The 57,366-nt window shown below is 60.9% G+C and carries 48 protein-coding genes and 2 pseudogenes (2 of these 50 running past the window's edge); 28 read left to right on the top strand and 22 right to left on the bottom strand.

The window, feature by feature from the left end; genetic code table 11:
- The 4 genes and pseudogenes from M0746_RS20330 to M0746_RS20315 all read right to left on the bottom strand — a co-directional run.
- A pseudogene (locus M0746_RS20330) lies at positions 1 to 166 on the bottom strand (RHS repeat-associated core domain-containing protein); its annotated part reaches 4,100 nt to the left of the window's first position; the annotation flags it as partial.
- Entirely contained in the window at positions 166 to 903 is a 738-nt protein-coding gene (locus tag M0746_RS20325; RefSeq protein ID WP_258450391.1) for a DUF4123 domain-containing protein, read from the bottom strand. The pseudogene M0746_RS20330 and the gene M0746_RS20325, both read right to left, overlap by 1 nt.
- Positions 893 to 2,935, bottom strand: coding sequence for a type VI secretion system Vgr family protein (gene tssI, locus M0746_RS20320; protein ID WP_258450390.1), 2,043 nt, complete (start codon positions 2,933 to 2,935; stop codon positions 893 to 895). The genes M0746_RS20325 and tssI overlap by 11 nt, the downstream gene beginning before the upstream one ends.
- A 133-nt stretch (positions 2,936 to 3,068) precedes the next feature.
- Entirely contained in the window at positions 3,069 to 3,584 is a 516-nt protein-coding gene (locus M0746_RS20315) for an Hcp family type VI secretion system effector (protein WP_007949952.1), read from the bottom strand.
- Positions 3,585 to 4,110: 526 nt separating this feature from the next.
- Here M0746_RS20315 and M0746_RS20310 point away from each other — a divergent pair.
- The 14 genes from M0746_RS20310 (at position 4,111) to M0746_RS20245 (ending at position 19,740) form a co-directional block, all read left to right on the top strand.
- Positions 4,111 to 5,733: a methyl-accepting chemotaxis protein gene (locus M0746_RS20310; RefSeq protein WP_258450389.1), complete on the top strand. Its 1,623-nt coding sequence runs from the start codon at positions 4,111 to 4,113 to the stop codon at positions 5,731 to 5,733.
- On the top strand, positions 5,733 to 6,269 hold the full coding sequence (locus M0746_RS20305) for a chemotaxis protein CheW (RefSeq protein WP_258450388.1): 537 nt from the start codon (positions 5,733 to 5,735) through the stop codon (positions 6,267 to 6,269). The genes M0746_RS20310 and M0746_RS20305 overlap by 1 nt, the downstream gene beginning before the upstream one ends.
- Complete coding sequence (locus tag M0746_RS20300) at positions 6,266 to 7,540, top strand: CheR family methyltransferase (protein ID WP_258450387.1); 1,275 nt, start codon at positions 6,266 to 6,268, stop codon at positions 7,538 to 7,540. The genes M0746_RS20305 and M0746_RS20300 overlap by 4 nt, the downstream gene beginning before the upstream one ends.
- Entirely contained in the window at positions 7,537 to 8,220 is a 684-nt protein-coding gene (locus M0746_RS20295; RefSeq protein ID WP_258450386.1) for a chemotaxis protein CheW, read from the top strand. Before M0746_RS20300 ends, M0746_RS20295 begins: the two co-directional genes overlap by 4 nt.
- Positions 8,217 to 10,493 (top strand): hybrid sensor histidine kinase/response regulator, encoded by a 2,277-nt coding sequence (locus M0746_RS20290; protein ID WP_258450385.1) that lies wholly within the window; start codon positions 8,217 to 8,219, stop codon positions 10,491 to 10,493. Before M0746_RS20295 ends, M0746_RS20290 begins: the two co-directional genes overlap by 4 nt.
- Positions 10,490 to 11,500, top strand: a complete 1,011-nt coding sequence (cheB, locus tag M0746_RS20285) for a chemotaxis response regulator protein-glutamate methylesterase (RefSeq protein WP_258450384.1) — start codon at positions 10,490 to 10,492, stop codon at positions 11,498 to 11,500. Before M0746_RS20290 ends, cheB begins: the two co-directional genes overlap by 4 nt.
- Before the next feature lie 48 nt (positions 11,501 to 11,548).
- Complete coding sequence (locus M0746_RS20280) at positions 11,549 to 12,550, top strand: response regulator (protein ID WP_090281963.1); 1,002 nt, start codon at positions 11,549 to 11,551, stop codon at positions 12,548 to 12,550.
- A gap of 238 nt (positions 12,551 to 12,788) precedes the next feature.
- Positions 12,789 to 13,884 (top strand): peptide chain release factor 2 gene (prfB, locus tag M0746_RS20275; RefSeq protein WP_157720869.1). Its coding sequence is split into 2 segments (ribosomal slippage): positions 12,789 to 12,860 and positions 12,862 to 13,884, totalling 1,095 coding nucleotides; the frame shifts between segments, so codons are not numbered across the junction.
- Positions 13,885 to 13,999: 115 nt separating this feature from the next.
- On the top strand, positions 14,000 to 15,502 hold the full coding sequence (gene lysS / locus M0746_RS20270; protein WP_090281964.1) for a lysine--tRNA ligase: 1,503 nt from the start codon (positions 14,000 to 14,002) through the stop codon (positions 15,500 to 15,502).
- A 105-nt stretch (positions 15,503 to 15,607) separates the two neighbouring features.
- Positions 15,608 to 16,321 carry a TetR/AcrR family transcriptional regulator gene (locus M0746_RS20265; RefSeq protein WP_093104335.1) on the top strand — a complete coding sequence of 238 codons (714 nt, stop codon included), beginning with the start codon at positions 15,608 to 15,610 and terminating at the stop codon, positions 16,319 to 16,321.
- A 158-nt stretch (positions 16,322 to 16,479) separates the two neighbouring features.
- Positions 16,480 to 17,034 carry a hypothetical protein gene (locus tag M0746_RS20260; protein ID WP_258450383.1) on the top strand — a complete coding sequence of 185 codons (555 nt, stop codon included), beginning with the start codon at positions 16,480 to 16,482 and terminating at the stop codon, positions 17,032 to 17,034.
- A gap of 60 nt (positions 17,035 to 17,094) precedes the next feature.
- A complete protein-coding gene (locus tag M0746_RS20255; RefSeq protein ID WP_172833349.1) occupies positions 17,095 to 18,345 on the top strand; it encodes a flavohemoglobin expression-modulating QEGLA motif protein in 1,251 nt (416 codons plus the stop codon).
- A gap of 163 nt (positions 18,346 to 18,508) precedes the next feature.
- Positions 18,509 to 19,414: an alpha/beta hydrolase gene (locus M0746_RS20250; protein ID WP_258450382.1), complete on the top strand. Its 906-nt coding sequence runs from the start codon at positions 18,509 to 18,511 to the stop codon at positions 19,412 to 19,414.
- Entirely contained in the window at positions 19,411 to 19,740 is a 330-nt protein-coding gene (locus tag M0746_RS20245) for a hypothetical protein (protein ID WP_093104328.1), read from the top strand. Before M0746_RS20250 ends, M0746_RS20245 begins: the two co-directional genes overlap by 4 nt.
- A gap of 262 nt (positions 19,741 to 20,002) precedes the next feature.
- On the opposite strand, the gene M0746_RS20240 is transcribed toward M0746_RS20245, so the two are convergent.
- The 3 genes from M0746_RS20240 to M0746_RS20230 all read right to left on the bottom strand — a co-directional run bounded on the left by M0746_RS20240 (position 20,003) and on the right by M0746_RS20230 (position 21,960).
- Positions 20,003 to 20,791 (bottom strand): OmpA family protein, encoded by a 789-nt coding sequence (locus M0746_RS20240; RefSeq protein ID WP_024011746.1) that lies wholly within the window; start codon positions 20,789 to 20,791, stop codon positions 20,003 to 20,005.
- A gap of 55 nt (positions 20,792 to 20,846) precedes the next feature.
- Complete coding sequence (locus M0746_RS20235; RefSeq protein ID WP_090281970.1) at positions 20,847 to 21,251, bottom strand: DUF4398 domain-containing protein; 405 nt, start codon at positions 21,249 to 21,251, stop codon at positions 20,847 to 20,849.
- 364 nt (positions 21,252 to 21,615) lie between these two features.
- Positions 21,616 to 21,960, bottom strand: coding sequence for a pilin assembly protein (locus M0746_RS20230; RefSeq protein WP_090281971.1), 345 nt, complete (start codon positions 21,958 to 21,960; stop codon positions 21,616 to 21,618).
- Positions 21,961 to 22,174: 214 nt separating this feature from the next.
- On the opposite strand from M0746_RS20230, the gene ppc reads away from it, so the two are divergent.
- The 7 genes from ppc to M0746_RS20195 all read left to right on the top strand — a co-directional run bounded on the left by ppc (position 22,175) and on the right by M0746_RS20195 (position 29,518).
- On the top strand, positions 22,175 to 24,805 hold the full coding sequence (ppc, locus tag M0746_RS20225; RefSeq protein ID WP_258450381.1) for a phosphoenolpyruvate carboxylase: 2,631 nt from the start codon (positions 22,175 to 22,177) through the stop codon (positions 24,803 to 24,805).
- Positions 24,806 to 25,107: 302 nt separating this feature from the next.
- Complete coding sequence (gene adk, locus M0746_RS20220; RefSeq protein WP_039762420.1) at positions 25,108 to 25,758, top strand: adenylate kinase; 651 nt, start codon at positions 25,108 to 25,110, stop codon at positions 25,756 to 25,758.
- Positions 25,759 to 25,854: 96 nt separating this feature from the next.
- Positions 25,855 to 26,529, top strand: coding sequence for a tRNA (adenosine(37)-N6)-threonylcarbamoyltransferase complex dimerization subunit type 1 TsaB (gene tsaB / locus M0746_RS20215; RefSeq protein ID WP_258450380.1), 675 nt, complete (start codon positions 25,855 to 25,857; stop codon positions 26,527 to 26,529).
- A 253-nt stretch (positions 26,530 to 26,782) separates the two neighbouring features.
- Positions 26,783 to 27,094, top strand: a complete 312-nt coding sequence (locus M0746_RS20210; RefSeq protein WP_090281974.1) for a hypothetical protein — start codon at positions 26,783 to 26,785, stop codon at positions 27,092 to 27,094.
- Positions 27,094 to 27,954, top strand: coding sequence for a DUF72 domain-containing protein (locus M0746_RS20205; RefSeq protein ID WP_258450379.1), 861 nt, complete (start codon positions 27,094 to 27,096; stop codon positions 27,952 to 27,954). The genes M0746_RS20210 and M0746_RS20205 overlap by 1 nt, the downstream gene beginning before the upstream one ends.
- 32 nt (positions 27,955 to 27,986) lie before the next feature.
- Positions 27,987 to 28,823 (top strand): isocitrate lyase/PEP mutase family protein, encoded by an 837-nt coding sequence (locus M0746_RS20200; RefSeq protein WP_258450378.1) that lies wholly within the window; start codon positions 27,987 to 27,989, stop codon positions 28,821 to 28,823.
- Positions 28,824 to 28,825: 2 nt separating this feature from the next.
- Positions 28,826 to 29,518 carry an extensin-like domain-containing protein gene (locus tag M0746_RS20195; protein WP_258450377.1) on the top strand — a complete coding sequence of 231 codons (693 nt, stop codon included), beginning with the start codon at positions 28,826 to 28,828 and terminating at the stop codon, positions 29,516 to 29,518.
- Between the two features lie 3 nt (positions 29,519 to 29,521).
- On the opposite strand, the gene M0746_RS20190 is transcribed toward M0746_RS20195, so the two are convergent.
- Positions 29,522 to 30,142: an energy transducer TonB gene (locus M0746_RS20190; protein ID WP_208938561.1), complete on the bottom strand. Its 621-nt coding sequence runs from the start codon at positions 30,140 to 30,142 to the stop codon at positions 29,522 to 29,524.
- Between the two features lie 92 nt (positions 30,143 to 30,234).
- Here M0746_RS20190 and M0746_RS20185 point away from each other — a divergent pair, with 92 nt between their 5' ends.
- Positions 30,235 to 31,017: a class I SAM-dependent methyltransferase gene (locus M0746_RS20185; protein ID WP_274705835.1), complete on the top strand. Its 783-nt coding sequence runs from the start codon at positions 30,235 to 30,237 to the stop codon at positions 31,015 to 31,017.
- A 132-nt stretch (positions 31,018 to 31,149) separates the two neighbouring features.
- Here the strand turns inward: M0746_RS20185 and M0746_RS20180 are convergent, their stop codons facing one another.
- Positions 31,150 to 31,785 carry a TetR/AcrR family transcriptional regulator gene (locus M0746_RS20180; RefSeq protein ID WP_258450376.1) on the bottom strand — a complete coding sequence of 212 codons (636 nt, stop codon included), beginning with the start codon at positions 31,783 to 31,785 and terminating at the stop codon, positions 31,150 to 31,152.
- Positions 31,786 to 31,879: 94 nt separating this feature from the next.
- Between M0746_RS20180 and M0746_RS20175 the strand changes: the two genes are divergently transcribed.
- From M0746_RS20175 to M0746_RS20165, 3 genes and pseudogenes are all read left to right on the top strand, one after another.
- Positions 31,880 to 32,980: an efflux RND transporter periplasmic adaptor subunit gene (locus M0746_RS20175; protein WP_208938559.1), complete on the top strand. Its 1,101-nt coding sequence runs from the start codon at positions 31,880 to 31,882 to the stop codon at positions 32,978 to 32,980.
- A gap of 6 nt (positions 32,981 to 32,986) precedes the next feature.
- Complete coding sequence (locus tag M0746_RS20170) at positions 32,987 to 36,055, top strand: efflux RND transporter permease subunit (RefSeq protein WP_258450375.1); 3,069 nt, start codon at positions 32,987 to 32,989, stop codon at positions 36,053 to 36,055.
- Between the two features lie 822 nt (positions 36,056 to 36,877).
- Positions 36,878 to 38,268 (top strand): annotated as a pseudogene (locus tag M0746_RS20165) (Fic family protein).
- Here the strand turns inward: M0746_RS20165 and M0746_RS20160 are convergent.
- From M0746_RS20160 to plsB, 3 genes are all read right to left on the bottom strand, one after another.
- Entirely contained in the window at positions 38,265 to 38,954 is a 690-nt protein-coding gene (locus M0746_RS20160; RefSeq protein WP_208938556.1) for a DUF4197 domain-containing protein, read from the bottom strand. The pseudogene M0746_RS20165 and the gene M0746_RS20160 overlap by 4 nt on opposite strands.
- Positions 38,955 to 38,981: 27 nt before the next feature.
- A complete protein-coding gene (locus M0746_RS20155) occupies positions 38,982 to 39,380 on the bottom strand; it encodes a YbaY family lipoprotein (protein ID WP_258450374.1) in 399 nt (132 codons plus the stop codon).
- A gap of 119 nt (positions 39,381 to 39,499) precedes the next feature.
- Positions 39,500 to 42,001 (bottom strand): glycerol-3-phosphate 1-O-acyltransferase PlsB, encoded by a 2,502-nt coding sequence (gene plsB, locus M0746_RS20150; protein WP_258450373.1) that lies wholly within the window; start codon positions 41,999 to 42,001, stop codon positions 39,500 to 39,502.
- A 238-nt stretch (positions 42,002 to 42,239) separates the two neighbouring features.
- On the opposite strand from plsB, the gene M0746_RS20145 reads away from it, so the two are divergent.
- Positions 42,240 to 42,449, top strand: coding sequence for a cold shock domain-containing protein (locus tag M0746_RS20145; RefSeq protein ID WP_208938554.1), 210 nt, complete (start codon positions 42,240 to 42,242; stop codon positions 42,447 to 42,449).
- A gap of 186 nt (positions 42,450 to 42,635) precedes the next feature.
- Here the strand turns inward: M0746_RS20145 and M0746_RS20140 are convergent, their stop codons facing one another.
- From M0746_RS20140 to M0746_RS20125, 4 genes are all read right to left on the bottom strand, one after another.
- A complete protein-coding gene (locus tag M0746_RS20140) occupies positions 42,636 to 43,013 on the bottom strand; it encodes a hypothetical protein (protein ID WP_208938553.1) in 378 nt (125 codons plus the stop codon).
- 75 nt (positions 43,014 to 43,088) lie between these two features.
- Positions 43,089 to 43,898 (bottom strand): putative RNA methyltransferase, encoded by an 810-nt coding sequence (locus M0746_RS20135; protein WP_208938552.1) that lies wholly within the window; start codon positions 43,896 to 43,898, stop codon positions 43,089 to 43,091.
- Complete coding sequence (dapE, locus tag M0746_RS20130) at positions 43,898 to 45,049, bottom strand: succinyl-diaminopimelate desuccinylase (RefSeq protein WP_208938551.1); 1,152 nt, start codon at positions 45,047 to 45,049, stop codon at positions 43,898 to 43,900. Before dapE ends, M0746_RS20135 begins: the two co-directional genes overlap by 1 nt.
- Positions 45,050 to 45,288: 239 nt before the next feature.
- Positions 45,289 to 47,880: a glycosyltransferase gene (locus tag M0746_RS20125; protein WP_258450372.1), complete on the bottom strand. Its 2,592-nt coding sequence runs from the start codon at positions 47,878 to 47,880 to the stop codon at positions 45,289 to 45,291.
- A 214-nt stretch (positions 47,881 to 48,094) separates the two neighbouring features.
- On the opposite strand from M0746_RS20125, the gene tcdA reads away from it, so the two are divergent.
- Positions 48,095 to 48,910, top strand: a complete 816-nt coding sequence (tcdA, locus tag M0746_RS20120; RefSeq protein WP_258450371.1) for a tRNA cyclic N6-threonylcarbamoyladenosine(37) synthase TcdA — start codon at positions 48,095 to 48,097, stop codon at positions 48,908 to 48,910.
- Between the two features lie 240 nt (positions 48,911 to 49,150).
- Here tcdA and M0746_RS20115 read toward each other — a convergent pair whose 3' ends face one another.
- The 4 genes from M0746_RS20115 to M0746_RS20100 all read right to left on the bottom strand — a co-directional run bounded on the left by M0746_RS20115 (position 49,151) and on the right by M0746_RS20100 (position 52,333).
- Complete coding sequence (locus M0746_RS20115; RefSeq protein ID WP_258450370.1) at positions 49,151 to 49,555, bottom strand: SufE family protein; 405 nt, start codon at positions 49,553 to 49,555, stop codon at positions 49,151 to 49,153.
- Positions 49,552 to 50,757 (bottom strand): aminotransferase class V-fold PLP-dependent enzyme, encoded by a 1,206-nt coding sequence (locus tag M0746_RS20110; RefSeq protein WP_258450369.1) that lies wholly within the window; start codon positions 50,755 to 50,757, stop codon positions 49,552 to 49,554. The genes M0746_RS20115 and M0746_RS20110 overlap by 4 nt, the downstream gene beginning before the upstream one ends.
- A 147-nt stretch (positions 50,758 to 50,904) precedes the next feature.
- A complete protein-coding gene (gene dapD, locus M0746_RS20105; protein ID WP_258450368.1) occupies positions 50,905 to 51,939 on the bottom strand; it encodes a 2,3,4,5-tetrahydropyridine-2,6-dicarboxylate N-succinyltransferase in 1,035 nt (344 codons plus the stop codon).
- A gap of 31 nt (positions 51,940 to 51,970) precedes the next feature.
- Complete coding sequence (locus M0746_RS20100) at positions 51,971 to 52,333, bottom strand: ArsC family reductase (protein ID WP_093104271.1); 363 nt, start codon at positions 52,331 to 52,333, stop codon at positions 51,971 to 51,973.
- A 291-nt stretch (positions 52,334 to 52,624) separates the two neighbouring features.
- Between M0746_RS20100 and M0746_RS20095 the strand changes: the two genes are divergently transcribed.
- Entirely contained in the window at positions 52,625 to 54,256 is a 1,632-nt protein-coding gene (locus tag M0746_RS20095; protein ID WP_258450367.1) for a Na+/H+ antiporter, read from the top strand.
- A gap of 46 nt (positions 54,257 to 54,302) precedes the next feature.
- On the opposite strand, the gene dapC is transcribed toward M0746_RS20095, so the two are convergent.
- Both dapC and M0746_RS20085 read right to left on the bottom strand, forming a co-directional pair.
- Entirely contained in the window at positions 54,303 to 55,502 is a 1,200-nt protein-coding gene (gene dapC, locus M0746_RS20090) for a succinyldiaminopimelate transaminase (RefSeq protein ID WP_258450366.1), read from the bottom strand.
- Positions 55,503 to 55,706: 204 nt separating this feature from the next.
- Positions 55,707 to 57,366, bottom strand: the 3' portion of a protein-coding gene (locus tag M0746_RS20085) for a [protein-PII] uridylyltransferase (protein WP_258450365.1). Its footprint extends 1,043 nt past the window's final position; 1,660 of the gene's 2,703 nt are visible here — the last part of the coding sequence; the start codon falls outside the window, past its right edge; it ends in the stop codon at positions 55,707 to 55,709.

The raw sequence follows: 57,366 nt of genomic DNA, 5'->3' as shown, positions 1-57,366 counted from the left end.
TGCCTACCTTGATGACACGCTCCATGCCCAACAAGGACGGCATGTCAGTGGCGCGACTGCCCTTGTCGAGCGCTCGCGCGTACCAGGTTTTGGTTTGTTCCTGATACAGCTTCAGACTGTCCTTGAAGGTGTTCAGTTGGTTGTCAACAAAGGCAACGCGATCCATCAGCCTTGCTCCAGAATCAGGTGATTTAACAATGCTTCTTTAAGGTTTTTCGGCGCATCCGGGCGGCGCACGAAACGGCTGATTTTCAGCTTGAGATTGTTCTCTGGCCAGGCGGTATAGATATCAGGGCGGTCTTCTTCCAGCCATTGCATGAGATTGGCAATCAACGTCGTGGGATTGTCCTTGCCCAAGCCATCCAGCAACGCCTTCGGCACCTCCCACCACGGCCAGTCCCGCACCTTCGGCACCACCCGTGTCCCCACCTCCAGCGCCTGACCATTAATCAGATACCGCTCAAACACCGGCAGCACCTCCCCGGCCTTTTCCCCCAGTCCATGCAGAATCGGGTAGATATGCCGCCCATCCCAAAACCGGAAAAACACCTCGGTCCCGTCCGGCATCTTCACCTGCGTCAGGCTGCGCAGATGCTCGAACACTTCGTTCGGCTCTGAACGCGACACCGCCAGCCAGCCCCAGTCGAGGGCGTCGGTTTCGGCGATCCAGGGCAGGAAGGCGGAATTGGCTTTGAGTTCGGTGACGTAAGGCATCACCGGTTGCCAGGTGGAGTAGGGCGTGCCGCCCCAGATCGGCAGGAGCTGGGCGGTGGGTTCGGTCAGGTACAGGGTTTTCAGGGCGTCGGCGTCGCTCGCCGCACTGATCACCAGATACAACCGCTCGCCATTCTGCAACGGCTGTTGCGCCAGCCAGTCCTTGGGTGTGATTCGATCAGATGGCACAGGCACCTGCCTTGCATTTTTCGCATTCTTCGCAGAACGGCGCGTTGCGTTTGAGGGTGTTGATTTGCGCTGGGGTCAGGACCTGGCCAGCCTTGTCGGCATCCGCCTGTTTCAGCACGCCCGGCATCAACGGCGCGGCGCCCGTACCAACGCCGGGGCTGCCGCCGGAGTTCATGTTGATCACCGGGCCGCTCATCGTTACGCCGCCGGCGTCGATCTTGATGAAGCTGCCGCCGCCGACCAGGGTCAGTTCTGCGCCGGCCTCCATGACCACTTTCATGCCACTGCTAAGGTGGATTTCCTGGCCTGCATCGATGAACTGGCCGGTGCCGATCTTGATGTGCTGGTTCACGCCCACGGTGAGGTGATCATTCGCACGCGCTTCGACTTTGCGGTCGGCGTAGACGGTGTGGTGTTCTTCGGCCTTGAATTCGCTGTAGCTGTTTTGCTCGACGGTGTCGTGGCGTTCGTTGCCGACGCGGATTTTCTGGTCGTGCTCGATGTTCTCGTCCCAGTCGCGCTGGGCGTGCAGGTAGATCTGCTCCTGACCTTTTTTGTCTTCGATGCGCAGTTCGTTGTAGCCGCCACCGCCCATTGAGCTGAGGGTCTTGAAGGTGCTGCGGGTCTTGTTCGCCGGCAGGGCGTACGGGACGGTGTTTTCCTTGTGGTACAGGCAGCCGCTGATCAGCGGTTGATCGGGGTCGCCTTCAAGGAAGGTGACCAGCACTTCCATGCCGATGCGCGGAATGGCGATGCCGCCGTATTGGGCGCCGGCCCAGGCGCTGGAGACGCGCAGCCAGCAGCTGGTCTTGTCGTCGGCCTGGCCTTCGCGGTCCCAGTGGAACTGGACTTTGACGCGGCCGTATTCGTCGCAGTGGATTTCTTCGCCTTTCGGGCCGGTGACCACGGCGCTCTGGCTACCAAGGATGCGCGGTTTCGGGTGGCGCAGCGGTGGGCGATTGGGCACGTCCCACGGCGTGGCCTGAAAGCGGTTGCGATAGCCCTGATGGAAATCGTCTTTCAGCGCGGTGGTGTCGCTGGTCACCGACTCTTCGAGCACTTGCGGCTGTTTGCCTTCGTGCAGGACTTCGGTGAGCAGCCACAGGTCGTTCCACTTGGCTTTGGGGTGTTCGGTCAGCGCGAGGAAATGGCCGCTGACCAGCAACGGTTGATCACTCTTGCCTTCGGCGAGCTGGAAGTCGCTGCGATGGCGTTCGAGGGCGCGTTTGGCCAGGTGTTTGCCGCGCTCGCGGTCGATGAAACGGCCCGGGTAGTCATAGTCTTCGAGGTCGGGCAGGGCGTCGCCACGGTTTTCGCTTTCCAGGGTCAGGCGCGGTTTTTCGAAGTCGTAATCGCGGCGCGTGGTGCGGCTGGTGCGGGTTTCCAGACGCAGGTCGAAACGCTTGATCACCGGGTTGCTGGCGACCATGCCGGAGTCTTGCTGATAGGGTACAGGCGCGAGTTTCGGGAACACCGTCTGGTCATCGCCGAATACAAGTTTGTGCGCGGTGGCGCTGTGCTGGAAGTGGTAGTGAATACCTTCTTCTTCGCACAGGCGCTGGATGAAATGCAGGTCCGATTCGTCGTACTGCACGCAGTAGATGCGTTCGGGATAAATCGAACCGGTCTTGAATTCGTAAGCGTTGCTTTGGATGCCGTGCTCTTCGAGGACCATGCCGATGATTTTCGGCACGCTGAGGTTCTGGAATATGCGCTGGTTGATGCGGTGCGCGAGGTAGGACAGTTGCGGGCGCAAAGTCACCGAATATCGGGTCAGGCGCTTGCCGGAATCGCCTTGCGCGGCGCGGTAGATCTGGCCATGAATGCCGCTGCCGTCGGGCGACAGCTGCAGAAAGGCCGGTTTGTGCAGCAGGGTTTCGAGGTCCAGCGACGGCTGCTCACTGACCAGCTCCACCTCAAAGACAAAAGGCTGGCTGATGGCTTCCCGGCCGGTGAGGGTAAACACCTGGAAATCAGCGGAAAGACCTTCGATGGTCAGGGCAAAGTGGGTTTCATTGGCCGGCGCGAACATCCCTTGTTCCTCGTGCTGTACAGCGGCGCTCGTCGACGGCCGCACAAAGCGGCTCAACGTACGCGAAATTCTGGAGGGGCGTAAACAACATCGACCAGCAGAGCTGGCCGATGCTTGTAACGATCAGCCGTAATTAAACGACTGGAGCACGCCAGTCATCGGAACCCGAAGTACCGGATACTTCGTGGGTCCAGGTGATTTTGCGGTAGGTGAACTGCACTTCTTCCAGGTGGGTGAAGTGCGCGTTGCCTGGATCCTGGCAGTTGTGCATTTTGTTGTTGATGGCGACGATGATCGCGTCTTCCAGTTTGGTGGTGTAGTAGTGCTCTTGGGTGCCTTGCGCCGAAGTGCGGTACCACTGGATAACGATTTCGCTCATGCGCTCGCCGGAAGTCAGTGCTGCTTGCAGCAGTGGCGAAGCCTTGTCGTAGACCTTGGTGATCACAACTGGCTTGTGAACGCGCTGACCGGTTGGCTGACCGGATTGCGGGTCACGCGGGATGATCACGTCGTGGGTGAAAGCCTGAACCATGACCTGGTCTTCGTGGCCTTCCTGGTAGGTGTTGCCTACGGAGTCAGCGGTGAATGCGCCTGCAGTGATCAGGCCTTGTTTTTCGCCGGTAACCGACATGTACGCTGGTGTTGCCATGGGGTGCTCTCCTTGCGGATAAATTTAAGGTGCCCGGGAGGCGAAATCGCCCGGTGGGTGCCTGACTGTTATCAAGGAGCGTGCCAGGTTTGCTGAAGTGCCCGGAGGGCGGGAGCGGAGCGGTGGTTGGGGGGGCGCTTGGGGTAATTTTCAGCGTGGAAATCAGAAGAAAGTGCGCAAGAAGTTGCGCAGTGCTGCGCAACTTCTTGCGCACTTGGCTGCAGGCCTTGCCCGGCGTGATCTGCAGAGGATTTACCCCGTGAAATATTACGACCGACTGCGCAACTTCTTGCGCAGTTGGACATTTGTCGACACCGAGGTGTCTGCTTCGGGAGCAGTTCAGGCGAATCATGCGTGACTGACCCACCGCTATCGCGAGCAGGCTCACTCCTACAAGGGAATGGTGTATGGCCTCAGACCTCGCTCCCACAGGGGCGCGGCGCAGGAGGGTTAGAAAGCGTCTTATAAATGAAACAGCGCGCTCGGCTATACTCCCCGCATTTCGATCAGGCACCGAGGAATCACTGTGAAGAACTGGACGTTGCGCCAACGCATTTTGGCGAGCTTTGCGGTGATTATCGCCATCATGCTGATGATGGTGGTGCTCTCTTATTCACGGCTGTTGAAGATCGAGGCCAGTGAAAACAGCGTGCGCGACGATGCCATTCCCGGTGTTTACTACAGCTCGATGATTCGCGGCGCATGGGTCGACAGTTATTTGCAGACCCAGGAATTGCTGGGCCTGAAGGAAGGGCAGGGCATTTCCAGCGAAGACGCCGCCGACTACAAGGCCTTCGAAACGCGCCTGCAAGAGCAGATGGCCAACTATCGCAAGACCATGGCGACCGATGAGGACCGCTCCGAGTTCGCCCTGTTTGAGAAATACCACGACGCCTATATTGAGATTCAGGATGCCGTGCTCGACCTGCACCGGCGCAATCTTGAGGCCGAGGCGATCAAGCTGTTCACCGAAAAGCTGACTCCGGCCTGGTACACCGGGCGCATGAAACTCAATGACATCATCGGCGAGAACAAGGTTGTCGCCGACAATGCCATGGCCAATATCGATGATGCCGTGGCCGCCGCCAAAGTCAGCATGATCATTTCTCTGCTGGTCGCCGTACTGGTTGCCGGCTTGTGTGGTCTGTTGCTGATGCGCGCGATCATGGCGCCGATGAACCGCATCGTCACGATCCTCGAAATCATGCGCACCGGCGACCTCAGTTCGCGTCTGAACCTTGATCGCAAAGACGAGTTCGGCGCGGTCGAAACCGGCTTCAACGACATGATGACCGAACTGACTGCGCTGGTTTCCCAGGCGCAGCGCTCATCGGTGCAGGTGACCACCTCGGTGACCGAAATCGCCGCCACCTCCAAGCAACAGCAAGCCACCGCCACCGAAACCGCCGCCACCACCACGGAAATCGGCGCGACCTCGCGGGAGATTGCTGCCACGTCGCGAGATCTGGTGCGCACCATGACCGAAGTCTCCACCGCCGCCGATCAGGCCTCGGTGCTCGCCGGCTCCGGCCAGCAAGGCCTGGCGCGCATGGAAGACACCATGCACTCGGTGATGGGCGCCGCCGATCTGGTCAACGCCAAACTGGCGATCCTCAACGAGAAGGCCGGCAACATCAATCAGGTGGTCGTCACCATCGTCAAAGTCGCCGACCAGACCAATCTGCTGTCGCTCAACGCTGCCATCGAAGCCGAGAAGGCCGGCGAATACGGGCGCGGGTTTGCGGTCGTCGCCACCGAAGTAAGGCGTCTGGCCGACCAGACCGCCGTCGCCACTTACGACATCGAACAAATGGTCCGCGAGATCCAGTCGGCAGTGTCGGCCGGGGTGATGGGCATGGACAAATTCTCTGAAGAAGTGCGTCGCGGCATGTCCGAAGTTCAGCAGGTCGGCGAGCAGTTGTCGCAGATCATTCATCAGGTGCAGGCGCTGGCGCCGCGGGTGTTGATGGTCAACGAAGGCATGCAGGCCCAGGCCACCGGCGCCGAGCAGATCAACCATGCGCTGGTGCAGTTGGGCGATGCCAGCAGCCAGACCGTCGAATCGCTGCGCCAGGCCAGTTTCGCCATCGACGAACTGAGCCAGGTGGCCGTCGGGCTGCGCAGCGGCGTTTCGCGATTCAAAGTCTGATGAACGAAGTCATCGCCAAGCGCGGTGTAGCGCCAGTGACGAAACCGGTATTGTTTCTGCTGTTTCGCATCGGCAGCGAACGTTACGCCCTGCGCGCCACCGAAGTGGCGGAAGTCTTGCCGCGCGTGGCGTTGAAGCCGATTGCCCGGGCGCCGCAATGGGTCGCCGGGGTGTTTGCCTATCGCGGCGCGGTAGTGCCGGTCATCGACCTCAGCGCCTTGACCTTCGGCCAGCCTGCCGAGGCGCGCACCAGCACGCGGCTGGTGCTGGTCAACTATCGCCCGGATGATGCGGAAACGGCGCAGTGGCTCGGGCTGATTCTTGAGCAGGCGACCGATACCCTGCGCTGCCATCCTGAAGATTTTCAACCCTACGGCCTCGATAACCGCGAGGCGCCGTACCTCGGTCCGGTGCGCGAAGACGCCCATGGGCTGGTGCAGTGGGTGCGGGTCCATGACTTGCTCGACGAGTCGGTGCGCGCCTTGCTGTTTCCCGATCCGCCGCGCGACCCGGCGCAGCTTGAGGCGCAGGCATGAGCGGCGATCAGCGGTTTTTCGACTTTCTCAAAGAGCGCATCGGCCTCGATGTAACGTCGGTCGGCCCGGCGATCATCGAGCGTGCCGTGCGCCAGCGCACCACGCTTTCGCAGGCGGCTGATAGCGACGATTACTGGCGATTGCTGCAAGGCTCGCGGGATGAACAGCAGGCGCTGATCGAAGCGGTGATCGTGCCGGAGACGTGGTTTTTCCGTTATCCGGAATCCTTTGCCACGCTGGGCAAACTGGCGCGCGCCCGGCTTAAAGAGCTGAACAACATGCGCGCACTGCGCATTCTCAGCCTGCCGTGCTCCACCGGCGAGGAACCCTATTCGATTGCCATGGCCCTGCTCGATGCCGGATTGCAGCCGCATCAATTCAAGGTCGATGGCATGGACGTCAGCCCGCTCTCGGTAGAGAAGGCGCGGCGTGCGTTGTATGGCAAGAACTCGTTTCGCGGCCAGGATCTGGATTTCCGCGAACGGCATTTTTTCGCCGAGCAGGATGGCCATCGGATCAACGAAAACGTGCGTGAACAGGTGCGCTTGCAGGTCGGCAATGTGCTCGATCCAACGCTATTGGCCAGTGAGCCGGCGTTCGATTTTGTGTTCTGCCGCAACTTGCTGATCTACTTCGACCAGCCGACCCAGAAGCAGGTGTTCGAAGTGCTCAAGCGCCTGACGCATTTCGACGGCGTGCTGTTTATCGGCCCCGCCGAGGGCAGTCTGCTCGGCCGCCTGGGCATGCGCTCGATCGGCATTCCCCAGTCGTTCGCGTTCAGCCGTCACAGCGAGCCGCACCCTGAGCCGTTGCCGACACCGAAACCGATCGCCGTGCCGATCAGCCAAGCGCTGCGCAATCCACCACCAGCGCCGGTCGTGCGCAATCGCCCGTTTGCCGCCGTCACGCCATTGCCGACCGTGCCCAGAGCCGCGAATCAGGACGCCGCGACCTTGCTGGCGCACATCGCTGCGCTGGCCAACGAAGGCAAAAGTGCCGAAGCGCGTGCCGCTTGCGAACAATATCTGCGGAGCCACGAGCCGGTGGCGCAGGTGTTTTACTGGCTCGGCCTGCTCAGCGATGTCGCCGGCCTGACCCTCGAAGCCCAGGGTTTCTACCGCAAGGCGTTGTACCTCGAACCGCAACACCCCGAAGCGTTGATGCACCTGGCGGCGTTGCTGCAAGCCCAGGGCGACACGGCGGGTGCCCGACGATTGCAGGAGCGTGCCGCCCGCAGCGGGCGCACCGCCGACAGTGAGCGCAAACGATGATCGCGTCCGACACTTTCAACGTCATCCACGAAGACGCCCGCGCCATCGACGACTGCTGGAATCGCATCGGCATTCATGGCGACAAGTCCTGCCCGCTGCTCGAAGAACACATTCATTGCCGCAATTGCTCGGTGTATTCCGCCGCCGCCACGCGCCTGCTCGACCGTTACGCGTTGCAGCAGGACGATCGCGACCCGGTGGCCAGCGCCGTGGAAACGGACGTAAAGACCCGCTCGCTGCTGATGTTCCGCCTCGGCGAAGAATGGCTGGGGCTGGCCACGCGCAGTCTGGTGGAAGTCGCGCCGATGCAGGCCATTCACTCATTGCCGCACCAGCGCTCGCGAGCTCTGCTGGGCGTGGCCAACGTGCGCGGTGCGCTGGTGGCGTGCCTGTCGCTGGTGGACTTGCTCGATCTGGATGCCAATGCCGCGCCGGCCACCGGTGCGCGGATCATGCCGCGCATGCTGATCATTGCCGCCCATGGCGGGCCGGTGGTGGTGCCGGTGGACGAGGTCGACGGCATTCATGCCATTGACGAGCGCATCCTTGCGGCGGCGTCGCAATCCGCTGCCCAGGCCAGCGCCAAATACACTCGCGGTGTCCTGCAATATCGCGGTCGCAGCCTGCGCTGGCTCGACGAAGAACAGTTGCTGTCCGCCGTGACCCGGAGCCTGACATGACCCCCGAGCAAATGCGCGACGCCTCGCTGCTCGAGCTGTTCAGCCTTGAAGCTGAAGCCCAGACTCAGGTTCTCAGCGCCGGGCTGTTGGCGCTGGAGCGCAACCCGACCCAGGCCGACCACCTCGAATCGTGCATGCGCGCGGCGCATTCACTCAAAGGCGCGGCGCGGATCGTCGGCATCGATAGCGGCGTCAGCGTCGCCCATGTCATGGAAGATTGCCTGGTCAGCGCGCAGGAAGGGCGCCTGCTGCTGCGCCCCGAGCATATCGACGCGTTGTTGCAGGGCACCGATTTGCTCATGCGCATCGCTACCCCGACGAACGCGCCGCAACCGCCAGACATCGAGGCCTATGTAGCGTTGATGGCGCGGTTGCTCGATCCGTCGGCAGCCCCGATACCGGTAGCCGCACCGCCGATGGCCGAGCTGCAACTTGAGCCCGCGCCGGTGCCTGCGCCTTCCGTGGAAACGCCAGTCGAAACTGCCGAACCGGCGCCGCGCAAAAGCAAACGCACCACTGAAGGTGGCGAGCGCGTCTTGCGGGTGACCGCCGAACGCCTGAACAGCCTGCTCGATCTGTCGAGCAAATCGCTGGTGGAAACCCAGCGGCTCAAGCCGCATCTGGCAACCATGCAGCGCCTCAAGCGCATGCAGAACAACGGCCTGCGCGCGCTGGAAAACCTCAACGTGCACCTCAAGGAACACGCCTTGAGCCTCGAGGCGCTGGAAGCCCTCGAGGACGCACGTCGTTTGCTCGCCGAATCGCAACAACTGCTCAGCGAGAAAAACGCTGAACTCGATGAATTCGCCTGGCAAGCCAGCCAACGCGCGCAAGTGCTTTATGACACGGCGCTGGCCTGTCGCATGCGCCCGTTCGCCGACGTCCTCAGCGGACAGGTGCGCATGGTCCGCGATCTGGGACGCAGCCTCGGCAAACAGGTACGCCTGGAGATCGAAGGCGAGAAAACCCAGGTCGACCGCGACGTACTGGAAAAGCTTGAAGCACCGCTGACGCACTTGTTGCGCAACGCGGTCGATCACGGCATCGAAACGCCCGAACAACGCCTGCTCCAGGGCAAGCCGGAAGAAGGCCTGATTCGCCTGCGCGCCTCGCATCAGGCCGGTTTGCTGGTGCTGGAACTGAGTGACGACGGCAACGGTGTCGACCTGGAAAAGGTCCGCCGTAGCATCGTCGAACGGCAGTTATCCCCAGCCGAAACCGCTGCGCAGTTGAGCGAAGAAGAACTGCTGACCTTCCTGTTCCTGCCCGGTTTCAGTTTGCGCGACAAGGTCACCGAAGTGTCCGGTCGCGGCGTCGGCCTCGATGCGGTGCAGCACATGGTCCGCCAGTTGCGCGGGGCCGTGGTGCTGGAGCAGACGGCGGGCGAGGGCAGTCGCTTTCATCTGGAAGTGCCGTTGACGCTGTCGGTGGTGCGCAGTCTGGTGGTGGCCGTCGGTGAAGAGGCTTATGCCTTTCCGCTGGCGCACATCGAACGCATGTGCGATCTGGCTCCCGAAGACATCGTTCAGGTCGAAGGCCGCCAGCATTTCTGGTACGAAGGCCGGCATGTCGGGCTGGTCGCGGCCAGTCAATTGCTCAATCGCCCGGCCAGCCAGAACAGCGGCGAAACCCTCAAGGTCGTGGTGATCCGCGAGCGCGATGCGATCTATGGCGTCGCGGTCGAGCGCTTTATCGGCGAACGAACGCTGGTGGTGTTGCCGCTGGATGAGCGGCTAGGCAAGGTTCAGGACATTTCCGCCGGCGCCTTGCTCGATGACGGTTCGGTGGTGCTGATCGTTGACGTCGAAGACATGTTGCGCTCGGTCGACAAACTGCTCAACACCGGGCGCCTGGAGCGTATTGCCCGTCACGGTAACCAAGCCGCGGAAGCGGCGCGCAAGCGGGTGCTGGTGGTCGACGATTCGCTGACCGTGCGCGAACTGCAACGCAAACTCTTGCTCAACCGTGGCTACGACGTCGCCGTAGCGGTCGACGGCATGGACGGCTGGAATGCCCTGCGTTCCGAGGACTTCGATTTGCTGATCACCGACATCGACATGCCGCGCATGGACGGCATCGAGCTGGTCAGCCTGCTGCGCCGCGACAACCGCTTGCAATCGCTGCCGGTGATGGTCGTCTCGTACAAGGACCGCGAAGAAGACCGGCGCCGTGGACTGGACGCCGGCGCCGACTATTATCTAGCCAAAGCCAGTTTTCATGACGACGCCCTGCTCGACGCAGTGGTCGAGCTCATCGGAGGAGCGCGGGCATGAGGATCGCAATCGTCAACGACATGCCGCTGGCGGTAGAGGCACTGCGCCGGGCGCTGGCCTTCGAGCCGGCGCATCAGGTGGTCTGGGTCGCCCGCAACGGCGCCGAGGCGGTGCAACTGTGCGCCGAAAACACCCCGGACCTGATCCTGATGGACCTGATCATGCCGATCATGGACGGCGTCGAAGCCACCCGCCGGATCATGGCCGAGACCCCGTGCGCCATCGTCATTGTCACCGTCGACCGTCAGCAGAACGTGCACCGCGTCTTCGAAGCCATGGGCCACGGCGCACTGGATGTGGTCGATACTCCGGCCGTTGGCGGCGGCAACCCGCAGGAAGCGGCGGCGCCGTTGCTGCGCAAGATCCTCAATATCGGCTGGCTGATCGGCGACAAGGCTCCGCGGACGCGGCCGGCACCGACGCCCCAGCGCAGTTCGGCCTCACGTCAGCGCCTGGTGGCGATTGGTTCGTCCGCTGGCGGCCCGGCAGCGCTGGAGGTTCTGCTCAAAGGTTTGCCCAAAGATTTCTCGGCAGCGATCGTGCTGGTCCAGCATGTGGATCAGGTTTTCGCTGCGGGCATGGCCGAATGGCTGGCCGGCGCCAGTGGCCTGGACGTGCGTCTGGCCCGCGAAGGCGAGCCGCCACAAAGCGGCGCGGTGCTGCTGGCCGGGACCAATCACCATATTCGCCTGCTCAAGAACGGCACGCTGGCCTACACCGCCGAACCGGTCAACGAGATTTATCGGCCCTCGATCGACGTGTTTTTCGAGAGCGTCGCCAATTACTGGAATGGTGACGCCGTCGGGGTTTTATTGACCGGGATGGGGCGCGACGGCGCGCAAGGGCTTAAGCTCATGCGCCAACAGGGTTATTTGACCATCGCCCAGGACCAGAACAGCAGTGCGGTGTACGGCATGCCCAAGGCCGCCGCGGCCATCGATGCCGCCGTGGAAATCCGTCCACTGGAAAGAATAGCGCCACGATTGCTGGAGGTTTTCCCCAAATGAACAGGTATATCCGCAATCCTGGCCCCCGCAGCACTCAGGTGACCGCCCATGAATGATTTACAGATCGACGACATCAAAACCGACGAAAACGCCGCCATGGTGTTGTTGGTGGACGATCAGGCGATGATCGGCGAAGCGGTGCGCCGTGGGCTGTCGAGCGAAGAAAACATCGACTTCCACTTCTGCTCCGATCCGCAGCAAGCCATCGCCCAGGCCGTGCGCATCAAGCCGACGGTGATTTTGCAGGATCTGGTCATGCCCGGCCTCGATGGCCTGAGTCTGGTGCGCGAATACCGCAATCATCCGGCGACCAAGGACATCCCGATCATCGTCCTGTCGACCAAGGAAGACCCGCTGATCAAGAGCGCGGCGTTCTCCGCCGGCGCCAACGATTATCTGGTGAAGCTGCCCGACACCATCGAGCTGGTGGCGCGCATCCGCTATCACTCGCGCTCCTACATGACCCTGCTGCAGCGCGATGCCGCTTACCGGGCGCTGCGGGTCAGCCAGCAGCAATTGCTCGACACCAATCTGGTGCTGCAACGGCTGATGAACTCCGACGGCCTGACCGGGTTGTCCAATCGCCGGCACTTCGACGAGTACCTGGAGCTGGAGTGGCGCCGCTCGTTGCGCGATCAGAGCCAGTTGTCGTTGTTGATGATCGATGTCGATTACTTCAAGTCGTACAACGACAGTTTCGGCCACGTTGAGGGCGATGAAGCCTTGCGCAAGGTCGCGGCGGCGATCCGCGACGCCAGCGCGCGGCCGTCGGATCTGCCGGCGCGTTATGGCGGTGAGGAGTTTGTGCTGGTGTTGCCGAACACCTCGCCGGGTGGCGCGCGATTGGTAGCGGAGAAGCTGCGCCAGACTGTGGCGGCGCTGAAAATCCCGCACAACACCCCGGCGGCGGGCGACAGCCTGACCATCAGTATCGGTTTGGCGACCATGGTGCCGCAGGCCGGCAGCGATTGCCGCCTGCTGATTTCCGCGGCGGATCGCGGGTTGTATCTGGCGAAGAATAATGGGCGTAATCAGGTCGGGATCGAATAGACCAGGTTGGCAATGCTGTCCCCCTGTGGGAGCGAGCCTGCTCGCGAAAGCGGCGGTACAGTCGACATCAATGTTGACTGAAACACCGCCTTCGCGAGCAGGCTCGCTCCCACATTGCAATTGTGCAGGTCAATGACAAAGCACAATCACCCCCACAGCCGCCAGACGGGCTGCCGCGCCAGCCTGATTACGTTATACTCGCCGGCTTTCAAAAGTTCGCCAACGAGTGCTGCCCGTCATGGAAATCAACCCGATCCTGAACACCATCAAGGACCTGTCCGAGCGCTCCGAAACTATTCGGGGGTATCTTTGACTACGATCAAAAGCATGAGCGTCTGACCGAGGTCAATCGCGAGCTTGAAGATCCGAGTGTCTGGAACAAACCTGAATACGCCCAGGAACTGGGCCGCGAGCGCGCTGCGCTGGCGCAGATCGTCGATACCCTCGATGAACTGAACGCCGGTCTGGCCGATTGCCGCGACCTGCTGGACATGGCCGTCGAAGAAAACGACGAAGGCGCAGTCGGTGATGTCGTCGCCGAACTGGCCCGTCTCGAGGAAAGTCTGGCCAAGCTGGAATTCCGCCGCATGTTCAGCCATGAAATGGACCCGAACAACGCCTACCTGGATATCCAGGCCGGTTCCGGCGGTACCGAAGCGCAGGACTGGGCCAATATCCTGCTGCGCATGTACCTGCGCTGGGCCGACAAACGCGGTTTCGAAGCGACCATCATGGAACTGTCCGCCGGTGAAGTCGCCGGTATCAAAGGCGCGACCGTGCACATCAAGGGTGAATACGCCTTTGGCTGGCTGCGTACCGAGATCGGCGTGCACCGTCTGGTGCGCAAGAGCCCGTTCGACTCCGGCAACCGTCGCCACACCTCGTTTTCTGCGGTGTTCGTCTCGCCAGAGATCGACGACAAGGTCGAAATCGAAATCAACCCGGCAGACCTGCGCATTGACACCTATCGTTCCTCCGGTGCCGGTGGTCAGCACGTAAACACCACCGACTCGGCCGTACGTATCACTCACGTACCGACCAACACCGTGGTCAGCTGCCAGAACGAACGTTCCCAGCACGCCAACAAGGACACCGCCATGAAAATGCTGCGGGCCAAGTTGTACGAGCAGGAAATGCAGAAACGCAACGCCGCTTCGCAAGCGCTGGAAGACACCAAGTCCGATATCGGCTGGGGTCACCAGATCCGCTCTTACGTGCTCGATGCGTCGCGGATCAAGGATCTGCGCACCAACATCGAACGCAGCGATTGCGACAAGGTGCTCGACGGCGACATCGACGAGTACCTGGAAGCCAGCCTGAAATCGGGCCTGTAACAGACGCCAACACAGGATCGACCGTTTCCGCTCGATCCCTGTAGGAGCCAGCCCTGCTGGCGATCCCCGGGCCGCAAGGTCCGGGGGCAACGAACCTGATGGAATATCTAAAGACATGAGCGACCAACAACTCGACCCGCAAGCCCTGCAACAGGAAGAAAACTCGCTGATCGCCCTGCGCAAGGAAAAGCTTGCTGCCGAGCGCGCCAAGGGCAATGCCTTCCCGAACGACTTCCGCCGCGACAACTACTGCGATGCCTTGCAGAAACAGTACGCGGACAAGACCAAGGAAGAGCTGGCAGAGGCTGCAATCCCGGTCAAGGTCGCCGGTCGCATCATGCTCAACCGTGGCTCGTTCATGGTGATCCAGGACATGACCGGGCGTATCCAGGTCTACGTCAACCGCAAGACTTTGTCGGAAGAAACCCTGGCCGCGGTTAAAACCTGGGACATGGGCGACATCATTGCCGCCGAAGGCACCCTGGCGCGCTCCGGCAAGGGCGACCTGTACGTTGAAATGACCAACGTGCGCCTGCTGACCAAGTCGCTGCGTCCGCTGCCGGACAAGCACCATGGCCTGACCGACACCGAACAGCGCTACCGTCAGCGTTACGTTGACCTGATCGTCAACGAAGACGTGCGCCAGACCTTCCGCGTACGTTCGCAAGTGATCGCGCACATCCGCAGCTTCCTGATGAAGCGCGACTTCCTCGAAGTCGAAACGCCGATGCTGCAGACCATCCCGGGTGGCGCTGCGGCCAAGCCTTTCGAAACCCATCACAACGCGCTGGACATGGAAATGTTCCTGCGTATCGCGCCGGAGCTGTATCTGAAGCGTCTGGTCGTAGGCGGTTTCGAGAAAGTTTTCGAGATCAACCGCAACTTCCGTAACGAAGGTGTCTCGACCCGTCACAACCCTGAATTCACCATGTTGGAGTTCTATCAGGCCTACGCCGATTACGAAGACAACATGGACCTGACCGAAGAACTGTTCCGCGAGCTGGCGCAGCTGGTGCTGGGCAGCACCGACGTGCCGTACGGCGACAAGGTGTTCCACTTCGGCGAGCCGTTCGTGCGTCTGTCGGTGTTCGACTCGATCCTCAAGTACAACCCTGAGCTGACCGCCGATGACCTGAACGACATCGACAAGGCCCGCGCCATCGCCAAGAAGGCCGGCGCCAAGGTGCTGGGCTTCGAAGGTCTGGGCAAGTTGCAGGTGATGATTTTCGAAGAGCTGGTCGAGCACAAACTGGAACAGCCGCACTTCATCACTCAGTACCCGTTCGAAGTGTCGCCACTGGCGCGTCGCAACGACGACAACCCGAACGTCACCGACCGCTTCGAGCTGTTCATCGGCGGCCGTGAAATCGCCAACGCCTACTCCGAGTTGAATGACGCCGAAGACCAGGCCGAACGCTTCATGGCGCAGGTGGCCGACAAGGACGCCGGCGACGATGAAGCCATGCACTACGACGCCGACTTCGTCCGTGCGCTGGAGTACGGCATGCCGCCAACGGCCGGTGAAGGTATCGGCATCGACCGTCTGGTGATGTTGCTGACCAACTCGCCGTCGATTCGCGATGTGATCCTGTTCCCGCACATGCGACCGCAAGCGTAAACGTTTCAGTTAAAAAGCCGCCTAAAACAGGCGGCTTTTTATTGCCTGTCTGGTACAAATGTATCAATTGGTTAATTTGGAATTAGTAGAGGAAGTGCTGTCGTGATGGGTGCAATAGCTCAAGAAGGTGCAGCGGGTATCGCCACTGCGGTCGCTGAAAGTGTTCAGTACCAGGGCCGCAAGGCCAGCCGACAGGGCAGTGAGCAGCGTCGCCAGGACATTCTCGACGCGGCGATGCGCATTGTCGTGCGCGACGGCGTGCGTGCCGTGCGCCACCGCGCGGTGGCGGCCGAGGCCGGTGTGCCGCTGTCGGCGACCACGTATTACTTCAAGGACATCGACGACCTGCTCACCGATACCTTTGCCCAATATGTTGAACGCAGCGCGGCGTACATGGCCAAGTTGTGGATCAACAATGAAGGCCTGTTGCGTGAAATGGTCGTCAGCGGCGACGGCAGCCCGGAGTCGCGCTCGCAACTGGCCGACGACATCGCGCGGCTGATGGCCGACTACGTGCACCGGCAACTGATCAATCGCCGTGAGCATCTGATGGCCGAACAGGCCTTCCGCCAGGAAGCGCTGCTCAACCCGCGTCTGGCGATCCTGGTGCGCTCGCATCAGCAGATTCTGTTGCAGGGCACCTGCCAGTTGTTTCAGGTTTTGGGCTCGCGCGAACCGCAGCAGGATGCCAAAGTGTTGACGGCGATTATCGGACGGATGGAATATCAGGGCCTGCTCAACGACGCCGAGCCTTTGGCCGAAGAGGACATGCTCGGCATCCTGACGCGGTATATGCACCTGGTGCTGGCCTCGGTCTGATCCGCGGATGCTTTTGATCGTTCCTCACGCTTCGCGTGGGAATGCCGCCCGGGACGCTCTGCGTCCCTCGCCGAGATGACGCAGAGCGTCAGTGGATGCATTCCCACGCAGAGCGTGGGAACAATCGATGAAAAGCGGCTGTTCATAAGGAGTCTCGAATGAAGTCCTGGCGTGGCGTGCTGATGGCCCTGTCGTTGCTGCTGCTCAGTGGCTGTCTGGTGACGTTCAAGGAGCCGCTGGCGGCCAGCGATCCGGCGCCCAAGGGCTTGCTCGGCAAATGGTCGAGCACCAATGCCTGGGGCGAGCCGATGAATCTTGAGCTGACCCGCGTCGGCAACGATCGCTACCAGGCCGTCACGTACTTCAAAGCCAAGCCGCGCGAACGCGAAGCCTATCCGTTTACTGTGTCACGGCATGGCAACCGCTGGTATCTGTCGGCGAAAGTGCCGGCGCGTTTCGGCGGCCACTTCACCATTGCCGGGTTCGAAATCACCGACCAGCGCGAACTGGTGATCTACAACCTCGATCTCGAGCAGATCAATCAAGCGATCAAACAGCACGCCCTCGACGGTCAGGCCTTCCAGACCGACGATGGCGACGGCGTGCACGTCGACAGCAACCTCGACAAGGTCTTCGCTTACCTTGATGATCCGGCCAATTCCGATGTCTTCGTTGAAGCTGCGCGCTATCAGCGCCAGGCCAGCGCTCAATAATTTCAAACGTCAGGTTTTCTACAGGAGTTCCGGGTGGACGATTACCAGCAGACGATACGCATGTTGTCCGATCGCATTGTGCTGGCGCAGACGCCGATCCGCGTGCTTGACGCGGTCAAGTGGGACGAGAACGTGCGCAAGGGCTTTCTCAAGGCCAAGGGCAAGGAGATGCCCGCGATCGATCGCGACTACTACCTCAATCGGCCGCTGTCCTTCGATTCGAGCCAGGTCAAGCTGGAGTTTCAGAACATCGAGCGCGACATCACTCGCCAGCTCGGCCAGTTCAACCCGGTCGGGCAGATCATGCGGCGCATGTGCAAGGAATACCGCATGGTCGTGCGCATGCTCGAAGCGCGCGGCACCGAGGATTTCGGCCTGATTTCGCAAGAGCTGTACGGCGCCGCGTCCGATGCCTTCCATGCCGGTGACCCGACCCTGGCCGACCTTGGCCTGATGATGTCCGACTACCTGAACAACATCGATGGCCGTGGCGATCTGAAGGACGAACCGAAAATCCTCACCGCCAAGGACGCCGTGCACTTGCTGCAAACCCGTTTGAACAAGGTGTTTGGCGAGGCCGAGGAAACCATTCGGGTGTTTGAGTCCGACGGCATCGTCGCCGACGCGGCGGCGGGCGCCGACTACATCAAGATCCGCACCGACGCGATGTTCAACAACCGTGACGTGCGCGCACTGGAAGTCCATGAAGGGCTGGTGCATGTCGGCACTACGCTCAATGGTTTGAACCAGCCGATCTGCACGTTTCTGTCGAAAGGTCCGCCGTCGTCGACGGTGACCCAGGAAGGTCTGGCGATTCTGATGGAAATCATCACGTTCGCCTCCTACCCGAGTCGCCTGCGCAAACTGACCAACCGCACCCGCGCGATTCACATGGTCGAGGAGGGCGCGGACTTTTTGCAGGTGTTCGAGTTTTTCCGTGAGCAAGGCTTCGAAATGGCGGAAAGCTATGGCAACGCCAGTCGGGTGTTCCGCGGTTCGACGCCGACCGGTCTGCCATTCACCAAAGACTTGTCCTACCTCAAGGGCTTCATCATGGTTTACAACTACATTCAGTTGGCCGTGCGCAAAGGCAAGCTCGAGCAGATTCCGCTGTTGTTCTGCGGCAAGACCACGCTGGAAGACATGCGCACCTTGCGCCAGTTGGTGGACGAGGGGCTGGTGGTGCCGCCCAAATACCTGCCGGACCAGTTCCGCGATCTGAATGCGTTGTCGGCGTGGATGTGCTTCTCCAACTTCCTCAACCACTTGAGCCTGGACCGGATCGAAGCGGATTACTCCAATATCCTCTAGCCCAAACACAATCCCCTGTGGGAGCTGGCTTGCCAGCGATTGCATTCTGTCAGTCAATTTGATGTTGGCTGACCCACCGCCATCGCTGGCAAGCCAGCTCCCACAGGGTTATTTGTTTTTCTCTGAATCGATTGTCTGCCCATTCCTTGCGAGGTTTCACCGGATGAGAATCCTCGGCATTCTTTGCCTGCTTTTGACCCTCGGCGGTTGCAGTTCGCTGCTGTTCTACCCCGAACCGGGCCAGATCTTCACCCCGGAAAAAGCCAGGCTCGACTACCGTACGGTCACGCTGGTCACTGCTGATGGCTTGAAACTCAACGCCTGGTGGCTGCCGGCCAAACCCGGCGTGGAAGTCAAAGGCACGGTGCTGCACCTGCACGGCAACGGCGGCAACCTGCCGATGCATCTGGGAGGCAGTTGGTGGCTGCCGAAAAACGGTTATCAAGTGCTGCTGGTGGACTATCGCGGGTACGGCTTGTCCGAAGGCAAGCCGAGCCTGCCGGCGATCTATCAGGACATCGACGCCGCATTCACCTGGCTGTACCAGGCCCAGGAAGTCAAAGGCAAACCGCTGGTGCTGCTCGGGCAAAGCCTCGGTGGGGCGATGGCGGTGCATTGGCTGGTGCAGCATCCCGAGCGGCAGAAACAGCTCAAGGCTCTGGTGCTCGACGGTGTGCCCGCCAGTTACCGCAGCGTCGGCCAGTATGCGCTGAGCACGTCTTGGCTGACCTGGCCGTTGCAGGTGCCGCTGTCGTGGCTGGTGCCGGACGGCGACAGCGCGATCAAGTCGATGGCGCAACTCATCGGCGTGCCGAAACTGATTTTCCACAGCATCGACGATCCGCTGGTGCCGATGGCCAATGGCATCCGTCTGTATCAAGCGGCGCCGCCACCGCGGGTGCTGCAACTGACCCGCGGCGGCCATGTGCAGACCTTCGGCGACCCGGTGTGGCAGCAGGTGATGCTGCGTTATCTCGACGACCCCGAGCATTTCAACGGCCTGCGCCGCCTCGGCGAAATCCCCAATTACCCAGCGCCGCCGAATTCTGAAGATGAGAACCCGCAATGACTGAAGAACGTAACGCCATCCCGCTGATCATCACCGGTATCTGCAGCATCCTCGGCACCGTCGGGGCGCTGTGGTACTACGGCTACCTGCACTTCGCCAAACCCGAGGATGCGCTGCTGCTCAACGAGTTCACCATGCTCAAGACCGTGCCCGGCGAGGACTACAAACTATCGCTGACTCCCGCGCCGCAAGTGGCGCAGTGCATTGACGGGGTATTGGTGTTGTTTGATACCGAGCAGAAAGGCCTGACCGGGGTGCTGGTCAATGCGCAGAAGAAGGCTGTGCGATGCATGGGTGAAGAGACGCCGCAGAAGCTGCAAGAGTGATTTTGCAGGCCCAGCCCTCACCCTAACCCTCTCCCAGAGGGAGAGGGGACTGACCGAGGTGTCTTGGGCTATTCATCGACCTGACAGACCAGATCGATTATGGATTCACAACAAATCTTGCCCGCCGGCACATCTCAACAGCCTCCCCCAATCGGCTCCCTCTCCCTCGGGAGAGGGCTGGGGTGAGGGGCTACGATGTCTGCTCCCACAAAAAGCCCCGCCTGATCAACTCAAGCGGGGCTTCTGCGTTACAGCTTAAAACTTAGTTCGAACTCACCGAAGAACGCGGTGCAACCGGCTGGTTGTCATTGGAAATGGTCACTTCCACCCGACGATTCATCGCACGGCCCGAGACGCTGCCGTTATCCGCGACCGGATATTCCTTGCCATAACCCTGAGCGACGATACGCGAAGGATCGACGCCCATCTTGATCAGGGCCATCTGCACGGAAGTCGCGCGGCGCTCGGACAGCGACTGGTTGTAGCTCGCGGTGCCGGTGCTGTCGGTGTAACCCTCGACGATCACTTTGCGATCCGGGTTTTCCTGAAGGAATTGCGCCAGTTTGTTGATGTTCACCAGACCGCTGGATTTCAGATCGGCCTTGTTGGTGGCGAACAACACGTCACCAAAAGTCACCAGCGTGCCGCGATCGGTCTGCTTGGCGTTGAGGCTGTCCTGCAGCTGTTTGATCTGCTGATCACGGGCATCCAGACGGGCCTGGGCACGTTGCGCGGCGGCGTTCTTCAGGTTGTTTTCAGCAGTGCGCAGGGCGATGGTCTGCTTGGCCACTTCCACGCGCTGGTTGGTCAGGTAGGCCAGTTGGTCAACCTTGGCCGCGTCTTCTTTGTCCAGATAGGCCTTGTCGGCTTTGTCCAGATAATCGCTGGCGTCTTTGGTTTCCAGTGCGGCGACTTTGCTCGCCTGCGGGTTGGCCTGCAGGCCGGCATAGTTGGTGCGTGCCTGTTCCAGGTTCGGGTTAGGCGGGGTAGAGCAGGCAGCCAGGGCAACGCTTGCGGCCAGAAGAGCGGGAATCATCAGTTGCTTACGCATAATTTGTCGTCCTTTCTATCGATAAGAGATTCAGCTTTGCGGTCCGGATGCGCGCTTACTGCACGGTGCGCTGGCTTTCCTGACGCAGTTCCTGAACACCTTTCTGGGAATCCTTCACAGCCTGTTCAGCCTTGGCGGCCTGCGCCTTGCGCTCTGCGACGCGAGCGTCCCATTCCGCCTGTTCGGACAGACGACGGGCTTCGTCATACTTCTTGTCGTGCATGGCGATTTCAGCTTGTTTCAGTTTGTCCTGAGCCTGCTTCATTTCCACCGCAGCGAACTCGGTACCGCCGGCGCTGACGGCGCTGTTCACGGCCGACTGGGTCACGGCGTACTGCTCGGTCGGTGGGTTACCGGCGCAACCGGCCAGAACGAAGCTGGTGCCGATGGCCAGAGCGGCCAGTTTCAGACCGCGCAGGTGGGAAAACGTGGATTGGGTTTTCATGGTCTTCAACTCCATTAGGCATCTCCTGAAAATACATCTGAATCCATCCTGGCAGAGGAGCCGAAAGCATCGCTTGTTGACGCGAATTGAAACGCTCGTTCCAGGCGTGGTTACCTGTTCCGACCGGCGGCATTTTTCAAAAGTTCAGAAAAGATGGCCTATCGCCAAAAATTAACCTGACCGTTTGGACAAGGCTCTGGGGCGGGAACTTTGGCGGTTTGAAGCGGTACGCGCGGGTGAGTTTTAAGATAAATATCAGGGTTAGCCGGGCCCTGTGGGAGCTGGCTTGCCAGCGATGAGGCCATCATGCTCAGCACATCTTTGACTGAAATGACGCCATCGCGGGCAAGCCCGCTCCCACAGGTTTTTCTGTGTCGGGTCAGTGATTCTGTTTGTTCTCGGCTGAAGCCAGATCATGCAAATGCCGCCGCGACAGCGCCAGAAAACGTGGCGTCGGCCCGACGTCTTCATACAGCGGATCACCTTCCTCATCGGTGGCGACCACCGTCGAGCCTTTCACATACGGCAGGCTCGCCTCGAATTCTTCAAGCGCCGCACCAATCAGTTCGCCGAGCAATTCCTCGGGGTGGCGTTTGGGGTACATCTCGGCAATCGCCGCCAGCCTTGCGGCAGATTCCACGTCCAGATGAATCGTGTAGCCAGTGTCGGTCAGGCGACCTTTGGCGTTTTCTTCCCAATGCTGGGCAAGTTCACGGATTTTCATGATGACCTCATTTCGCACCTGCTCATGGCAGGTCTGGGTGAGTGTCCGCCAGGGCCGGCGGCAAGCCGTCGTGCGGCTTACTGTTGAGACTAGCTTTGCCGCTCAAGGTTTAAAGTCCCTTCGTCGGCTGCTTGTAAGAAGCGCCGCAGAGCGGCACTCTCTCGAGCAAAGCATTCGTTTCTGCGCCGTCCCGATTACCGTTGGAGAACTGCTGATGACCGATATTGATGCACGCTTGCGCGAAGATGTTCACCTGCTCGGAGAGCTGTTGGGCAACACCATTCGAGATCAGTACGGCGAGCCGTTCCTCGCCAAGATCGAGCAGATCCGCAAGGGCGCCAAGGCTGACCGGCGCGGTTCGATGGACGCCGAACTGAGCGCCAGCCTCAATCAGTTGAGCGAAGATGAATTGCTCCCGGTGGCGCGCGCGTTCAACCAGTTTCTCAACTTGGCGAACATCGCCGAGCAATATCAGTTGATTCATCGGCGCGAAGAGTCGCAGCCGGCGCCGTTCGAATCCCGTGTATTGCCTGAACTGCTGGCGCGTTTGCGCAGCGAAGGCCACAGCGCCGAATCCCTGGCCCGGCAACTGGCGCGGTTGGAAATCGAACTGGTGCTGACCGCGCACCCGACCGAAGTCGCCCGCCGCACCTTGATTCAGAAGTACGACGCGATTGCCGCGCAACTTGCCGCGCAGGACCATCGCGACCTGACCAGCGCCGAGCGCGAACAGATCCACACCACCCTGCAACGATTGATCGCTGAAGCCTGGCACACCGAAGAAATCCGCCGCACACGGCCGACGCCGGTTGACGAAGCGAAATGGGGCTTTGCGGTGATCGAGCATTCGCTGTGGCAGGCGATTCCCAACCATATGCGCAAGGCCGACAAGGCGCTGCATGAGGCCACGGGCTTGCGCCTGCCGCTGGAGGCCGCGCCGATTCGCTTCGCCTCGTGGATGGGCGGCGACCGTGACGGCAACCCCAACGTCACTGCAGCCGTAACGCGCGAAGTGTTATTGCTGGCGCGCTGGATGGCCGCCGACCTGTACCTGCGCGACGTCGATCACCTCGCCGCCGAACTGTCGATGCAACAAGCCAGTGACACGCTCAGGGCCCAGGCCGGCGACAGCGCCGAACCGTACCGCGCGGTGCTCAAGCAATTGCGCGAGCGCCTGCGGGCGACACGTAATTGGGCTCACGCCGCGCTCACCGCGCCGACACCTGCGCCTGCCGAAGTGCTGCACAACAACCGCGACCTGCTCGGGCCGCTGGAGCTGTGTTTTAACTCGCTGCACGAATGCGGCATGGGCGTGATCGCCGACGGACCGCTGCTCGATTGCCTGCGTCGCGCGGTGACATTCGGGCTGTTCCTGGTGCGTCTGGATGTGCGTCAGGATTCCGCGCGGCACAGCTCGGCGATGACCGAAATCACCGATTACCTCGGCCTTGGGCGTTATGAGGACTGGGACGAAGAACAGCGGATCAAATTCCTTACCCAGGAACTGAGCAACCGCCGTCCGTTGTTGCCAGCGCATTTCAAACCGTCGGCCGACACCGCCGAAGTGCTCAACACCTGCAAGGAAATCGCCGCTGCCCCGGCGGCTTCGCTCGGCTCTTACGTGATATCCATGGCCGGCGCGGCTTCCGATGTGCTCGCCGTGCAACTGCTGCTCAAGGAATCCGGCGTGCTACGGCCAACGCGCGTGGTGCCGCTGTTCGAAACCCTCGCCGACCTCGACAACGCCGGGCCGGTGATGGAACGGCTGTTGCTGCTGCCGGGTTATCGCGCGCGTCTGCAAGGCCCGCAGGAAGTGATGATCGGTTACTCCGACTCGGCCAAGGACGCCGGCACCACCGCGGCGGCCTGGGCGCAATATCGCGCGCAGGAACGGCTGGTGGAAATCTGTCGCGAGCAGCAAGTCGAACTGCTGTTGTTCCATGGTCGCGGCGGCACCGTCGGCCGTGGCGGCGGCCCGGCGCACGCGGCGATTCTGTCGCAGCCACCGGGTTCGGTGGCGGGGCGGTTCCGCACCACCGAGCAGGGCGAAATGATTCGTTTCAAATTTGGCCTGCCGGACATCGCCGAGCAGAACCTCAATCTGTATCTGGCGGCGGTGCTCGAAGCGACATTGCTGCCACCGCCGCCGCCAACGCCCGAATGGCGACACCTGATGGACGAACTGGCGGCGGACGGCGTCAGCGCTTACCGCCAGGTGGTGCGCGAGAATCCGCAATTCGTCGAATACTTCCGCCAGTCCACGCCGGAGCAGGAACTGGGGCGCCTGCCGCTCGGCAGTCGTCCGGCCAAGCGCCGTGCCGGCGGCATCGAGAGCCTGCGCGCGATCCCGTGGATCTTCGGCTGGACGCAAACCCGGCTGATGCTGCCGGCGTGGCTGGGCTGGGAGTCGGCGCTGAGCAAGGCGCTGGAGCGCGGCGAAGGCGCGTTGCTCGGGCAGATGCGCGAGCAGTGGCCGTTCTTCCGCACGCGCATCGACATGCTGGAAATGGTGCTGGCCAAGGCTGATGCCGATATCGCGCTGTCTTACGATGAGCGTCTGGTCGAGCCGGAACTGCTGCCGCTGGGCGCGCAGTTACGCGACCTATTGTCGCAGGCGTGCGCCGTGGTGCTCGGCCTGACCGGCCAGTCGCAGCTGCTCGCGCACAGCCCTGACACCCTGGAATTCATCCGTCTGCGCAACACCTATCTCGACCCGCTGCATCTATTGCAGGCCGAATTGCTGGCACGCTCGCGGCAGCAGGAAGTCGAGCAGGGCAGTCCGGTGGAACAGGCGCTGCTGGTGTCTGTGGCGGGGATTGCCGCCGGTTTGCGAAATACCGGCTAACGTTTGCAACGGGGCATGCGGCATCGAGTAATCGCTGCCGCATGCCGCTGTGCGTGAGCGGGGAAAGTGCCGCCAGGCGACAGTTCATGTTGGGGTTGCGACTTGGGTTACCGCGTCGCAAGGTCGCGGCGGGCGTCGGTTTCTCCGACTTTTGGCGTCTTGTGTGGGCGCAGCCTGCTGTGTATCTTGATCAGCCTTTGGCCGTTTGTGCGGCCACGACCCGTATTTTTCAGGATTCGTCCCAAGCGGCGAATCCTTTGTTTTGTAAAAGCTTTTTATAAAAAAATTGAGGAGCACATCTAATGCGCGTCATTCTGCTGGGAGCTCCCGGGGCCGGTAAAGGTACTCAGGCTAAGTTCATCACCGAGAAATTCGGCATTCCACAAATTTCCACCGGCGACATGCTGCGCGCAGCGGTCAAGGCCGGTACACCACTGGGCGTTCAAGCCAAGAGCATCATGGATGCCGGCGGCCTGGTGTCGGATGACCTGATCATCGCCCTGGTCAAGGACCGCATCGCCCAGCCTGACTGCGCCAACGGTTTCCTGTTCGACGGCTTCCCGCGCACCATTCCGCAGGCTGAAGCACTGGTGACTGCCGGTGTCGAGCTGGACGCCGTAGTGGAAATCGCCGTTGAAGACGAAGAGATCGTTCAGCGCATCGCCGGCCGCCGTGTTCACGAAGCCAGCGGCCGCGTTTACCACATCGTCTACAACCCGCCGAAACTGGCTGGCAAAGACGACATCACCGGCGAAGAACTGGTGCAGCGCAAGGACGACACCGAAGAAACCGTGCGTCATCGTCTGTCGGTCTACCACTCGCAGACCAAGCCGCTGGTGGAGTTCTATCAGAACCTCTCCGCGAAGAATGGTGGCAAGCCGAAGTACAGCCACATTCCTGGCGTCGGTTCGGTCGATGCGATCACCGCCAAGGTCCTCGCGGCGCTGAGCTGAAAAGTCTGAATAGCTGCATCATCCACGGCCCGCTTGCGGGCCGTAGTTGTTTATACTGACGCACCTTTTTTCCCCACCCCTGTTCTGGAAACATCGATGAGTACCTTGCTGGCCCTGGACACCGCGACTGAAGCTTGCTCCGTTGCCTTGCTGCACGACGGCAAGGTGACGAGCCATTACGAGGTGATCCCGCGCCTGCACGCGCAAAAATTGCTGCCAATGATCCAGCAACTGCTGGCTGATGCCGGGACCACGCTGCAAGCAGTCGACGCCATTGCGTTCGGGCGCGGGCCGGGTGCATTCACCGGTGTGCGGATTGCCATCGGCGTGGTGCAGGGGCTGGCGTTTGCGTTGGATCGTCCGGTGTTGCCGGTGTCCAATCTGGCGGTGCTGGCCCAACGTGCGTTGCGCGAGCATGGCGTGAGTCAGGTCGCGGCGGCCATTGATGCGCGCATGGACGAAGTCTATTGGGGCTGCTACCGCGAAACGGCGGGGGAGATGCGTCTGGTCGGCGCCGAAGCGGTGCTGCCACCGGAAGTCGCAGCGCTGCCGGCTGACGCCAGTGGCGACTGGTTCGGTGCGGGCACCGGTTGGGGCTACGGCGAGCGCATTGCGGTCAACCTGACCGGCGCCGATGCGGGCATGCTGCCCCACGCCGAAGACCTGCTGACCCTGGCGCGGTTTGCCTGGGCGCGCGGCGAGTCGATCCCGGCGGACGACGCGCAACCGGTCTACCTGCGTGACAAAGTCGCCACCCCAAAAGCCCGCTAAGTCACCGCTTTCCCCTGTGGGAGCGAGCCTGCTCGCGAAGCGGTGGTTCAGATAAGGAAATTTGTCTGACCCGGCGCCTTTGCGAGCAACTCGCTTCCACAGGGAAATAAGTCACATCGAAATATCGCCAATCGTCAGTTTTTTCCCCTCGTTTAAAACCTTTTGCGCTTTATGTGTTCTAGTTATCACTCGGCAGTTTGCTAAGTCGGTCAGGTGCCGCTAAATTGCCATCATTGATACCGAGCATGAAATTATGCGTATAGACGGCGTTTCCTCTCAGTCCTATCCCATCAAGCGCAAGCCTCGCAAAGGCCCTGTGACGGTGGACGAATCCCTCGACGATATCGACGGCGAGCTGGAGTTTCCGACTGAAGAGCAACTGGCGGCCCGTGCTGCTGCCAAAGCCACTGCGCAACGCCTGAGCAATCTGCCTGCCCGTCAGCAAGACATGATCTACCACCGCGCGATGAGCAAAAGCGTAGCGATGGCCTTGGCCAGCTACCTGAGCACCGCCGGTTTTGTCGATTGGGATGCCGACGTGCTGGGTCTCGATCTGTATATCTGATGGATCTGCCTTACTACCTTGGATGCCCGTCCTGGAGCGAAAATGCCTGGCGCGAGTATCTGTATCCGGTAGACGCAAAAACCTCCGACTTTCTCGGTCTCTATTCCCAAGTGTTCAATGCGGTCGAAGGCAATACCACCTTCTACGCCAGCCCATCGCCCGCCACCGTGCAGCGTTGGGCCGAGATCATGCCCGAACACTTTCGCTTCACCGCCAAGTTCCCCGGCGACATCAGCCACAGCGGTGACTTGCGCGATCAATTGACCGCCGCCGAAACCTTCCTGCAGTTACTCAAGCCGCTCGGTCAACGGGTGTCGCCGTTGTGGCTGCAACTGTCGAAAAGCTTCACCCCGCAGCGGCTGCCGGAACTGGCAGCGTTCATCGATGCACTGGATTGCCCGTTGGCGGTGGAAGTGCGCAACGAGCAGTTTTTCGCCAAGGGTGAGAGTGAGCGCTTGCTCAACCGTCTGCTGCTCGATCGTGGTGTCGAGCGCATCTGCCTTGATCCGCGTGCGCTGTTCAGCTGTCTGTCGACCGAGTCGTCGGTGATCCACGCACAATCGAAAAAGCCGCGAGTGCCGACGCGTCCGGCGGCGTTTACCCAGTTCCCGCAGGTGCGCTTCATCGGTCATCCCGAGCTTGAAGCCAACGATCCGTTTCTGCTGCCGTGGGTGAGCAAGATCGCCGAATGGATTGAAGAAGGGCGCACGCCGTATATCTTCCTGCACACCGCCGATAATCTGCTCGCGGCGAAGCTGGCGCAACGTTTTCACACGCAATTGATGCAGCGTTTGCCTGGCTTGCCAGCGCTGCCTGAGCTATACAGAGAACCCGCCGCCGAGCAACTTGGCCTGCTCTGAGGCGTCTGTATTTTCCCGCCCGGAGCCTGCCGATGGACGCTTCAGCCCGCAACGAACAAGCCCGTAAAGCCATTGCCTTCAAAGCCCTGCACGAACAACCGGGGATCTTTGTGATTCCCAATCCGTGGGACGCCGGCTCGGCAAAGATGCTCGCCAGCCTCGGCTATCACGCCCTGGCAACCACCAGTGCCGGTTATGCGTTTTCGCAAGGCAAGGCCGATGGCGCGTTGAGCCTGGACGAGACCCTGGCCAATGTTCGCGCCATCGTCGCGGCAACGGACTTACCGGTGGCGGTGGACCTCGAAAACGGTTTTGCCGATGACCCGACCGAATGCGCCAAGAGCCTGCTGCGCGCTGCTGAAGCCGGCGCGGTGGGTGGTTCGATCGAAGATGCCACTGGCCGCGCGGACGCGCCGATCTACTGTTTCGAACACGCCGTGGCGCGCATCGAGGCCGCAGTCGCAGCGGTGCGCACGCTAGCGTTTCCCTTCGTTCTGACCGCCCGCGCGGAAAACTACCTGCACGGCAATCCCGATATCAACGACACCATCCGCCGCCTGCAGGCATTCGCCGAAGCGGGCGCTGACGTGTTGTATGCGCCGGGTTTGCGCACTGCCGAAGAAGTGCTGGCGGTGGTCCGGGCGGTGGCGCCGAAACCGGTGAATGTGCTGATGTCTGGCGGCTTGAAACTGACCGTGCAGCAATTGCAGGACATGGGCGTGCGGCGGGTCAGCACCGGTTCGGCCTTGGCGCTGGCGGCGTTTGGCGAGTTTTTCCGCGCCGCTGAGGAAATCCAGCAGTCGGGCACCTTTGGCTTCACGTCGCAATCGATGCCGTTCGCCAAGGCCAATCAATTGTTCAAAGGCTGAGCATGGGGCGCTGGATTTTCTGGTTGATCCTGCTGGCGCTGGGTGGGACGGCCCTCAGTGTCTGGCGCGGCTGGCTTGACGTGCCGGCGCAGTGGAATCCGTGGGCGCCGCTGGACATCAAAGCCCCGCCCAATTGGCTGACCGGTTACAAGCTGATGCGTCTGCGCAGTGATCCGGCACTTTGTGCCCAGGCCCTGAGCAGTTCGGATCTGCGCGTTTCACCGCAATCCGACAGTCCCGGCGCCAAGTGCCCGTTGATGGGCGCCTTGCGCGTACAGGGTGGTGAGACCGCGCTGAGCAGCAGTTTCCTCGCCAGTTGCCCGTTGGCGGTGGCTTACGCGATGTTCGAACATCATTCCCTGCAACCGGCCGCGCAAGCCGTTTACGGCCAGAAGGTCGCGCGCCTCGATCACCTCGGCAGCTTCGCCTGCCGCAATGTCTATAACCGCGAGAGTGGGGCGCTAAGCCGTCACGCCAGCGCCGATGCGCTGGATATCGCCGGTTTTCGCTTGGCTGACGGGCGCAGCATCAGCGTGCTCAAGGACTGGCCCAAGGACAATCAGGACGCACGGTTCTTGCGTCAGGTGCGTGACGGCGCCTGCGAGGCGTTCAGTGTGGTGTTGAGTCCGGATTACAACGCCGCCCACCGCAATCACTTTCACGTCGATGTCGGGCGCTGGAGCGTGTGTCGCTGAGGTTTACGCGGCGAGGCGCAGGTTCTGCAGAACGATCGGGCGTGCCCAGCCGTTATCGAAGTCGAGCGCTTTTTGCTGCTCGACAATTTCTTCCGGTGGGAACGGCGGATAAGGCTTTTGCAGCAGATCAAGGTCGAACTCGGCAATCGGCAAGTACAGCGGCTTTTTCTGTGGTGCAGGGCCTGGTTCTGGCATTGGCTGACCGTTGTTGATCACGATCGGGCGGACCCAGCTGCTGTCGAAATCTTGCTGCTCTTGCTGGGCTTTGAGTTCTTCCGGCGGGAACGGTGGGAACGGCTTGTCGAGCAGTTCCATTTCGAACTCGGCGATTGGCAGGAACAGCGGCTCCGGCGGACGCACTTGGGTTTCGACCACATCGCACTCGCGCTGGCTGACGATGTGCGCGTGCAGTTCGCTGCCGATGGTTGGCTCTTGCGGGCTGTTCAGGTCAACCGGTGGGAACGTGCCGCAGGCTGGCACCACTTCACTCGACTGTTCGGCCAGCGCCTGGGCAAAGAAATCCTGCCACAGGTGACTGACGCCGCTCAGTGTTTGAGTGTTATGACGGCTGAAATCGCCATGGGGCGAAATGTAGCCTATCGATGTGGGAAGAATGCCTGACATTTTTTTCGGTTGACGCTCAGCTCTGGCAAAATGCGCGTTGAATGGTTTATCGGCGGTTTTTGTCGATCCTTAACTTTTTTGAGCGTTTTTTCATGATCGAGTCACCCGCGGCCTGCCGCATCCATGTCCAGGCCCTTGCCGCGGCGTTTCAAGCGCAAGCCGAGCAATGGGCTGAACGTCTCGGCCTGCCGCTGGCCGAGGCGGACGGCGAGTTCGCTTTGCAGGTCGGCGAGCAGGGTTTGCAGCTGCAACAGCTCGGCCCGGACGCACCGGGGCCGGTGCGGGTCGACTTCGTCGAGGGCGGCGCGGCGCATCGGCGTTTGTACGGTGGCGGCAGTGGGCAGATGATCGCCAAAGCGGTCGGCATCGCCCAAGGCGTGCGCCCGCGCGTGCTGGATGCCACGGCGGGGCTGGGCAAGGATGCGTTCGTGCTGGCGAGCCTCGGCTGTGAAATGAGCCTGATCGAACGCCAGCCTTTAATTGGCGCGCTGCTGGAAGACGGCTTGGCGCGGGCGGCGGAGGATTTCGACGTAGCGCCGATCGTGGCGCGGATGAAGCTGCTCAAGGGCAACTCCATCGAGGTCATGCGCAATTGGCAAGGCGAGCCTCCGCAGGTGATCTATCTCGACCCGATGTTTCCGCATCGTGAGAAGACCGCGTTGGTGAAAAAGGAAATGCGCCTGTTCCGACCCCTGGTCGGCGATGACCCGGATGCACCCGCATTGCTCGAAGCCGCGCTGGCGTTGGCCACGCACCGGGTCGTGGTCAAGCGCCCGCGCAAGGCGCCGTGCATTGAAGGACCGAAACCGAGCCATGCGCTGGATGGCAAATCGAGCCGGTATGACATTTACCCGAAAAAAGCGCTAAAACCTTAAAACCGAGTCGCGCCAATCGCTGGCAAGCCAGCTCCCACAGGGTTTGGTGGTGTGTACACAGTTTGAGATCACACCCAAATCCTTGTGGGAGCTGGCTTGCCAGCGATGGCGGCAGTGCCGACACCGCAGAAATCAGGGTCGATAAGCGCGCATAAACAAAGCCACTACTTCCTGAATATGGCGTTCTGAAGCCTCTTCGCTCAACGGCTCGCCACAGCCATACAACAGCCGGAAATTCCCTGCACCCTTGATCAGGCAAAAGAAATGCTCGGCGGCATTGCGCGGCAGATCGATGTTCAGCGCGCCGGTCTCGTGGATACGCGTCAACAGTCGCTCCATGCCCTGCACCATGCGCTCGGGGCCGGCCTGGAAAAAGATCAGCGAAAGATTCGGGTCCTGACTGCCCAGCGCCATGATCAGCCGGTGCAGATTCACCGATTCCTCACTGTTGATCAGTTGATGAAAACCCCGGGCAATGTTCAGCAACACATTTTCCACGGAGATGCCTTCCGGCAATTCGAAGAACAACGGCGGCAATTGTTCTTCGCATTTGGCTACCACTGCGGCGGAGAACAACGTCTCTTTGTCGTTGAAATGGCTGTAGACCGTCAGCTTTGACACGCCGGCCTCGCTGGACACCGCGTCCATGCTGGTGTTGGCGTAACCATGGGTGAGGAAGAGGGTTTTCGCCGCGTCGAGGATGGCTTGGCGTTTAGCCAGATCCTTGGGGCGACCCGGGCCGTTTGGAGCTGCAAGATTGTTAGACATTCTTCGCTTTTAATACTGGACTGGTGAGTTTGCTATTAATACCATACCGGCCAGTATAAATATTCCAAGCACCATTAGCGAAAGGTCCGTCACCATGTTCCGCCATGCGTTGTCCTTTGCACTGCCAGCGAGTCTGGCGTTTCTGTTGTCGGCGTGCGGTCAGGAAGAGGTGACGCAAGTTTCCGTGCGACCGGCCATGGTGGTGCAGCCAGAGCCTTCGGCGCAGGCGATGGAAAGCTATCCGGGTGAAGTTCGCGCACGTTACGAGCCCGACCTGGCGTTTCGTATCGGCGGCAAAGTCAGCCGACGACTGGTCGATGAAGGTCAGCGAGTGAAGGCTGATCAGCCCTTGGCCGAACTCGATCCGCAGGATGTACGCCTGCAACTGGAAGCCACCCGTGCTCAGGTTGCGGCCGCCGAGGCCAATCTGAATCTGGTGCGCGCCGAGCGCGATCGCTATAAAACCTTGATGGAGCGGCAGATGGTCAGCCGATCGGCCTACGACAACGCCGAAAATCTATATCGCTCCGGCGAAGCCCGCCTTAAACAAATCAAAGCTGAATTCAACGTTTCGACCAACCAGGCCAGTTACGCGGTACTGCGCGCGCCGCAGGATGGTGTGGTGGCCAAGCGTTCGGTGGAAGTCGGTCAGGTGGTCGCTGCCGGGCAAACCGTGTTCACCCTCGCTACCGATGGCGAGCGGGAAGTGTTGATCAGCCTGCCGGAGCAAAGCTTCGGCCGCTTCAAGGTCGGCCAGCCGGTCACCGTCGAATTGTGGACCCAGCAAAACCAGCGCTTTGCCGGGCAGATTCGCGAATTATCGCCAGCGGCCGATCCGCGCTCGCGCACCTTCGCCGCACGGATTTCCTTTACCAGCGGCAAAGTTCCGGCGGAACTGGGCCAGAGCGCGCGGGTATTCGTGCAATCTGCCGACAGCGTGTCCTTGTCGGTGCCGCTGTCGGCCCTCACCGCCGAAAACGGCGCGACCTACGTCTGGGTCGTCAACGCCAACAACACCTTGAAGAAAACTCCGGTGCGCGTGGGCCCGTTCGGTGAAAAAACCGTGCCGGTGCTCGAAGGCTTGAGCGCCAGCGACTGGGTGGTGGCCGCCGGAGTGCATGTGCTGCTCGAAGGCCAGCAGGTGCGGCCGGTGGATCGCTCCAACCGCGTGGTCAATCTGGCGAACAAGGAGTAAGCCCCGATGCGCTTCAACCTCTCCGAATGGGCGCTGCGTAATCGCCAGATCGTACTGTTCCTGATGCTTTTGCTCGCCGTTGTGGGCGCGTTGTCCTACACCAAGCTGGGCCAGAGCGAAGATCCGCCGTTCACCTTCAAGGCCATGGTCATTCAGACCCGCTGGCCCGGCGCGACGGCGCAGGAAGTCTCGCGCCAGGTCACCGAACGCATCGAAAAGAAGCTGATGGAAACCGGCGAGTACGAACGCATCATGTCGTTCTCCCGGCCCGGCGAATCGCAAGTCACCTTCATCGCCCGCGATTCGATGCATTCCAAGGACATTCCCGATCTCTGGTATCAGTTGCGCAAGAAAGTCGGCGATATCCGCCAGACCTTGCCGCCGGGCATTCAAGGGCCGTTTTTCAACGACGAGTTCGGTACTACCTTCGGCAATATCTATGCGCTGACCGGTGACGGTTTCGATTACGCCGTGCTCAAGGATTACGCCGATCGCATCCAGATCCAGCTGCAACGGGTCAAGGACGTCGGCAAGGTCGAACTGCTCGGCTTGCAGGACGAGAAGATCTGGGTCGAGCTGTCCAACGTCAAACTGGCAACCCTCGGCCTGCCGCTGGCTGCGGTGCAGCAAGCGCTGGAGGAGCAGAACGCGGTCTCCACGGCGGGGTTCTTCGAAACCGGAAGCGAGCGTTTGCAGCTACGGGTCTCGGGAAATTTTCAGACAGTCGATGAGATAAAGAACTTTCCGATCCGCGTCGCCGATCGTACGTTCCGCATCGCCGATATCGCTGATGTGCGACGCGGTTTCAGTGATCCACCGGCGCCGCGCATGCGTTTCATGGGCGACGACGCGATCGGTCTGGCGGTGGCGATGAAGGACGGCGGCGACATTCTGGTGCTTGGTAAAGCGCTGGAAGTCGAATTCTCGCGACTGCAGAAAAACCTCCCGGCTGGCATGCAACTGCGCAAGGTATCCGATCAACCGGCAGCGGTTAAAACCGGCGTCGGCGAGTTTGTCCAGGTACTGGTCGAAGCGCTGGCGATCGTGTTGCTGGTGAGTTTTTTCTCCCTCGGTGTACGCACCGGCATGGTCGTCGCGCTGACCATTCCGCTGGTGTTGGCGATGACCTTCGCCTGCATGTATTACCTGGGCATCGGTCTGCACAAGATTTCCCTCGGTGCGCTGGTGCTGGCGTTGGGGTTGCTGGTCGACGATGCGATCATCGCCGTGGAAATGATGGCGATCAAAATGGAGCAGGGCTTCGATCGCATCCGCGCGGCGAGTTACGCCTGGACCAGCACCGCGTTCCCGATGCTCACCGGCACCTTGATCACCGCCGCCGGGTTTCTGCCGATTGCCACGGCGCAGTCCGGCACCGGCGAATACACCCGCTCGATTTTCCAGGTGGTGACCATTGCCTTGCTCGCCTCATGGGTCGCGGCGGTGATGTTCGTGCCGTATCTGGGGGAAAAACTCCTGCCGGATCTGGCGAAAATTCACGCAGCCAAGCATGGCACCGGCGACGGTCAGCCGGACCCGTACGGCACGCCGTTCTATCAGCGGGTCCGGCGCTTGGTGGAGTGGTGCGTGGCGCACCGCAAAACCGTGATCGTGCTGACCGTCGGGCTGTTCATCGCCTCGGTGATGCTGTTCCGCTTTGTCCCGCAACAGTTCTTCCCGGCCTCCAATCGACTGGAGCTGATGGTCGATCTGAAACTGGCCGAAGGCGTGTCGTTGGCTAATACCACCAGTGAGGTCAAACGTCTCGAAGCGCTGCTCAAGGAACACGCCGGTATCGACAATTATGTGGCGTATGTCGGCACCGGTTCGCCGCGCTTCTATCTGCCGCTCGATCAGCAACTGCCGGCAGCGAGCTTCGCGCAGTTTGTGGTGTTGGCGAAAACCATCGAGGAGCGCGAGACGCTGCGCACATGGTTGATCGACACCCTCAACGAGCAATTTCCGACGCTGCGCTCGCGTGTCACGCGTCTGGAGAACGGTCCGCCGGTTGGCTATCCGGTGCAGTTCCGTGTGACCGGCGAGCACATTGAAGAAGTCCGCGCCCTGGCCCGCAAGGTCGCGGCCAAGGTTCGCGAAAACCCGCATGTGGTCAATGTGCACCTGGATTGGGAAGAGCCGAGCAAAGTCGTTTACCTGAACATCGATCAGGAGCGCGCACGGGCGCTTGGCGTGAGCACGGCGAATCTGGCGAAATTCCTGCAGAGTTCGTTGACCGGGTCGAGCGTCAGTCAGTACCGCGAAGATAACGAATTGATCGAAATCCTCCTGCGCGGCACGGTGCATGAGCGTACAGAATTGTCGCTGCTGCCAAGTCTGGCGGTGCCGACGGACAACGGCCGCAGTGTCGCCTTGTCGCAGATTGCCACCTTGGAATATGGCTTCGAGGAAGGGATCATCTGGCATCGCAATCGCCTGCCGAACGTGACCGTGCGAGCGGATATCTACGGCAAGGAGCAGCCGGCGACGCTGGTCAAGCAGATCATGCCGACGCTGGATTCGATTCGCGCCGAATTGCCGGATGGTTATCTGCTGGACGTCGGCGGCACGGTGGAGGATTCCCAGCGCGGGCAGGCTTCGGTGAATGCCGGGGTGCCGATGTTCATCGTGGTGGTGCTGACGCTGTTGATGGTGCAGTTGCGCAGTTTTTCGCGCACGGCGATGGTGTTTCTCACCGCGCCGCTGGGGTTGATCGGGGTGACGTTGTTCCTGATGGTGTTCCGCCAGCCGTTCGGCTTTGTGGCGATGCTGGGGACGATTGCGTTGTCGGGGATGATCATGCGCAACTCGGTGATTCTGGTGGATCAGATCGAGCAGGATATCGCCTCCGGGCTCAAGCCGTGGCAGGCGATTATCGAGGCGACCGTGCGACGGTTCCGGCCGATTGTGTTGACGGCGCTGGCGGCGGTGCTGGCGATGATTCCGTTGTCGCGCAGCGTGTTCTTCGGGCCGATGGCGGTGGCGATCATGGGCGGGTTGATTGTGGCTACGGCGTTGACGCTGCTGTTTTTGCCGGCGTTGTATGCGGCCTGGTTCAGGGTTCGTCGGGAGGTTTGAGCCTTGGCGGCCTTCGGGCCGACCAGGCTCTGGTTGTTTTGGGTGAATATCCGTTGCTTTGGGGGTTGCTTCCGGCGGTTCCGCGCTTACAGCGGGTCACTTTGGCAAACGCCCCAAAGTAACCAAAGGCTTTGCTCCTGCGTTCGGCCCTCGCAGGCTCGGGTTCCTTCGCTCCGGGATCGATCCGGGCGCAGCGGCTACGGTTTGCTTCGCTGCACCTACGTCCGCTGTGTCTGGCTGCGCCAGACGGTCGCTGCGCTCCCACGCCCGGATCAATCCCTGCGCTCAGCCTTCCGATGTCGCTGGTTAGGCAAGATCAAAAGCACTCGAGCTTCGCTCATTGTAAGGAGTGGTTAGAAGCGTGGCGGTTGGCTTTGGTTTTGTGGTGTGGCTGCCCCTCACCCCAGCCCTCTCCCGAGGGAGAGGGGGCCGATTTTGGTTGGATTCAAAATTTGCATTCGACTCGATATCGCATGTTGGTGCGCTTACTCCAAACAACTCGGTCAGTCCCCTCTCCCTCCGGGAGAGGGTTAGGGTGAGGGGCTTTTGATTTTCAGACTGACTCCAAGCCTCAGCCTTCAATGGCTCCGGCGATCAAGATCAACAGCGAGATCAAAAGCAGGCGAGCTGGCACTCGGCCTGGTGGTGGGCGCGGTTTTTGTGGGAGCTTGCCTGCAAGCGAAGGCGGCCGGGCAGCCGAGACTACTGCTCTGACGATGCTCCCATCGTCCTACACCTTTTCAGAAACCTCCGATCTTGAGCCGCTGCGCGTCGAGTGTTGTACTCCAGCTCCTGTTTTCCGCAATCCTTGAGTCTGTCCTCATGAAGAAGCCACCGAAATCAAGCGGCAGAACCGACCCTGTTTTCGATCTCTTGGCTCGTTCTCCCCACAAGGAACGCTTGGCAGATTATCTTGCGTTGCTCAAACCATTTGATGATCAGGGTCGTTACCTGCCATTCGAGGCGCTGCGCTATCGCTGGGCCGTGGGGTTGGACGCGAATCTTTGTTGGGCGTTGGTGAAGAAGGCGCGGGCGGCGCAATACATCAATCTGTTGCCGTTGGGCGAGCCGTTGCAGTGGGGCAAATATGTGCAGACGCCGCTGGCGCAGAAAACCCTGTCTGTAGTGGATCGTCATACCACTACGGCTGCGCTGGACTACATGACCAGTCAGATCGGTGAGCGGATGCACTTTTCTTATCTACTCAATGATCTGATCGAAGATGAAGCCATCGCCAGTAGCCAGCTGGAAGGGGCGGCCACCACCACACGGGTGGCCAAGGACATGCTCAAGCAGCAGCGCCAGCCGCGCACTCCCGACGAGCGGATGGTGCTGGGTAATTACCGAATGATGAATTTTGCCTGGGAACAACGATACCAACCCTTGAGCGTAGCGTTGATCACCGCGATCCACCGGGTCGGTGTCGAGGGGATCGATGACAAACAGTATTCCCCGGAGTGTTCCGGACCAATGATGAAGTCGTCGTGCAGGACGGCGCGGGTAACACCGTGCATCGGCCGCCGCCTGCTGCGGGTTTGGTTGCGCGGCTGGAGAAACTGTCGGATTGGGTCAACCTGTCCCACGGCTCAACGCTCGAGAAGAATTACCTGCATCCCCTGATCAAGGCAATCACACTGCACTTTGCATTGGGCTATGAACATCCCTTTCGCGATGGAAACGGGCGGGTCGCCAGAGCGTTGTTTTATTGGTTGATGTTCAAAAACGAGTTCGCAGCTTTTCGCTATATCGCGATCAGTTTGCTATTGCGCAACGCGCCGGTGAAATATGGACGATCTTACTTACACACCGAGGCGGATGAGCTGGACCTGACCTATTTCATCGAATTTCAGTGCTCAGTCATTCAGCGTGCGGTACTTGGATTCACAGACGTTTACCGCAGAACTGTTGCCTATACCGACGACTTCGAGCGCTGGCTCATCAGTTCAGGCTTTGTCGATCGACTGACAGAGAAACAGCGTGCGGTGTATCAAGTGGCAAAAAGCGGAGCTGCAAAAGAGTTCACTGCCAACAATGTGGCGGGAAACTTCGTCTGTTCGTATGCCGAGGCTGCGTCGGTATTAAAGGGACTGATTGAATTGCAGCTTTTCGAGCGAAGGAAGATAGGGCGGGAATGGGTGTATTTTTTACGAAGCCCTCTACAAAAATGTAAGCATGGAGGCGAGTTGCTTCGCCCCCGTGCCATGACCGCTTAAAGTGTCCCAAACACCTTCTTCGCCAGACTCGTCGCCGCCGCTGCAGGATTCTGGCGCAACGTTTCTTCCTGTTTGCCAATCATCTCGAACAAACCATTGAGCGCCTGTTCGGTGACGTAGTTTTCGACGTTGGCGCTCTTCGCATCGACCACGCCGAATGCGGCGGCCTGGCCGGCGAACGAGTTGTACTTCTGCGCGACGCCAACCTTGTCGGTGGCTTGTTTGACGATCGGCAGGAATTTGGCGCGGATCTGTTCGCGGCTGGATTTATCCAGGTATTGGGTGGCCGAGTCGTTGCCACCGCTGAGGATACCTTTGGCGTCGGCCACGCTCATTTTTTTGACCGCGTCGACCAGAATCGGTTGGGCCTGGGTCACGGCGGATTCCGCGGCTTTGTTCATCGCGGTTTCCAGTTCTTCGACCTGGGCGCCCATGCCGAATGCCTTCATCTTGCTCGCGGCTTTGCCGAGTTTGCCCGGCAACTCGATCTTCACTTCAGGGTTGTTGCTGAAGCCACCGGGCGTGCCCAGTTGTTTGACGGCGATTTGTGCGCCTTGGGTCAAGGCATCCTTGAGGCCGCCGGCGGCGTCTTGTTGCGACAGGTCGCTGAGCGACAGGGCCAAGGCGTTGGCGGAGATCAGCAAACCGGTGCAGATGGCGGCGAAGCGAAGGGTAGGGCGGCGCATGGCGGCTTCCTTGTGGTGGAGCGTGAATTAGCGGACGGCGTCGACGCGGATTTTCAGCGGCTGCGGGTCGCTGCCGTCGAGTTGCACGGCGTGGTTTTCGGTGGTGATGAACATCAGCTCACCATTGACCTCGATGCGCGCGCTGACCGAATAGCGATGGCCGGGTTTGACCTGCGCCGGATCGTAGCTCAAGTGGAACGGCAGCGGCACCTGGCCTTTGACCGGGCCTTTGTGTTGGTCGAGGACAACGGCGGGTGCGTCGGCCAGCGACACGTCTTGCAGGCTGACGCTTAAGGTTGCGCTCGGTGGCAGGGCGATGCGTTGCAGGTAGAAGACTTCGCCGTCGAGGCTGGCTTTGCCTGCCGGGGTGGTGGATTGGCAGGCGCTGAGCAGGGTGGCGGTGGCAAGTGTTAGCAATTTTTTCAAGGTTTATCTCCTTTCAATGTGGGAGCGAGCCTGCTCGCGAAAGCGGTGGTTCAGTCAGAGTAAATGTCGACTGACACTTCGCCTTCGCGAACAGGCTCGCTCCCACAGGCGGATTTGCATCAGGCCTCTGGTTGAGGTAGGACTTGGTCCGCCGCATCTTCACTGCGATGCAGCGCCACCTGACGGATCGACAAACGAATCTCCGCCGGCAGCACGCGTTTCGCCGCGCCTTCAGCGAGTTCGCCGAGCAGTTCGTGATAGCTGAGCTTGCCGGCTTCGTCGCGACGCAGCACGTCGAGGTCCAGCATCGTCTGGATGAAGTGGCGGAACAGGCTCTTGTCGAAGAACTCTGGGGCGTTCAGCCCGTGAAGGATCGACAGGCGCTGGGCCATGACTGTGCACAGGTCTTCCAGTTCTTCGGCGCTGATACTGTTCTGGCCGCTGTTGAGCAGCAGCGATACGGTCATGTAGAAACGCTGCAGGGTCTGCGCGATGCTTTTCGACAGCAGCGTCAGCAGCACGAAATGTCGCGAACTCGGTGCCGGGCGCAGGTACAGGTCCTTCTCGAAACGCAGCAGGCCTTGCTCGACGAACGCTTCCAGCCATTGATCAACTACATCGTCCAGCTCATCCAGCGTCCAGCGGATGAACAGTTCTGATTGCAGGTACGGATACAGCGCATGGGTGTAGCGCAGGATCTGCTCGCGGCTCATGCGCGAGGTGCTCTGGAAGAAGCTCGCCAGCAGCGACGGCAGGGCGAAGATGTGCAACACGTTGTTGCGGTAGTAGGTCATCAGAACGGCGTTCTGTTCGTCCAGATAGAGGATCTTGCCCAGTGCATCGTTCTGCTCGGCGAGCAGGTCCATGTCCTTCACATGCTCGATCAACGCGCGGCCATCGCCTTCGGGCAGGGTGGTGTGCGGCGAGTACGGGACTTTGCGCAGCAGCGCCAGATACAGGTCCAGAACCCGCGCCATGGCGCGATCGTCCAGCGCAAGACGCGTGGTCGAGAGCAATGCCAGCGCCACCAGATTCACCGGGTTGATCGCTGCGGCTTCATTGAGATGCCGGGCGACTTTTTCGCCGAGGCGGTTAGTGGTTTCGTTAAGCCACGCCGGTTTGAACTGCGGACCGAGTTCCTGCTGGCGCCAGTCCGGTTGCTCCGCTTCGAGGAATTCGGCGAGTTTGATTGGCTCACCGAAATTCACCGCGACCTGGCCGAAGCGCTGCTTGAGCGCGCCGATCACTTTGAAAATATCGAAAATCGATTCTTTCTTCTTGCTTGCCCCGCGCAACTCGCCCAGGTAAGTGCGACCTTCGAGCACACGCTCATAGCCGATATACACCGGCACAAACACGATCGGCATGCGCGACGAACGCAGGAAGCTGCGCAGGGTGATCGCGAGCATGCCGGTTTTCGGCTGCAGCATGCGCCCGGTGCGCGAGCGACCGCCCTCGACGAAGTATTCGACCGGGAAACCTTTGGTAAACAGTGTGTGCAGGTATTCGTTGAACACCGAGGTGTACAGCGGATTGCCCTTGAACGTTCGGCGCATGAAAAACGCGCCGCCACGGCGCAGCAGGCTGCCGATCACCGGCATGTTGAGGTTGATCCCGGCGGCGATGTGCGGCGGGGTCAGGCCGTTACGGAACAGCAGATACGACAGCAGCAAGTAGTCGATGTGGCTGCGGTGGCACGGCACGTAGATCACTTCGTGACCCTGAGCGACCTCTTGCACGCCTTCGATGTGGTTGACCTTGATGCCGTCGTAGATCTTGTTCCAGAACCAGCTCAGCACCACTTCGAGGAAGCGGATCGCGGTGTAGGTGTAGTCCGAGGCGATCTCGTTGCCGTAGCGCAGGGCCTGGGCCTTGGCTTTTTCCGGGGAGATGTTTTCGCGCTCGGCTTCGTCGAGGATCGCTTGTTTGACCAGCGGCTGATTGAGCAAGCCTTTGACCAGATTGCGCCGGTGGGAAATGTCCGGGCCGATCACCGCCGCCTTCAGGTTGCGGAAGTGCACACGCAGGATTCGCTGGGCCATGCGCACGGTGCGTTCGTGGCCCTTGTTGTGATCGATCAGTTCGCGCAAATGGATTGGCGCGGAGAATTGCACGCGGGTCTTGCGGCCCAGGACAATGATGCTCAGCAAGCGCCGCAAACGGCCGGTGACCGCCCAGCTGTCAGCGAACAACAGTTTCCACGGGCTGTTTTCGCTGTCCGGCGATTGGCCCCAGAACACGCTGACCGGAATGATCTGCGCATCTTCAGCGGCGTTTTGCGAGAGTGCGCTGACCAGTCGGGTCAAGGTCGGCGGCGCGCCGCGTTTGTCCTGGCGGCCGAGCCAGTCCGGGTCCGGGGTCAGATAGAAAAACGCCGCCGGTTCGATCAGCGCACCCACCGACACGGCCAGCACCGGCCGCGGCAGGCCGGCCTTGGTGCACTCGGTGTCGACCACGGCCAGATCGGTCAGCGAAGGGTTTTGCAGGACGTAGAACACCGGACGACTGCGGTCGAGGTTGAGGGTGAACGACGACTGATTGATCGTCTCGGAGCGAACCCAGAGGTACAACAGTCGGCGCAGGGTGCCAAACACAAGACGGCGGAACGGGGAACGGGTCATACGGCTTCTGCGTGAGTGGATAAAACCGAGCGGTTGCTCAAGTGGGCGACAGTTTGCCGTATTGGGTGAAAATCGGCAAAAAAGCGCCGAATTAATCTCCTGTTGAGACTTTTTCCACCTGTCATATACTCGGCGCTCTGTTGCCGGTGCCCTTTGATGGACGTCGGACGCAGGCTGACGTTCCTCTGAGGCTTTCCTGCGAAAAGCCCGTTCAATAATAAAAAAGGAGTATGAACAGATGGCAACACGCGAAACCGGCAATGTGAAGTGGTTCAACGACGCCAAGGGTTATGGCTTCATTCAGCGCGAAGACGGGGCGGACGTGTTCGTGCACTACCGCGCGATTCGCGGCGAAGGGCACCGCTCGCTGACTGAAGGCCAGCAGGTTGAGTATGCCGTGATCAGCGGCGAGAAGGGCTTGCAGGCTGAGGACGTAGTCGGTCTCTAAAGATCGTTCCCACGCTCTGCGTGGGAATGCCTCAACGGACGCTCCGCGTCCGCTTTGGGACGCAGAGCGTCCCGGGCTGCATTCCCACGCGAAGCGTGGGAACGATCAAACAGCAGCTTCAAGCTGCAAGCCACAAGCTATAAGCAGTTTCGCTTGCAGCTTGCAGCTCGTAACTTGCAGCTGCTTCTAAGCCGTTTTCCAGGTGATTTCTTCTTCACCATCTTCGCTGATGCGCATCCAGCGATCGGCGGTTTCTTCGCCTTCCTCTTCGACCCACGTCCCCGGTGCGCAGCGCACTTCGACGTTCAGCGCGGCAAAGGCTGCGCGGGCGCAGGCGATGTCGTCGTCCCATGGGGTCTGGTCGCTTTCCAGGTACAGGCTGTTCCACTTGCCCACGGCTTTCGGCAGCCAGGTCACCGGGATGGTGCCGGCCTTGCACTTGTACGTCTGACCTTTCTGCACCCAGTCGCTGCACGGGCCCAGCGCGGCGCCGAGCCAGGCGGAAATGGCCTTGTGGTCGACGTCGGCGTCTTTCAGGTAAATCTCGATATCCGGTTGGCGCATGGATGTCCTCACTGCGGGTCTGAAAAATCCATTCGCGGATTTAGCCGGCCCCGGGCACTTGCCCGGAACCAAAAGTTATTGAACAACGAAATAATCGTAGCGCATCGAAATGGTGGTCTCGAACGGCTCGGCCTGTTCGATCACCGCCGCGCGACGCTCGGCACTGGCGCGCCAGCCGTGGGGTGTCATCGCCAACAGGTTGGCGCGATCCTCGGGCTTGTCCAGCGTCAGTTTGAATTCCAGGGTTTCACTGTGCGCCAGCGCCATGCCTTCGGGCACCAGGGCCAGATGCTTGTCGTCGGTGTATTCGCGCACTTCGTCATACAGGCGTTCGCGCAGCTCCATCAGATGGCCGCGGGTCGGGCCGACTTTCATCAGACCGCCGCCCACGCTGAGCAGACGCTTGGCCTCATCCCAGTCCAGCGGGCTGAAAACGCTGGCGAGAAACTGGCAACTGCCCGACGCCAACGGCACGCGCGCCATGCTGGCGATCAACCAGCTGATCGCCGGGTTACGCTTGCAGGCGCGTTTGACGGCTTCGCGGGAGATATCCAGCGCGTAACCGTCGGCGTCCGGCAGGGCTTCGGCGATCTGCGCGGTGTAGTAACCCTCGCCACAACCGATATCGACCCAGCGATCCGGCGCATAACCGGCCGCCAGTTCAGCCAGGCGCCTGGCCACCGGTGCGTAATGCCCGGCGTTCAGAAAGTCGCGGCGCGCCTCGACCATCGCCTGATTGTCGCCTGGATCACGGCTGTTCTTGTGCTGCACCGGCAACAGGTTCAGGTAACCCTGACGCGCTCGGTCGAAGCGGTGGCCGGCAGGGCAGACCACGCCGTTATCCACCGCGTTCAGCGGTTCACTGCAGAGGGGGCAAGCGAGCATCAGGCGAGCAACTTGATCAGGGTCTGGTAGTAGATCTCGGTCAGCACATCGAGGTCCGCCGCCAGAACGCGCTCGTTGACCTGGTGAATGGTCGCGTTGACCGGGCCCAGTTCAACCACTTGCGTGCCCATGGTCGCGATGAAGCGGCCATCGGAAGTCCCGCCGCTGGTGGACGCCTTGGTCTCGCGACCGGTGATGGTCTTGATGCTCGCCGACACCGCGTCGAGCAGTGCGCCCGGTTCGGTGAGGAACGGCAGACCGGACAGCGCCCAGTCGATGTGCCAGTCCAGATCGTGCTTGTCGAGGATATCGGCGACGCGTTTCTGCAGGCCTTCAACGGTCGATTCGGTGGAGAAGCGGAAGTTGAACACCGCCACCAGATCGCCCGGAATCACGTTGGTCGCGCCGGTGCCGGAATTGACGTTGGAAATCTGGAAACTGGTCGGCGGGAAGAAATCGTTGCCGTGATCCCAATGCTCGGCGGCAAGTTCGGCTAGTGCCGGGGCGGCGAGGTGGATCGGGTTTTTCGCCAGATGCGGGTAGGCGACGTGCCCTTGAATACCCTTGACCGTAAGCTTGGCGCCGAGCGAGCCGCGACGGCCATTCTTGACCACGTCGCCGACGAGCGTGGTGCTCGACGGTTCGCCGACGATGCACCAGTCCAGACGTTCATTGCGTGCAGCGAGACGCTCAACCACCGCTTTAGTGCCATGATGCGCCGGGCCTTCTTCGTCGCTGGTGATCAGGAACGCGACCTTGCCCTTGTGGTTCGGGTAATCGGCGACGAAACGCTCGGCGGCGACGGTCATCGACGCCAGGCTGCCTTTCATGTCCGCCGCACCACGGCCGCAGAGCATGCCGTGTTCGTCAATCACCGCGTTGAACGGGTCGATCTGCCACGCGCTGACCGGGCCGGTCGGCACCACGTCGGTGTGGCCGGCGAAGCACAGCACCGGGCCGTCACCGTTGCCGTGGGTAGCCCAGAAGTTATCCACATCTTCGATGCGCATCGGCTCAAGCGTGAAACCGGCATCGCCCAGGCGCTGCATCATCTGCTTCTGGCAATCGGCGTCGACCGGCGTCACGGACGGACGGCGGATCAGGTCGATGGCGAGCTGGAGGGTCGGCGAAAGGTCGGCGTGGGCCGTCATGGAAAACTCCGGAATCATGAATTTGCGCGAGGGCCAATGTAGGAGCGAGCCTGCTCGCGAAAGCGGTGTACCAGGCAACATAGAGGTTGAATGTTACAAGGCCTTCGCGAGCAGGCTCGCTCCTACAGGGGATTGGGTTCGGTCAGTCAGACCCTGTATGCCGCCAAGCCCCGCAAAATGGCGGTTATCTTAAAGCAAAACGGCGACCATTGGCCGCCGTTTAGTGCATCGGTGCCGATTTAGACGACCGGTGCCGGTTCCTGCACGGCGGCAGGTTTGGGCAGCGACGACAGGAACGCCATGATCAGCGCCGCCAGATACGGCAGCGACTGCACCAGCAGCATCACCACCCAGAAGCGCATGTCATTGCTCGGCATGCCGTTGACCAGAAAGATCCCCAGCGCCGCGCCCCACAACAGCAGCATGATGAACACTTCCTCGCGCGCTTCGGAAATCGCCACCCAGAAACCATGGTTGTCGGCGTTTTTCGGTGTGCGGAAGAATGGAATGCTGCTGGTGAAGAAGCCGTACAGCACCGCTTTGGCGATGGTGTGCGACAACGCCAGCCCGGCCAGCGCCGCGCAGAACGCATCCTTGAGGTTGACGCCGACGGCGCGACGATAAAGGAAGATGATCTTGCCGACCTTGAACACAAACAGTGCCAGTGGCGGGATCGCGAAGATCAACAGCGGCGGATCGACCCGTTGCGGCACGATGATCATCGCCGCCGACCACAACAGCGCGCCGACGGTGAAGAAGATGTTCATGCCATCGGCAACCCATGGCAGCCAGCCGGCGAGGAAGTGGTAGCGCTGGCCGCGGGTCAGCTCGGTGTCCTTGCCGCGCAGCAGGCTGGCGGTGTGGCGCTTGATGATCTGGATCGCGCCATAGGCCCAGCGGAAACGCTGTTTCTTGAAATCGATGAACGTGTCCGGCATCAGGCCTTTGCCGTAGCTGTCGTGGTAATACGCCGCCGACAGGCCTTTTTCGAACACGCGCAGACCCAGCTCGGCATCTTCACAGATGCACCAGTCGGCCCAGCCCAATTCTTCCAGGACCGAACGGCGGGTCATGGTCATGGTGCCGTGCTGAATGATCGCGTCACGGTCGTTGCGGGTGACCATGCCGATGTGGAAGAAGCCTTTGTACTCGGCGTAGCAGAGCTTCTTGAAAGTGCTTTCGTTCTGGTCGCGATAATCCTGCGGCGACTGCACCACAGCGATTTTCGGGTCGGCAAAGTGCGGCACCATGTGCTTGAGCCAGTTCGGGTGCACGCAGTAATCGGAGTCGATCACCGCGATCACTTCGGCGTCCTTGGCGGTGTGCGGAATCAGGTAGTTCAGCGCGCCACCCTTGAACCCGGCCAGCGGCGCGACGTGGAAGAACTTGAAACGCGGGCCGAGGGTCGCGCAGTAGTCGCGTACCGGCTCCCACACCGCCGGGTCCTTGGTGTTGTTGTCGATGATCAGCACTTCGTAGTCTGGATAATCGAGGGCGGCGAGGGCGTCGAGGGTCTGTTTGACCATCTCCGGCGGCTCGTTGTAGCACGGCACATGGATCGAGACTTTCGGGCGATAGCTGGAGTCGCCAACCACCGGCAGGAATTCACGGCGACGCTTGTGAATCCACACCGCTTCGGCCAGTTCATGGGCCTCGGTCAGCAGCACGATGAACACGCCGAGCGCACCGAGGGCCAGAAGAAACCCGACCGTCAGGCTGAACCACGTGCTGTATTGCTGGCTGTAGTCGTAGCCGATGTACACCAGCACCGAACCGCAGAGGAACGCGATAAAGGTCAGGAACGTGCGGCCGCGCTGGCGCAGGGCCGAGCCGTCGATCATCAGCAGGGTGAGCGACAACAGCGCCAGCACCACCGAGCCGATGGCCAGTACGCGCCACTGCGGAATCGCCACCACCGGGCCTTCGAAATTGAATTTCTGCTGGCGCGCAGCGTTGAACACGCCCCAGTAAGCGCCGACCGAGCCTTCGTCACTGGCCTTCCACGGCTGATCGAATGCTTCGATCACGAAATAGTTGAAGCCCTGACGGTTAAGCTTGTTGACCAGAGTACGCAGATAAATGGCCTGGTCGGCCGGCGACGCATCAGCACCACCGCGCATGCGGCCATTGCTCGGCCAGCCGACTTCGGAAAGCAGCAGCGGCTTTTTCGGGAACAGCTTCTTCAGATCACGCGCGCGGTCGAAGACGAACTGCCCGGCCTTGTCGACCGGAATGAATTCCCAGTACGGCAGAACGTGGGCGGCAATCAGGTCGACGTGCTTGGCCAGTTGCGGGTATTTCTCCCAGATGTGCCATTGCTCGGACGTCGTCACCGGTACTTTGACCGCAGCACGTACGCGATCCAGCAGAACGATCAGCGCTTCGGGGGTGATTTCTTCACGGAACAGCGCCTCGTTGCCGACCACCACGCGCACTACGCTGCGCGAGGTGTTGGCCAGTTCGATGGCTCTGGCGATTTCCCGTTCGTTGCGTTCCTGGTCGGGGCTGATCCAGATACCGAGGGTGACGCGCAAGCCGAACTCTTCAGCCAGTTTCGGAATGTCGCCCAGCGAGCCGTCGACCGAGTAGATGCGGATGTTGTCCGTCAGCTTGCTCATGATCTCCAGATCGCGGCGCATTTCGTCGTCAGTCGGATACTGATCTTTCTGTGGGAATTGTCCCTGCTGGAATGGCGAATAAGAGAAACCAGAGATCTGCTCCGGCCAGTTCGGCGCTGACACCGGGCGGTTGATCAACGCCCAGAAACCGCTGAAAAGCGCAGCGATGGCCAGCACGACCACCAGGTTGAGTCCAAATTTACGCGATGACATAGCTATTTCGGGTTCCAAAGGCTGTGGAACGAAGGATCGGTCGGCTAGACGCCCGAGGGGCGCGCATCCTACACCGGCGGTTAACCAGTCGTACAACTGACGGGAAAATGCCTGACATTGGGCAGTCGTCTCTGACTTAAGTTCTTACACTTGTCGCTTGCAGCTTAAAACTTGTCGCTGCGTAGCCCTATAATGCGCGCCGGTTTTTGGGGTAATGGTCATGAGTACAGAAGATCCGCGGTTTGCAGGCATCGCCCGTTTGTATGGCATCGAAGGCCTGGAACGCTTGCGCGCCGCCCATGTGGCGATCGTCGGTGTCGGCGGTGTCGGTTCCTGGGCGGCGGAAGCCATGGCCCGTTGTGGTGTCGGCGAGATTTCGCTGTTCGACCTCGACGACGTCTGCGTCAGCAACGCCAACCGGCAGTTGCATGCGCTGGACAGCACCGTCGGCAAGCCCAAGGTCGAGGTGATGGCCGAGCGTCTGCGAGGGATCAACCCGGACTGCACCGTGCATGCGGTCGCGGATTTCGTCACCCGTGACACCATGGCCGAATACATCACGCCGAACATCGACTGCGTGATCGACTGCATCGACGCCGTCAACGCCAAGGCAGCGCTGATCGCCTGGTGCAAGCGGCGCAAGATCCAGATCATCACCACCGGCGGCGCCGGTGGGCAGATTGACCCGACGCTGATTCAGGTCTGCGATCTGAACCGCACCTTCAACGACCCGCTGGCTTCGAAAGTGCGCTCGACATTGCGCCGCGATTACGGCTTCTCGCGCACCGTGACCCGGCATTACAGCGTGCCGTGCGTGTTTTCCACCGAACAGCTGCGTTATCCGAAGCCGGACGGCAGCATCTGTTTGCAGAAGAGTTTTGTCGGCGACGGCGTGAAGCTCGACTGCGCCGGCGGGTTTGGCGCGGTGATGATGGTCACGGCAACGTTCGGCATGGTCGCGGCGACGAAGGCTGTGGACAAGATTGTTGCCGGAGTGCGGCGGCCTTCGGACCGTATCAAGCCGCAGTGACCGTTCCCACGCTCTGCGTGGGACATGCCTCAACGGACGCTCCGCGTTCGGCTCTGGATGGGACGCAGAGCGTCCCTGGCTGCATTCCCACGCAGAGCGTGGGAACGATCGAAACCTCAGCTTGATGTTGGGGCTGCTGGCCTCATCGCTGGCAAGCCAGCTCCCACAGGTATTGGGTAAGTTCACTGCATCTATGAACACCACCGAACCCTGTGGGAGCTGGCTTGCCAGCGATGGCGATTAGCCTGCCAACTCATTCATCCGCTTGAGCACGGCATTGAGGCCATTGCTGCGCGAAGGCGATAGCTGGCGCGAAAGGCCGAGTTGATTGAACCACTCTGGCAGATCCACCTGCTGCAATTTAGCCGCCGACAAGCCGTTCACCCGCAACAGCAACAATGCGACCAGCCCACGAATCATCCGTGCATCGCTGCTCGCCCTGAATTGCCAATGCCCGTCGCGCAGCTCACCCACCAGCCACACCTGACTTTCACAGCCATGCACGCGGTTGGCCTCGCATTTCTGCGTGTCATCCATCTGCGCCAAGCGATCACCGAACTGCATCAGCAACCGCGCCCGCTGCTCCCAGCCCGCCGCGTTCTGAAACGTCTGCAGCGCTTCGGCTGCTTCAACCGGCAGGCTCATCGCAACATCTCCAGCGCCTGATCCAGCGCCTCAAAAAAGCGCTCCAGATCTTCCGAATCGTTGTACAGCGCCAGCGACACACGAATTGCCCCGGCCAGTTCGAAGCTTTTCATCAGCGGCATCGCGCAGTGATGCCCGGCGCGCACGGCGATGCCCTGTTCGGTGAGCAGATGCGCCAGATCAGCGTTATGCACACCCTCGACGACGAAACTGGCCAGTGCCAGTTGCGGCTTGCCGAGCAGGCGGATGCCGTTGCGCGCGGCGAGACCGCGCAGCAAGTAGTCATGCAGCGCTGCCTCATGGGCGGACACCGCGTCTTGATCCAGGCCGGCGAGGTAATCAAGGGTGGCGCCGAGGCCGATCACGCTGGCAATCGGCGGGGTGCCCGCCTCGAAACCCAGCGGCGCCGGGCGAAAGCGCGAGTCGTGATAGTTGGCCTCCAGCACCATCTCGCCGCCAAACTGCCACGGCTTGAGCTGCGCAAGCGCAGCATTGCGCCCGAACAGCACGCCGAGGCCATCGGGGCCATACAGCTTGTGGCTGGAAAACACATAAAAGTCGCAACCCAGCGTTTGCACGTCGTGCCGACCGTGAACCACACCTTGCGCGCCATCGACCACGGTCAGCGCGTTTTGCGCTTTGGCCATGCCCAGCAAAGCGGTCAGTGGCTGCCAGGCGCCGAGTACGTTGGACAACTGACTCACCGCCAGCAAACGCGTGCGCGGGCCGATCAGGTGCACCGCAGCGCCAAGGTCGATCAAGCCGTCAGCGTCCAGCGGCAGGATCACCAGTTTCAACTGACGCCGCAGGGCCAGTTGCTGCCATGGCAACAAATTGGCGTGATGCTCCAAGGCGCTGATGACAATTTCATCGCCCGGCTGGAAGTGCTCTTCAAGCCCATAAGCCAGAAGGTTCAGCGCGCTGGTGGCGCCGTGGGTAAAGATGATCTGCCCGCTGTCACCGGCGTTCAGCCACTGCGCAACCTTATGGCGACTGTCTTCGAACGCTTGCGTGGCATGCGCGCCGGGCAGGTGCTGCGCGCGGTGCACATTGGCCGCACCGTTGGCGTAGTAATGCGTCAGCGCATCGAGCAGGGCTTGGGGTTTTTGCGTGGTGGCGGCGTTGTCCAGATAGGTCTGGTCTTGCCGTTGCAGGGCGGCGATGGCCGGAAAATCGGCGCGCCAGGGGGAGGGAATCATCATGTGTTCAGCCCTGTGAAATTGGGCGGGGTGTACGCTGCCCCTGTAGGAGTGAGCCTGCTCGCGATGGCGGTGTGTCAGTCAACCTTGCAGCTACTGATCCAGCGCCATCGCGAGCAGGCTCACTCCTACAATGAGTCGACCGCGTGCTTAGTTGTGAGCGTGCAGCGCTTCGTTCAGTTCGATCGCCGATTTGTGGGTCTTGCACTCCACGGCACCGGTTTCCGAATTGCGACGGAACAGCAGATCCGACTGACCGGCCAGTTCACGCGCTTTGACAACCTTGACCAGATTGTTGTGCTCATCGAGCAGCGCGACCTTGGTGCCGGCGGTCACATAAAGACCCGACTCAACGGTGTTGCGGTCGCCCAACGGGAAGCCGATACCAGCGTTGGCGCCGATCAGGCAGCCTTCGCCGACCTTGATCACGATGTTGCCGCCGCCCGACAGGGTGCCCATGGTCGAGCAACCGCCGCCCAGGTCCGAGCCCTTGCCGACGAACACGCCAGCCGAGACGCGGCCTTCGATCATGCCCGGGCCTTCGGTGCCGGCGTTGAAGTTGATGAAGCCTTCGTGCATGACGGTGGTGCCTTCGCCGACGTAGGCGCCCAGACGCAGACGCGCGGCGTCAGCGATACGCACGCCGGCCGGAACCACGTAGTCGGTCATTTTCGGGAACTTGTCCACCGAGAACACTTCCAGCAGCTCGCCGCGCAGACGCGCTTCCAGTTGCATTTCCGCCAGTTCGCTCAGGTCGATGGCGCCCTGGCTGGTCCACGCGACGTTCGGCAGCAGCGGGAAGATGCCGGCCAGGCTGACGCCGTGTGGCTTGACCAGACGGTGCGACAACAGGTGCAGCTTGAGGTAGGCCTCAGGCGTCGAAGTCAGCTGTGCGTCTTCAGCCAGCAGCGTGGCGACCAGCGGCTTGTGGCTCTCGGCCAGACGGGTCAGCAGCTTGCCTTGCACGGCGTCGATGCCTTTTACCGCTTCGGCCAGTTGCGCAGCCTGGGCGGTGGTGAAGGTGATGGCCTGGTTGCCTTCGGTGTAACCGAGGATCGGTGCAACGGCAGCGACCAGTTCGGCCGAAGGGTTGAGCAGGGGCTGTGCGTAAAACACTTCCAGCCACGCGCCTTGACGGTTCTGGGTGCCGATACCGAAGGCAATGCTGAACAGGGAATTGGACATGGGAATACCTCTACAAAGAGTGACGGGCTGCTTACTTCAGAGCGGCCGCGTAGATATCTGGCTTGAAGCCAATCAGGGTTCGGTCACCGAGATCGAGCACCGGGCGCTTGATCATCGAGGGTTGCGCGAGCATCAGCTCGATGGCTTTCGACTGGTCGAGATCGGCTTTGCGTTCGTCGTCGAGTTTGCGAAAGGTCGTGCCTGCGCGGTTCAGCACAGTCTGCCAGCCGTGTTCGTCACACCATTGGGTCAGGTGCTCACGGTCGATACCGGCGGTCTTGTAATCATGAAAATCGTAGCTGACAGCGTGTTCATCGAGCCAGGTGCGCGCCTTTTTCATGGTGTCGCAGGCTTTGATGCCGAAAAGGTGCAATGTTTTGCTTGAAACGGCCAAGGAATCGCCCCCTTTGCAGGTGCTGGAAAAAAATGGTGTCGGATTATGCCATGACCAAACGGTTTAGTCGGCCACGGTTGTCGTAACGCTATAAAACCTGTGGGAGCGAGCCTGCTCGCGAAGGGGCCATGTCAGCAGGTATCAATGTTGGCGGGTATACCGCATTCGCGAGCAGGCTCGCTCCCACAGGTTGATTTGGTCCAACCGTGCGACATAGGTGCAACGGTAAGACCCATCCTGTGCGGTTAATATGGCAATTGAACGCTGTCGATGGTCCGGAATCTACGCTTTATGCAAACTGCTTACACCGTCCTGATCCTGCTCATGCTGGTCGGCGTCTCCCGTCTGATCGGCCGGGTCGTTCCGCTGCCACTGCCCCTGGTGCAAATCGCCGCCGGCGCCTTGCTTGCCTGGCCGACTCTTGGCCTGCATGTGGCGCTCGACCCCGAGTTGTTCCTGTTTCTGTTCCTGCCACCGTTGCTGTTTTCCGATGGCTGGCGCATGCCTAAACGCGCATTCTGGCAATTGCGCGGGCCGATCCTGACACTGGCGGTGGGGCTGGTGCTGTTTACCGTGGTCGGCGCCGGGTATTTCATTCATTGGCTATTGCCGACGATTCCGCTGCCGGTGGCGTTTGCCCTGGCCGCCGTGCTATCGCCAACCGATGCCGTGGCCGTCTCGGCCATTGCGCAAAATCGCTTGCCGACTCCGCTGATGCATATATTGCAGGGCGAGGCATTGATGAACGATGCCTCGGGCCTGGTGACGTTCAAGTTCGCCCTTGCGGCTGCCATCACCGGGGTGTTCTCACTGACCAACGCTGGTTTGAGTTTCGTCGTGGTCGCCCTCGGCGGATTGGCCGTCGGCGTGGCCTTGAGCTGGCTGGTCGGGCGCCTGCGCGCCTGGATGATCGCTCGCGGATGGGACGACCCGGCCACGCACGTAGTGTTCATGTTGCTGCTGCCGTTCGCCGCGTATGTGCTGGCCGAACGTCTCGGCGTGTCGGGTATTCTTTCGGCGGTGGCGGCGGGGATGATGCAGAGCTGGCTCGATCTGCTGCCACGACAGACCAGCACGCGGCTGCTCAATCGCAGCGTCTGGTCGCTGCTCGAATTTGCCTTCAACGGTTTGATCTTCCTGCTGCTCGGCCTGCAATTGCCGGACATCATCAAAGCCGTGGTCAGCCACGAGCCGACCTTGTGGCCAACGCTTTTTTATCGTTGCCTCGACGTGGTGGCGATTTTCCTCGCGTTGGTATTGCTGCGCTTTGTCTGGGTGCAGAGCATCTGGCGCTTGTCGGTATTGCTGCGTCGTTTGCGCGGCAAAGGCGAGCTGACTCAAGTACCGACCGCGCGCTCCTGCTGGTTGCTGACGGTTGGCGGCGTGCGCGGGGCGGTGACGCTGGCGGGGGTGATGTCGGTGCCGATGCTGATCGGCGCGCAGGCGTTTCCCGAGCGTGATCTGCTGATCTTTATCGCTGCTGGAGTCATTCTGCTGTCGCTGGTCTCGGCGTGCATCGCTTTGCCGCTGCTGCTGCGCGGTATCGAAAAGAGCCCCGACGACAAACGCCGTCAGGAGGTGCGCGACGCCTGGCGCAAAACCGCCGAGGCGGCGATTCATGCACTCGAGACCGAGGAGGCCGTTCCCCAGGACGCCGCTCAAGCGGCACTGGCGACCGAACTGAAGGCGCGGATCATGTCCGAATATCGCCATCAGCTCGACGTGTTCAATGATTCGGCGGAGGCGCAGGCATTGGCCTTCCAGATGGATCTGCTCGAGCGGCGCTTACGGTTGAAAGCGCTGCGGGCGCAGCGTCTGGAGTTGTACAGCCTCAGTCGTCATCACCAGATCGGTGATGACGTCCTTAGAGAAGTGCTTGGCGAACTGGACTTGAGCGAGGCCAATCTGGGGCAGGTGAAATAACAGGCGCATTGCCCGCACCAGAAGCTCCGGTGCGGGCATTGGCCGGTTATTGCTGGCGGGTGACGAACGCGCGAATACGCTCCGCCGCTTCAACACATTCGGCCAGCGGCGCAACCAGCGCCATGCGCACCCGACCCGCGCCCGGGTTGACGCCGTCGACATCGCGGGACAAGTAGGAACCTGGTACCACGGTCACGTGCTCCTGCTCGAACAGATCACGGCAGAACGCTGCGTCGTCACCTTGCACGTTCGGCCACAGGTAAAAGCTGCCGTCCGGGCGTTGTACATCCATCACCGGGCTGAGGATTGCCAGCACAGCATCGAACTTCTCGCGGTACAGCGCGCGGTTGGCGCGTACGTGAACTTCATCGTTCCACGCGGCCACGCTGGCCAGTTGCGTTTGCACCGGCATCGCGCAGCCGTGGTAGGTGCGATACAGCAGGAAGCCTTTGAGGATGTCGGCGTCACCGGCAACAAAACCGGAACGCAGGCCCGGCAGGTTGGAGCGCTTGGACAGGCTGTGGAACACCACGCAACGCTTGAAGTCCTGGCGGCCCAGTTCAACGCAGGCCGTGAGCAAACCCGGCGGCGGGGTTTGTTCGTCGAAATACAGTTCGCTGTAGCACTCGTCGGCGGCGATCACGAAGTCGTACTGGTCGGCCAGCGCAATCAGCTTTTTCAGGGTTTCAACCGGGATCAACGCGCCGGTCGGGTTGCCCGGCGAACACAGAAAGAGGATCTGGCAGCGCTTCCAGATGTCCGGGGAAACCGCATCGAAGTCCGGGTTGAAGCCATTCTCGTCGAGGCATGGCAGGTAATGCGGCTTGGCCCCGGCAAGAAACGCCGCGCCTTCGTAGATCTGATAGAACGGGTTAGGGCTGACCATCAGCGCATCGTCACCACGGTTGACCACGGTCTGGGTGAACGCGAACAGCGCTTCACGGGTGCCGTTGACCGGCAACACATTGCGCGCCGGATCGATCCAGCGGTTCGGCACGCCGAAACGCCGCTCGCACCAACCGGCGATGGCTTCACGCAGGGCCGGGATACCGAGGGTGGTCGGGTACACCGCCATTTGGTCGAGACTGTTGGCCAGTGCTTCGGCGACAAAACTCGGCGAACGGTGTTTCGGCTCGCCGATCGACAGGGCGATCGGGCGCTTGTCCGGGTTCGGCGTCACGGTGCCGAGCAGGGCGCGCAGTTTTTCAAACGGGTACGGCTGGAGCTGGTTCAGAGCGTTGTTCATGGGGGCCTCGGTCAATGTGGGGCAAGACTCCAGAACTGAGCCGTTCACCAAACCTGTAGGAGTGAGCCTGCTCGCGATGAGGGCCGCACATTCAATATTTATGCAAGCCGGTGCATCGCCATCGCGAGCAGGCTCACTCCTACAAGGGTTTCGGTTAACAGGCTGAAGTCGGAGTGTTCCTTCCCACCGGGGTAATGGATGGGTTCAGATACTGATTCGGGACAGCTTGATATCCGGTTCCTGGTTGACGCTCAACTGCTCGACGATCGCATCCTGCAGGCGGCTGCACAGCAAGGGATCGGACAGCGGTTGATTGTGCGCGTCGGTGATGAAGAACACGTCTTCCACGCGCTCGCCCAGAGTCGCAATCTTGGCGTTCTGCAGCGACAGGTCGAACTCGAGGAAAATCCCGCCGATCCGCGCCAGCAGTCCCGGGCGATCAGGCGCCGTCAGTTCGAGTACGGTCACCGGGCGCTGCGCATCGTTGTGAATCGTCACCTGCGGCGCAAAAGCGAAATGCTTGAGCTGGCGCGGCACGCGGCGCTGGATGATCGTCGGGTAGTCGTCCGGGTCACGCAGGGCTTCGGTCAGGCCTTCGCGGATCTGCTTGACCCGCGTCGGGTTGTCGCCGATCGACTCACCTTCGTTGTCGAGCACGATGTAGGTGTCGAGGGTGAACTGGCTGCTGGAGGTGATGACGCGGGCGTCGTGAATGTTCAGGTTCAACTGGTCCATGGCCGCCACGGTCACCGCGAAAAAGTCATGCTGATCGGGAGCATAAATGAAGATCTGCGTGCCGCCCTCGAACTCGCGCTGGGTGGTCTCCTTGATCAGCACCAGCGGCCCGCCATCGACCGGCTGCTGCAGGATCGCATCGCTGTGCCAGGCCACGTCGCCCGCGGTGTGGCGCAGGAAATAGTCATCGCCCAATTGCGCCCACAACTGCTCGACATCGTCCGGGTCGGTGCCGCCGCGGACCAGGATATCCAGCGCGGCGCTTTGCGTCTGGCGGATCTGTTCTTCGCGATCCACCGGATTTTCCAGACCACGGCGCAGGGCGCGTTTGGTCTCGGTGTAGAGCTGGCGCAGCAGGCTGGCGCGCCATGAATTCCACAGCGTCGGATTGGTCGCGTTGATATCCGCCACGGTCAGCACGTAGAGATAGTCGAGACGGGTTTCATCGCCCACCGCCAAGGCAAAGTCGTGAATCACCTGCGGATCGGACAAATCCTTGCGCTGGGCGGTCGTCGACATCACCAGATGGTTCTGCACCAGCCAGACGATCAGGCGGCTGTCCCACACCGGCAACTGGTGGCGCTGGCAGAACGCCTCGGCATCGACCGCGCCGATTTCCGAGTGGTCGCCATGCCGACCTTTACCGATGTCGTGGTACAGGCCCGCCATGTAGATCAGCTCGGGCTTGGGCAGCTTGGCCATCAGCTTGGCGGCCAGCGGGAATTTCTCCGACACCTGGGTGTACTGCAGTTTACGCAGGTGCTTGATCAGGTTCAGCGTGTGCGCATCGACCGTATAGATGTGGAACAGGTCGTGCTGCATCTGCCCGACGATAAAACCGAACTCCGGCAGATAACGGCCAAGAATGCCGTAACGGTTCATCCGGCGCAGGTTGCGGTGGATGCCGATCTTGCACTTGAACAGCTCGATGAACAGGCTGGTGTTGCGAATATCGTTGCGGAAGTTGTCGTCGATCAGGTGGCGGTTTTCGCGCAGCAGACGAATGGTGTCAGCGCGCACGCCCTTGATTTCCGGCTGCTGGGCCATCAGCACGAAAATTTCCAGCATGGCGAACGGCGTGCGGCGGAACACGTTGTCGTTGCGCGCCTCGATATAGCCGTCGTGCAGC

The sequence above is a fragment of the Pseudomonas sp. S11P7 genome, assembly GCF_023195435.1.
Taxonomy (GTDB): domain Bacteria; phylum Pseudomonadota; class Gammaproteobacteria; order Pseudomonadales; family Pseudomonadaceae; genus Aquipseudomonas; species Aquipseudomonas fluorescens_G.
This window is presented reverse-complemented; position numbering and strand designations above follow the sequence as displayed.

What these genes read in the sequence shown, in the direction of transcription:
- M0746_RS20265 (WP_093104335.1), top strand. Translation starts at nt 15,608, where the DNA reads ATGGGTGCAATAGCTCAAGAAGGTGCAGCGGGTATCGCCACTGCGGTC.
- M0746_RS20145 (WP_208938554.1), top strand. Translation starts at nt 42,240, where the DNA reads ATGGCAACACGCGAAACCGGCAATGTGAAGTGGTTCAACGACGCCAAG.
- M0746_RS20125 (WP_258450372.1), bottom strand. Translation starts at nt 47,880, where the DNA reads ATGTCATCGCGTAAATTTGGACTCAACCTGGTGGTCGTGCTGGCCATC.
- M0746_RS20245 (WP_093104328.1), top strand. Translation starts at nt 19,411, where the DNA reads ATGACTGAAGAACGTAACGCCATCCCGCTGATCATCACCGGTATCTGC.
- dapC (WP_258450366.1), bottom strand. Translation starts at nt 55,502, where the DNA reads ATGAACAACGCTCTGAACCAGCTCCAGCCGTACCCGTTTGAAAAACTG.
- M0746_RS20260 (WP_258450383.1), top strand. Translation starts at nt 16,480, where the DNA reads ATGAAGTCCTGGCGTGGCGTGCTGATGGCCCTGTCGTTGCTGCTGCTC.
- M0746_RS20095 (WP_258450367.1), top strand. Translation starts at nt 52,625, where the DNA reads ATGCAAACTGCTTACACCGTCCTGATCCTGCTCATGCTGGTCGGCGTC.
- cheB (WP_258450384.1), top strand. Translation starts at nt 10,490, where the DNA reads ATGAGGATCGCAATCGTCAACGACATGCCGCTGGCGGTAGAGGCACTG.
- M0746_RS20115 (WP_258450370.1), bottom strand. Translation starts at nt 49,555, where the DNA reads ATGAGCCTGCCGGTTGAAGCAGCCGAAGCGCTGCAGACGTTTCAGAAC.
- tsaB (WP_258450380.1), top strand. Translation starts at nt 25,855, where the DNA reads ATGAGTACCTTGCTGGCCCTGGACACCGCGACTGAAGCTTGCTCCGTT.
- M0746_RS20305 (WP_258450388.1), top strand. Translation starts at nt 5,733, where the DNA reads ATGAACGAAGTCATCGCCAAGCGCGGTGTAGCGCCAGTGACGAAACCG.
- M0746_RS20205 (WP_258450379.1), top strand. Translation starts at nt 27,094, where the DNA reads ATGGATCTGCCTTACTACCTTGGATGCCCGTCCTGGAGCGAAAATGCC.
- dapE (WP_208938551.1), bottom strand. Translation starts at nt 45,049, where the DNA reads ATGACGGCCCACGCCGACCTTTCGCCGACCCTCCAGCTCGCCATCGAC.
- M0746_RS20170 (WP_258450375.1), top strand. Translation starts at nt 32,987, where the DNA reads ATGCGCTTCAACCTCTCCGAATGGGCGCTGCGTAATCGCCAGATCGTA.
- M0746_RS20300 (WP_258450387.1), top strand. Translation starts at nt 6,266, where the DNA reads ATGAGCGGCGATCAGCGGTTTTTCGACTTTCTCAAAGAGCGCATCGGC.
- M0746_RS20315 (WP_007949952.1), bottom strand. Translation starts at nt 3,584, where the DNA reads ATGGCAACACCAGCGTACATGTCGGTTACCGGCGAAAAACAAGGCCTG.
- M0746_RS20185 (WP_274705835.1), top strand. Translation starts at nt 30,235, where the DNA reads ATGATCGAGTCACCCGCGGCCTGCCGCATCCATGTCCAGGCCCTTGCC.
- ppc (WP_258450381.1), top strand. Translation starts at nt 22,175, where the DNA reads ATGACCGATATTGATGCACGCTTGCGCGAAGATGTTCACCTGCTCGGA.
- M0746_RS20110 (WP_258450369.1), bottom strand. Translation starts at nt 50,757, where the DNA reads ATGATGATTCCCTCCCCCTGGCGCGCCGATTTTCCGGCCATCGCCGCC.
- dapD (WP_258450368.1), bottom strand. Translation starts at nt 51,939, where the DNA reads ATGTCCAATTCCCTGTTCAGCATTGCCTTCGGTATCGGCACCCAGAAC.
- M0746_RS20180 (WP_258450376.1), bottom strand. Translation starts at nt 31,785, where the DNA reads ATGTCTAACAATCTTGCAGCTCCAAACGGCCCGGGTCGCCCCAAGGAT.
- M0746_RS20280 (WP_090281963.1), top strand. Translation starts at nt 11,549, where the DNA reads ATGAATGATTTACAGATCGACGACATCAAAACCGACGAAAACGCCGCC.
- M0746_RS20255 (WP_172833349.1), top strand. Translation starts at nt 17,095, where the DNA reads ATGTTGTCCGATCGCATTGTGCTGGCGCAGACGCCGATCCGCGTGCTT.
- M0746_RS20240 (WP_024011746.1), bottom strand. Translation starts at nt 20,791, where the DNA reads ATGCGTAAGCAACTGATGATTCCCGCTCTTCTGGCCGCAAGCGTTGCC.
- M0746_RS20200 (WP_258450378.1), top strand. Translation starts at nt 27,987, where the DNA reads ATGGACGCTTCAGCCCGCAACGAACAAGCCCGTAAAGCCATTGCCTTC.
- M0746_RS20235 (WP_090281970.1), bottom strand. Translation starts at nt 21,251, where the DNA reads ATGGAGTTGAAGACCATGAAAACCCAATCCACGTTTTCCCACCTGCGC.
- plsB (WP_258450373.1), bottom strand. Translation starts at nt 42,001, where the DNA reads ATGACCCGTTCCCCGTTCCGCCGTCTTGTGTTTGGCACCCTGCGCCGA.
- M0746_RS20160 (WP_208938556.1), bottom strand. Translation starts at nt 38,954, where the DNA reads ATGCGCCGCCCTACCCTTCGCTTCGCCGCCATCTGCACCGGTTTGCTG.
- adk (WP_039762420.1), top strand. Translation starts at nt 25,108, where the DNA reads ATGCGCGTCATTCTGCTGGGAGCTCCCGGGGCCGGTAAAGGTACTCAG.
- M0746_RS20190 (WP_208938561.1), bottom strand. Translation starts at nt 30,142, where the DNA reads ATGTCAGGCATTCTTCCCACATCGATAGGCTACATTTCGCCCCATGGC.
- M0746_RS20210 (WP_090281974.1), top strand. Translation starts at nt 26,783, where the DNA reads ATGCGTATAGACGGCGTTTCCTCTCAGTCCTATCCCATCAAGCGCAAG.
- lysS (WP_090281964.1), top strand. Translation starts at nt 14,000, where the DNA reads ATGAGCGACCAACAACTCGACCCGCAAGCCCTGCAACAGGAAGAAAAC.
- tcdA (WP_258450371.1), top strand. Translation starts at nt 48,095, where the DNA reads ATGGTCATGAGTACAGAAGATCCGCGGTTTGCAGGCATCGCCCGTTTG.
- M0746_RS20135 (WP_208938552.1), bottom strand. Translation starts at nt 43,898, where the DNA reads ATGCTCGCTTGCCCCCTCTGCAGTGAACCGCTGAACGCGGTGGATAAC.
- M0746_RS20230 (WP_090281971.1), bottom strand. Translation starts at nt 21,960, where the DNA reads ATGAAAATCCGTGAACTTGCCCAGCATTGGGAAGAAAACGCCAAAGGT.
- M0746_RS20290 (WP_258450385.1), top strand. Translation starts at nt 8,217, where the DNA reads ATGACCCCCGAGCAAATGCGCGACGCCTCGCTGCTCGAGCTGTTCAGC.
- M0746_RS20250 (WP_258450382.1), top strand. Translation starts at nt 18,509, where the DNA reads ATGAGAATCCTCGGCATTCTTTGCCTGCTTTTGACCCTCGGCGGTTGC.
- M0746_RS20140 (WP_208938553.1), bottom strand. Translation starts at nt 43,013, where the DNA reads ATGCGCCAACCGGATATCGAGATTTACCTGAAAGACGCCGACGTCGAC.
- M0746_RS20295 (WP_258450386.1), top strand. Translation starts at nt 7,537, where the DNA reads ATGATCGCGTCCGACACTTTCAACGTCATCCACGAAGACGCCCGCGCC.
- tssI (WP_258450390.1), bottom strand. Translation starts at nt 2,935, where the DNA reads ATGTTCGCGCCGGCCAATGAAACCCACTTTGCCCTGACCATCGAAGGT.
- M0746_RS20195 (WP_258450377.1), top strand. Translation starts at nt 28,826, where the DNA reads ATGGGGCGCTGGATTTTCTGGTTGATCCTGCTGGCGCTGGGTGGGACG.
- M0746_RS20175 (WP_208938559.1), top strand. Translation starts at nt 31,880, where the DNA reads ATGTTCCGCCATGCGTTGTCCTTTGCACTGCCAGCGAGTCTGGCGTTT.